General features: G+C 57.0%; 38 protein-coding genes and 2 pseudogenes. 21 read left to right on the top strand and 19 right to left on the bottom strand.

What is annotated here, in order from left to right:
• Positions 1-38: 38 nt before the first annotated feature.
• The gene (locus DN388_RS04015; protein ID WP_054914947.1) at positions 39-1,346 is read right to left on the bottom strand and encodes an FAD-binding oxidoreductase; all 1,308 of its coding nucleotides are present in this window, start codon (positions 1,344-1,346) and stop codon (positions 39-41) included.
• Positions 1,347-1,373: 27 nt separating this feature from the next.
• The gene (locus DN388_RS04010; RefSeq protein ID WP_043864160.1) at positions 1,374-2,738 is read right to left on the bottom strand and encodes a glutamine synthetase family protein; all 1,365 of its coding nucleotides are present in this window, start codon (positions 2,736-2,738) and stop codon (positions 1,374-1,376) included.
• 443 nt (positions 2,739-3,181) lie between these two features.
• Here DN388_RS04010 and hrpA point away from each other — a divergent pair, with 443 nt between their 5' ends.
• The 6 genes from hrpA to DN388_RS03980 all read left to right on the top strand — a co-directional run bounded on the left by hrpA (position 3,182) and on the right by DN388_RS03980 (position 11,995).
• Positions 3,182-7,093 (top strand): ATP-dependent RNA helicase HrpA, encoded by a 3,912-nt coding sequence (gene hrpA, locus DN388_RS04005; protein WP_054914945.1) that lies wholly within the window; start codon positions 3,182-3,184, stop codon positions 7,091-7,093.
• 194 nt (positions 7,094-7,287) lie between these two features.
• Positions 7,288-8,409 (top strand): beta-ketoacyl-ACP synthase III, encoded by a 1,122-nt coding sequence (locus DN388_RS04000; RefSeq protein ID WP_254996879.1) that lies wholly within the window; start codon positions 7,288-7,290, stop codon positions 8,407-8,409.
• An 11-nt stretch (positions 8,410-8,420) separates the two neighbouring features.
• Positions 8,421-9,029: an RNA polymerase sigma factor gene (locus tag DN388_RS03995; RefSeq protein WP_043864157.1), complete on the top strand. Its 609-nt coding sequence runs from the start codon at positions 8,421-8,423 to the stop codon at positions 9,027-9,029.
• The gene (locus tag DN388_RS03990) at positions 9,023-9,256 is read left to right on the top strand and encodes an anti-sigma factor (RefSeq protein WP_254996878.1); all 234 of its coding nucleotides are present in this window, start codon (positions 9,023-9,025) and stop codon (positions 9,254-9,256) included. Before DN388_RS03995 ends, DN388_RS03990 begins: the two co-directional genes overlap by 7 nt.
• 206 nt (positions 9,257-9,462) lie before the next feature.
• Positions 9,463-10,776, top strand: coding sequence for an OprO/OprP family phosphate-selective porin (locus DN388_RS03985; protein WP_043864155.1), 1,314 nt, complete (start codon positions 9,463-9,465; stop codon positions 10,774-10,776).
• Between the two features lie 94 nt (positions 10,777-10,870).
• Complete coding sequence (locus DN388_RS03980) at positions 10,871-11,995, top strand: GNAT family N-acetyltransferase (RefSeq protein WP_254996876.1); 1,125 nt, start codon at positions 10,871-10,873, stop codon at positions 11,993-11,995.
• Positions 11,996-12,072: 77 nt separating this feature from the next.
• Here DN388_RS03980 and DN388_RS03975 read toward each other — a convergent pair whose 3' ends face one another.
• The 4 genes from DN388_RS03975 to DN388_RS03960 form a co-directional block, all read right to left on the bottom strand.
• Complete coding sequence (locus DN388_RS03975; RefSeq protein WP_254998102.1) at positions 12,073-13,902, bottom strand: ABC transporter ATP-binding protein; 1,830 nt, start codon at positions 13,900-13,902, stop codon at positions 12,073-12,075.
• A 68-nt stretch (positions 13,903-13,970) separates the two neighbouring features.
• On the bottom strand, positions 13,971-14,528 hold the full coding sequence (locus DN388_RS03970) for a peptidylprolyl isomerase (protein ID WP_043864152.1): 558 nt from the start codon (positions 14,526-14,528) through the stop codon (positions 13,971-13,973).
• The gene (locus tag DN388_RS03965) at positions 14,522-15,337 is read right to left on the bottom strand and encodes an alpha/beta fold hydrolase (protein WP_043864151.1); all 816 of its coding nucleotides are present in this window, start codon (positions 15,335-15,337) and stop codon (positions 14,522-14,524) included. The genes DN388_RS03970 and DN388_RS03965 overlap by 7 nt, the downstream gene beginning before the upstream one ends.
• A 12-nt stretch (positions 15,338-15,349) precedes the next feature.
• Positions 15,350-16,273 carry a LysR family transcriptional regulator gene (locus DN388_RS03960; RefSeq protein ID WP_043864150.1) on the bottom strand — a complete coding sequence of 308 codons (924 nt, stop codon included), beginning with the start codon at positions 16,271-16,273 and terminating at the stop codon, positions 15,350-15,352.
• A 50-nt stretch (positions 16,274-16,323) separates the two neighbouring features.
• Between DN388_RS03960 and DN388_RS03955 the strand changes: the two genes are divergently transcribed.
• The 5 genes from DN388_RS03955 (at position 16,324) to DN388_RS03935 (ending at position 20,372) form a co-directional block, all read left to right on the top strand.
• Positions 16,324-16,638 carry a hypothetical protein gene (locus DN388_RS03955; RefSeq protein WP_043864149.1) on the top strand — a complete coding sequence of 105 codons (315 nt, stop codon included), beginning with the start codon at positions 16,324-16,326 and terminating at the stop codon, positions 16,636-16,638.
• A 107-nt stretch (positions 16,639-16,745) separates the two neighbouring features.
• Entirely contained in the window at positions 16,746-17,345 is a 600-nt protein-coding gene (locus DN388_RS03950) for an FMN-dependent NADH-azoreductase (RefSeq protein ID WP_054914940.1), read from the top strand.
• Between the two features lie 249 nt (positions 17,346-17,594).
• Positions 17,595-18,416 (top strand): hypothetical protein, encoded by an 822-nt coding sequence (locus tag DN388_RS03945; protein WP_254996866.1) that lies wholly within the window; start codon positions 17,595-17,597, stop codon positions 18,414-18,416.
• A gap of 45 nt (positions 18,417-18,461) precedes the next feature.
• A complete protein-coding gene (locus DN388_RS03940; protein WP_244988698.1) occupies positions 18,462-19,400 on the top strand; it encodes a hypothetical protein in 939 nt (312 codons plus the stop codon).
• A gap of 93 nt (positions 19,401-19,493) precedes the next feature.
• Complete coding sequence (locus tag DN388_RS03935; RefSeq protein WP_123753015.1) at positions 19,494-20,372, top strand: carboxylate/amino acid/amine transporter; 879 nt, start codon at positions 19,494-19,496, stop codon at positions 20,370-20,372.
• Here the strand turns inward: DN388_RS03935 and DN388_RS03930 are convergent.
• Positions 20,313-20,924 (bottom strand): annotated as a pseudogene (locus DN388_RS03930) (mechanosensitive ion channel family protein); the annotation flags it as partial. The gene DN388_RS03935 and the pseudogene DN388_RS03930 sit on opposite strands and share 60 nt — an antisense overlap.
• Positions 20,925-21,383: 459 nt before the next feature.
• Here DN388_RS03930 and DN388_RS03925 point away from each other — a divergent pair.
• The 5 genes from DN388_RS03925 (at position 21,384) to DN388_RS03905 (ending at position 27,641) form a co-directional block, all read left to right on the top strand.
• Positions 21,384-21,701: a hypothetical protein gene (locus tag DN388_RS03925; RefSeq protein WP_254996861.1), complete on the top strand. Its 318-nt coding sequence runs from the start codon at positions 21,384-21,386 to the stop codon at positions 21,699-21,701.
• Between the two features lie 52 nt (positions 21,702-21,753).
• Positions 21,754-22,833: an ABC-three component system protein gene (locus DN388_RS03920; RefSeq protein WP_254996860.1), complete on the top strand. Its 1,080-nt coding sequence runs from the start codon at positions 21,754-21,756 to the stop codon at positions 22,831-22,833.
• Positions 22,809-23,261, top strand: a complete 453-nt coding sequence (locus tag DN388_RS03915) for an ABC-three component system middle component 2 (protein ID WP_254996858.1) — start codon at positions 22,809-22,811, stop codon at positions 23,259-23,261. The genes DN388_RS03920 and DN388_RS03915 overlap by 25 nt, the downstream gene beginning before the upstream one ends.
• Positions 23,261-25,078, top strand: coding sequence for a hypothetical protein (locus DN388_RS03910; RefSeq protein WP_254996855.1), 1,818 nt, complete (start codon positions 23,261-23,263; stop codon positions 25,076-25,078). The genes DN388_RS03915 and DN388_RS03910 overlap by 1 nt, the downstream gene beginning before the upstream one ends.
• A 136-nt stretch (positions 25,079-25,214) precedes the next feature.
• Entirely contained in the window at positions 25,215-27,641 is a 2,427-nt protein-coding gene (locus DN388_RS03905) for a hypothetical protein (RefSeq protein WP_254996852.1), read from the top strand.
• 77 nt (positions 27,642-27,718) lie between these two features.
• Here the strand turns inward: DN388_RS03905 and DN388_RS03900 are convergent, their stop codons facing one another.
• Positions 27,719-28,456, bottom strand: coding sequence for a hypothetical protein (locus tag DN388_RS03900; RefSeq protein ID WP_254996848.1), 738 nt, complete (start codon positions 28,454-28,456; stop codon positions 27,719-27,721).
• A gap of 313 nt (positions 28,457-28,769) precedes the next feature.
• On the opposite strand from DN388_RS03900, the gene DN388_RS03895 reads away from it, so the two are divergent.
• Positions 28,770-30,110: a hypothetical protein gene (locus DN388_RS03895; protein ID WP_254996846.1), complete on the top strand. Its 1,341-nt coding sequence runs from the start codon at positions 28,770-28,772 to the stop codon at positions 30,108-30,110.
• A 189-nt stretch (positions 30,111-30,299) separates the two neighbouring features.
• On the opposite strand, the gene DN388_RS03890 is transcribed toward DN388_RS03895, so the two are convergent.
• The 4 genes from DN388_RS03890 to DN388_RS03875 form a co-directional block, all read right to left on the bottom strand.
• Complete coding sequence (locus DN388_RS03890) at positions 30,300-31,142, bottom strand: trypsin-like peptidase domain-containing protein (RefSeq protein ID WP_254996844.1); 843 nt, start codon at positions 31,140-31,142, stop codon at positions 30,300-30,302.
• A gap of 439 nt (positions 31,143-31,581) precedes the next feature.
• Positions 31,582-32,520, bottom strand: a complete 939-nt coding sequence (locus DN388_RS25395) for a hypothetical protein (RefSeq protein ID WP_254996842.1) — start codon at positions 32,518-32,520, stop codon at positions 31,582-31,584.
• Between the two features lie 467 nt (positions 32,521-32,987).
• Positions 32,988-34,352: an RNA-directed DNA polymerase gene (locus DN388_RS03880; RefSeq protein ID WP_254996840.1), complete on the bottom strand. Its 1,365-nt coding sequence runs from the start codon at positions 34,350-34,352 to the stop codon at positions 32,988-32,990.
• Positions 34,349-34,903, bottom strand: coding sequence for an SLATT domain-containing protein (locus DN388_RS03875; protein ID WP_254996838.1), 555 nt, complete (start codon positions 34,901-34,903; stop codon positions 34,349-34,351). The genes DN388_RS03880 and DN388_RS03875 overlap by 4 nt, the downstream gene beginning before the upstream one ends.
• Before the next feature lie 1,175 nt (positions 34,904-36,078).
• Between DN388_RS03875 and DN388_RS03870 the strand changes: the two genes are divergently transcribed.
• Complete coding sequence (locus tag DN388_RS03870) at positions 36,079-36,819, top strand: hypothetical protein (RefSeq protein WP_254996836.1); 741 nt, start codon at positions 36,079-36,081, stop codon at positions 36,817-36,819.
• A 174-nt stretch (positions 36,820-36,993) separates the two neighbouring features.
• On the opposite strand, the gene DN388_RS03865 is transcribed toward DN388_RS03870, so the two are convergent.
• Positions 36,994-37,284 (bottom strand): hypothetical protein, encoded by a 291-nt coding sequence (locus DN388_RS03865; RefSeq protein WP_254996834.1) that lies wholly within the window; start codon positions 37,282-37,284, stop codon positions 36,994-36,996.
• 1,319 nt (positions 37,285-38,603) lie between these two features.
• On the opposite strand from DN388_RS03865, the gene DN388_RS03860 reads away from it, so the two are divergent.
• Positions 38,604-39,914 (top strand): hypothetical protein, encoded by a 1,311-nt coding sequence (locus DN388_RS03860; protein ID WP_254996832.1) that lies wholly within the window; start codon positions 38,604-38,606, stop codon positions 39,912-39,914.
• On the opposite strand, the gene DN388_RS03855 is transcribed toward DN388_RS03860, so the two are convergent.
• Together DN388_RS03855 and DN388_RS03850 are read right to left on the bottom strand one after the other, a co-directional pair.
• Complete coding sequence (locus tag DN388_RS03855; RefSeq protein WP_254996831.1) at positions 39,898-40,077, bottom strand: hypothetical protein; 180 nt, start codon at positions 40,075-40,077, stop codon at positions 39,898-39,900. The two genes, DN388_RS03860 and DN388_RS03855, sit on opposite strands and share 17 nt — an antisense overlap.
• The gene (locus DN388_RS03850) at positions 40,059-40,601 is read right to left on the bottom strand and encodes a hypothetical protein (protein WP_254998177.1); all 543 of its coding nucleotides are present in this window, start codon (positions 40,599-40,601) and stop codon (positions 40,059-40,061) included. The genes DN388_RS03855 and DN388_RS03850 overlap by 19 nt, the downstream gene beginning before the upstream one ends.
• A gap of 521 nt (positions 40,602-41,122) precedes the next feature.
• Between DN388_RS03850 and DN388_RS03845 the strand changes: the two genes are divergently transcribed.
• Positions 41,123-41,653, top strand: coding sequence for a hypothetical protein (locus DN388_RS03845; RefSeq protein WP_254996829.1), 531 nt, complete (start codon positions 41,123-41,125; stop codon positions 41,651-41,653).
• 146 nt (positions 41,654-41,799) lie between these two features.
• Here the strand turns inward: DN388_RS03845 and DN388_RS03840 are convergent, their stop codons facing one another.
• From DN388_RS03840 to DN388_RS03825, 4 genes and pseudogenes are all read right to left on the bottom strand, one after another.
• The gene (locus DN388_RS03840; protein ID WP_254996827.1) at positions 41,800-41,994 is read right to left on the bottom strand and encodes a hypothetical protein; all 195 of its coding nucleotides are present in this window, start codon (positions 41,992-41,994) and stop codon (positions 41,800-41,802) included.
• Positions 41,995-42,232: 238 nt separating this feature from the next.
• Positions 42,233-44,350, bottom strand: coding sequence for a hypothetical protein (locus DN388_RS03835; protein WP_254996826.1), 2,118 nt, complete (start codon positions 44,348-44,350; stop codon positions 42,233-42,235).
• A 3-nt stretch (positions 44,351-44,353) separates the two neighbouring features.
• A complete protein-coding gene (locus tag DN388_RS03830) occupies positions 44,354-45,436 on the bottom strand; it encodes a hypothetical protein (RefSeq protein ID WP_254996824.1) in 1,083 nt (360 codons plus the stop codon).
• 540 nt (positions 45,437-45,976) lie between these two features.
• Positions 45,977-46,081: pseudogene (locus tag DN388_RS03825) on the bottom strand (hypothetical protein); the annotation flags it as partial.
• Positions 46,082-46,110: 29 nt separating this feature from the next.
• Between DN388_RS03825 and DN388_RS25390 the strand changes: the two are divergent.
• Positions 46,111-46,293 carry a hypothetical protein gene (locus DN388_RS25390; RefSeq protein WP_369682775.1) on the top strand — a complete coding sequence of 61 codons (183 nt, stop codon included), beginning with the start codon at positions 46,111-46,113 and terminating at the stop codon, positions 46,291-46,293.
• Positions 46,294-46,318 lie beyond the last annotated feature (25 nt).

The raw sequence follows: 46,318 nt of genomic DNA, 5'->3' as shown, positions 1-46,318 counted from the left end.
AGTGATCCCTGTGGGAGCGGGCTTGACCCGCGATGTTTTCAACGCAGTTTCTCAAGCATCTGGTAGTACCACATCCCCGCCGCCAGCAATGGGTTGCCCAGCACATCGCCCATCGGCACCTTGATGTGGCTGCAGCCGGCAAAGGTATCGAATCGGCTCAATGTGCCGGTGATCGCTTCGGCCATGATCTCGCCCATGATGTGGCTGGTGGCGATGCCATGCCCCGAATACCCCTGGCAGTACCACACGTTGTCCGACAGCTTGCCCAACTGCGGAATGCGGTTGACCACGATGCCCATCGCGCAGCTCCACTGGAATTCGATCGGCACGCCCTTGAGCGCCGGAAAGGTCGCTTCGATGCACGGGCGCAGCTCCCCCGCGATATCCCGCGAATCACGTCCCGAATAATTGGCCCCGCCACCGAACAGCAGGCGCCCGTCTGCGGTCATGCGGTAATAGTCGAGCACGAAGCGGCAGTCGTACACCGCCAGGTCCTGCGGGTTTAGCTTGCGGGCCAGCTCGCCCAGTGGCGTGGTGGTCACGATGCCGCCCATGGCCGGGAAGATCTTGCCCTTGAGCTGGGGCTTTTCCAGCTTGTGGTACACGTCGCCGGCCAGCATCACCTGGCGTGCGTTGACCCGGCCCTTGGCCGTGACAACCGCAGGTTTGTCGCCATGCACGATCTCCAGCACTTCGGAGTTCTCGAAGATCAGCGCGCCCAGTTGGTGCGCTGCCCGCGCCTCGCCCAGGCACAGGTTGAGCGGGTGCAGGTGCAGGTTGCGCAGGTTCTTCAGCGCGCCCAGGTACAACGGGCTGTCCAGATGCTGGCGCACCGCCTCGCGGTCGAGCATCTGCACCTGCTCGCCCATGCCGCGCCGCTGGGCTTCGTCGGCGAAGGCCTGCAGTTCGGTCATGTGCGCAGGCTTCATGGCCGCGTGCAGGTGGCCGTGCTTGAGGTCGCAGTCGATGGCGTAGCGTTCGACCCGTTGCTGGATGATGTCGTGGCCGCGAAAGCGCAGTTGCCAGATGAAATCGTCCACGTCATCGCCCAGGCGCTTGCGCATCTGTTTGCGCATGGCCTCGTCACCCGACAGGCTGCCGGTGACCTGGCCGCCGTTGCGCCCGCTGGCGCCCCAGCCGATACGGTTGGTTTCGACGATGGCCACCTTCAGGCCGCGCTCGGCCAGTTCCACCGCGCTGGCCACGCCAGTGAAGCCGCCACCGATGATCACCACGTCGACCTCGACCGTGCCCTGCAGGGTCGGGTACTGGGTGGTGTCGTTCAGGCTGGCGGTGTAGTAGGAGGCGCTGCGCTGGGCGGTGCCGTGGTTGAGGGCTGCATTCATGGGTGTGTTCCTTGAAGAATAGGGGGCTCAGGCCTGGGTCAGGTACCAGCGCCAGTCCTGCTCGCCGACCTCGGCCATGAACTGGCGGTACTCGGCGCGCTTGACCGCCAGGTACACCCCGAGGAAGGCCTCGCCGAACGCTTCGCGCGCCCAGCTGGAGCGCTCCAGCGCGGTCAGCGAGGTCAGCCAGTCGGTGGGCAGCAGCGTCTTGGCCTGGGCGTAGCCGTTGCCCTGCACCGGGGCGCCGGGGTCCAGTTGCTGGCGGATGCCATGGTGGATGCTGGCCAGAATGGCCGCGGCTGCCAGGTACGGGTTGGCATCGGCGCCGCAGATGCGGTGTTCGATATGTCGGGTGTTGGCCGGCCCGCCGGGCACGCGCAAGCTCACGGTACGGTTGTCCACACCCCAGGTCGGCGCCAGCGGTGCATAGCTGTTGGCCTGGAAGCGGCGATAGGAGTTGGCGTTGGGGCAGAACAGCAGCAGCGAGTCGAGCAGCATGGCCAGCATGCCGCCCACCGACTGGCGCAGCAGGGGCGTGCCGGCCTTGTCTTCGCTGGCGTACAGGTTGTGGCCGGCGGCGTCGGCCAGGCTCACGTGCATGTGCATGCCGGTGCCGGCCAGGTGCTCGAACGGCTTGGCCATGAAGCAGGCCTGCATGCCGTGCTTGTGTGCCACGCCCTTGACCAGGCGCTTGTAGCGCACCGCCTGGTCCATGGCCAGCAAGGCGTCGCCGTGCTCCAGGGTGATCTCCACCTGGCCGGGGGCGTATTCGGAAATCGCGGTACGCGCAGGAATGCCCTGGGCCTTGCAGGCGCTGTACAGGTCGGCCAGAAACGGTTCGATCTGCTCCAGCTCGCGCAGGCCGTATACCTGGGTAGCGCGGGGGCGACCGCCGTCGGTATCCAGTGCCGGTTGCGGGTGGCCCAGGTGATCGCGCTTCTGGTCGAGCAGGTAGAACTCCAGCTCGCAGGCCATTACCGGCTCATAGCCATCGGCCTTGAGCGCGTCGATCACCTTGGCCAGCAGTTGGCGTGGATCGGCGACGCTGGCCGGCAGGCCTTCGCTGGGGTGCATGCTCACCTGCAATGCCGCCGTGGGGATCTGCCGCCACGGCATGCGCACCAGGCTGCCGGCCAGCGGGTATGCGCGGCAGTCGATATCGCCCACGTCCCACACCAGCCCCGAGTTCTCCACATCGTCGCCATTGAGGGTCAGGCCGAGGATGGTGCTGGGCAGCGGCCGCCCGCTTTCATACACGGCCAGCAGTTCCTCGCGGTGCAGCAGCTTGCCGCGGGGCACGCCGTTGGCGTCGAGGATGAACAGCTCGATCATCTCGATATCGGGGTTGGCGGCCAGGAAATCCTCGGCCTCGGAAACAGGGGCAAACTGCATGGTGCACTCGCTTACGCCGTGGCGGCGTACAGGATCGCGCGCCAGTGGGCACGTCGATCGGTCGACAGGGTGGCCGCAACCGGGCCAGCGGTATCAGTGGGGTGCGAGGGCGGTATCTGGTGGGCGGGCATGGCGGCAATGCCACAAGGCCCAGAACGCGAGGATGCTATTGAACAGCGGATTTTCACCGGGGCGCGCCCGCACCTTCGGGAACGAAGGGCGCATCAGGGGGCGGGGCGTACACGCTGGCAAAGTCATGCACGGATACTCCCACGCGTGGGAAGGTTCATTAAATCGGCCTTTGTATACCTTCAGTTAATCAATGGCTAAACAATGGCCCTGCATGGCGAACCGTGCCGTGGCAGGGCAAATCTGCGACAATCCCCGACCAAACTACGCCGATCATGTGAAAGCAGGCTCACCTGCATTATTAAAAAGACGTCATGACTGACCAGAACGCCGCCATCGAGCAACTGCTGAAAAACCTTGACCACGCCATGATCGCCGAGCGCCATCGCCTGCGTCGGCAACTGCATGACCTGCGCAAGCGCCCCGACGAGGCCAAGCTGGCCCAGTGGGCCGCCCGGGTACAGGCCTCCTGCGATCAGGTCGCCGCGCGCAAGGCCAGCGTGCCGCGCATCCACTACGACGACAGCCTGCCGATCGCGGCCAAGCGTGACGAAATCAAGAAGGTGCTGGCCGCCCACCAGGTGCTGATCATCGCGGGCGAAACCGGCTCGGGCAAGACCACCCAGTTGCCCAAGATCTGCCTGGAACTGGGCCGCGGCCAGCATGGCCAGATCGCCCACACCCAGCCGCGCCGGATTGCCGCGCGCAGCGTGGCCACCCGCGTGGCCGAAGAGCTGGGTACGCCGCTGGGCGCGCTGGTCGGCTACCAGGTGCGCTTCGAAGACCAGAGCGATGCCAACACCCTGGTCAAGCTGATGACCGACGGCATCCTGCTGGCCGAAACCCAGCACGACCGCTTTCTGGAACGCTACGACACGATCATCGTCGACGAAGCCCACGAACGCAGCCTGAACATCGACTTCCTGCTCGGCTACCTCAAGACCCTGCTGCCGCGGCGCCCCGACCTCAAGGTCATCATCACCTCCGCGACCATCGACCTGGAGCGCTTTTCCAGGCACTTCAACGATGCGCCGATCATCGAGGTGTCCGGGCGTACCTACCCGGTCGAGACCTGGTACCGGCCGCTGACCAGCGAGCAGGACGAGGAGGGCAACCGCGTCGAGGACGATCTGACCGTCGACCAGGCGATCCTGGCCACCCTCGACGAGATTGCCGCCCATGAGCGCAGCATCGGCAAGGGCCCGGGCGACGTGCTGGTGTTCCTGCCCGGCGAGCGCGAAATTCGCGATGCCGCCGAGATGCTGCGCAAGGCACAGCTACGCCACACCGAAATCCTGCCGCTGTATGCACGGCTGTCGCCGGCCGAGCAGCAGAAGATCTTCCAGTCCCATCCGGGGCGGCGCGTGGTGCTGGCCACCAACGTTGCGGAAACCTCGCTGACCGTACCGGGCATCCGCTACGTGATCGACAGCGGCACGGCGCGCATCAGCCGCTACAGCTACCGTGCCAAGGTGCAGCGCCTGCCCATCGAGGCGGTGTCCCAGGCCAGTGCCAACCAGCGCAAGGGCCGTTGCGGGCGGGTCGAACCGGGCATCTGCGTGCGCCTGTACAGCGAGGACGACTTCAATGGTCGGCCCGCCTTTACCGACCCCGAGATCCTGCGCACCAACCTGGCTGCGGTGATCCTGCAGATGCTGCACCTGCGCCTGGGCGAGATCGACGCCTTCCCGTTCATCGAGCCGCCGGATGGCAAGGCCATCAGCGACGGCTTCAACCTGCTGCAGGAACTCTCGGCAGTCAATCGCGAGAACCAGCTGACCCCGCTGGGCCGCCAGCTGGCGCGCCTGCCGGTGGACCCGCGTCTGGGCCGCATGCTGCTCGAAGGCGCCAAGCAGGGCAGCCTGCAGGAGTTGCTGATCGTGGCCAGTGCACTGTCGGTGCAGGACCCCCGCGAGCGTCCGCCCGAGCGCCAGCAGGCTGCCGACCAGGCCCATGCGCAGTGGAAGGACAGCGACTCGGACTTCGCCGCGCTGGTCAACCTGTGGCGCGGCTTCGAAGAACAGCGCCAGGCCCTGACGGCCAGCCCGCTGCGCAACTGGTGCCGCAAGAATTTCCTGAATTACCTGCGTCTGCGCGAATGGCGCGATGCACACCGGCAACTGAGCCTGATCTGCCGCGACCTGCAGTTGAGCATCAACAAGGAGCCGGCCGACTACCCGCGCCTGCACAAGGCGATTCTGTCCGGGCTGCTCAGCCAGATCGGCCAGAAGACCGAGGACGGCGACTACCTGGGCGCGCGCCAGCGGCGCTTCTGGGTACACCCGTCCTCGGGCCTGGGCAAGAAACGCCCGCAATGGCTGATGACCGCCGAACTGGTCGAGACCACCAAGCTGTATGCGCGCATGGTGGCCAAGATCGAGCCGGACTGGATCGAGCCGCTGGCCGGGCACCTGATCAAGAAGAACCACTTCGAACCGCACTGGGAGAAGAAGCGCGGCCAGGTGGTGGCCTTCGAGCAGGTCACGCTGTACGGCATGATCGTGGTCGGCCGGCGCCCGGTGCACTACGGGCCGATCGACCCGCAGGCCTCGCGCGAGCTGTTTATCCGTCAGGCCCTGGTGGGCGGTGAGATCCAGTCGCGGGCCAAGTGCCTGGCGGCCAACACGCGCCTGCTCGAGCAGCTCGACGAGCTGGAGGCCAAGGCCCGCCGGCGCGACATCCTGGCTGATGAAGAGACCCTGTACGCCTACTACGAGGCGCGCCTGCCGGCCGAGATCCACCAGACCGCGACCTTCGACAGCTGGTACCGCGTCACCAGCCAGAAAGACCCGCAGTTGCTGATCATGCGCGAAGAGGACGTGCTGGCCCGTGAGGCCAGTGAAGTCACCGCCACGCAGTACCCCGATACCCTGCGCATCGGCGACCTGAGCCTGGCGCTGAGCTATCACTTCGAACCCAACCACCCCCGCGACGGCGTTACCGTGCGGGTGCCGGCGCCGCTGCTGCCCAGCCTGCCGGGCGAGCGCCTGGAATGGCTGGTGCCGGGGTTGCTGGAAGCCAAGTGCATTGCGTTGGTACGCAACCTGCCCAAGGCCTTGCGCAAGAACTTCGTGCCGGTGCCCGACTTCGTCAAGGCCGCCTTGCAGCGCATGACCTTCGCCGACGGCTCGCTGCCCCAGGCGCTGGGCCGCGAACTGCTGCGCATGACCGGTGCGCGGGTCAGCGACGAGGCCTGGGCCGAGGCGGCTGCGCAGGTGGAAGGCCACTTGCGCATGAACATCGAAGTGGTCGATGCCCAGGGCAAGTTCCTGGGTGAAGGCCGCGACCTGACCGAGCTGACGGCGCGCTTCGTTGCTGCCAGCCAGGCCGCGCTGGCCGTGCCGCAATCGGCCAAGGCCCAGCAGCCGGTGCAAGCCAAGGTGTTTGCCGAGGTGGCCCAGACCGCCCAGCAGAAGATCGCCGGGCTGTCGATGACGGTGTACCCGGCGCTGGTGGAAGAGGGCGGTACGGTCAAGGAAGGGCGCTTCTCGACCCAGGCCGAAGCCGAGTTCCAGCACCGCCGAGCCTTGCAGCGGCTGCTGCTGCAGCAACTGGCCGAGCCGGCGAAGTTCCTGCGCGGCAAGCTGCCGGGGCTGACCGAACTGGGCCTGCTGTACCGCGAGCTGGGGCGTGTCGATGCGCTGGTCGAGGACATCCTGCTGGCCAGCCTGGACACCTGCATCCTCGACGGCGAGAGCAGCCTGCCGCGCGACGGTGCCGGGCTTGCTTCGCTGGCCGAACGCAAGCGCGGCCACTGGGCCGATCACGCCGAGCGCCTGGCCCGCCTGACCCTCGAGATACTCAAGCTCTGGCACGGTCTGCAGAAGCGCTTCAAGGGCAAGATCGACCTGGCCCAGGCCGTGGCGCTCAACGACATCAAGCAGCAACTGGCCAACCTGGTGTACCCGGGTTTTGTGCGGGAAACCCCGGGCATCTGGCTCAAGGAACTGCCGCGCTACCTCAAGGCGGTGGAGCTGCGTCTGGAAAAACTCGGTTCGCAGGTGCAGAAAGACCGCGTGTGGAGCGGCGAGCTGAGCGGTCTGTGGGCACAGTACAAGGCGCGTGCCGACAAGCATGCCCAGGAGGGCAAGCGCGACGAGCAACTGGTGCTGTACCGCTGGTGGATCGAGGAATACCGCGTGTCGCTATTTGCCCAACAGTTGGGTACCAAGGTACCGATTTCCGACAAGCGCCTGGCCAAGCAATGGAGTCTGGTGGAAGCCTAATCCCCGGAACTTGTGGCACACTTGGCGAACTTCGCTACCGTGTCAGGTACCTGCCACGGTAGCTACAGAATGCAGCACAGCGTACTGCCCCGCTTGCCGGGTGCATTGCCTGTATTAATTGGTACTTTCGTGCCATTTGACCGACAGAACAGGCCGTTGCCCGGCAGGCAGCGGCCCCGAACAGAGGAACGACCGTGCATAACGTCGTCATCAGCGGCACCGGCCTGTACACCCCGGCCAACAGCATTTCCAACGAAGAGCTGGTCGAGTCTTTCAACACCTATGTGCAGCAGTTCAACGCCGACAATGCCGCTGCCATCGAACGGGGCGAAGTGCAGGCACTGGCCGAGTCGAGCGCTGCGTTCATCGAGAAGGCCTCGGGCATCAAGAGCCGCTTCGTGATGGACAAGGCCGGCATCCTCGATCCGCAGCGCATGAAGCCGCGCCTGCCGGAGCGCAGCAACGACGAGCCGTCGATCCTCTGCCAGATGGGCGTGGCCGCCGCCGAGCAGGCCCTGGCGCGTGCCGGGCGCACCGCAGCCGATGTCGACGCGGTCATCGTCGCCTGCTCCAACCTGCAGCGCCCTTACCCGGCCATCGCCATCGAAGTGCAGCAGGCGTTGGGCATCGCCGGTTTCGGTTTCGACATGAACGTGGCGTGTTCGTCGGCGACCTTCGGCATTCAGGTCGCCTGCAACAGCGTGCAACTGGGGCAGGCCCGTTCGGTGCTGGTGATCAGCCCCGAGATCTGCACCGGCCACCTGAACTTCCGTGACCGTGACAGCCACTTCATCTTCGGCGACGCCGCCACGGCGGTGCTGGTCGAACGTGCCGACCTCGCTACCTCGGCGCACCAGTTCGATATCGTCAGCACCAAGCTGCTGACCCAGTTCTCCAACAACATCCGCAACAACTTCGGCTTCCTCAACCGCGCGGCGGAAGAGGGTATCGATGCGCCGGACAAGCTGTTCGTGCAGGAAGGCCGCAAGGTGTTCCGCGAGGTGTGCCCGATGGTGGCCGAGCTGATCGGCCAGCACCTGAGCGAAAACAACCTCAACGTCAGTGACGTCAAGCGCTTCTGGCTGCACCAGGCCAACCTGAGCATGAACCACCTGATCGTCAAGAAGCTGCTGGGCCGCGACGCGCTGGTCGAGGAGGCCCCGGTGATTCTCGATACCTACGCCAACACCAGTTCGGCCGGCTCGGTGATCGCGCTGCACAAGCATCAGGACGACCTGCCCAAGGGTGCCCTCGGGGTGCTCAGTTCGTTCGGTGCCGGCTACTCGATCGGCAGCGTGATCCTGCGCAAACGTTGATCGCCACGCCAGTGACGGCTGACGAACAGCGCTTGCTCGACCGCCTGCTGGCGGGAGAGCAGCGCGCGTTCGCCGAACTGGTTCAGACCTGCCAGGGCGCCATGCGCGCGGTGGCCTATGCCATCGTCGGCGAACGTGGCGCCGACGAGGTGGTGCAGGATGCCTGGCTGGCGGCGGTACGCGGTCTGGCGGGCTTCCAGCGCCGCTCCAGCCTCAAGACCTGGTTGCTGACCATCACCGCCAATACGGCCAAGACCCGTTACCGGCAAAACCGCCGCGAGGTGCTGCTCGACGACCTGCCGGCCCCCCATGGCAGCATCGACGACGCGCGTTTTGCCAGCGACGGTCACTGGCTGCTGGCGCCTTCGGCTTGGCACGAAGACAGCCCCGAGGCCCTGCTCAGCCAGGAGCAGTTGCGCGAATGCCTGGAGCACACCCTGCTCAGCCTGTCGCAACTGCAGAGCAGTGTGCTGTTGTTGCGTGAGCGCCAGGGCCTCGAACTGGTGGAGATCTGTAATCTGCTCGACCTGTCGCTCTCCAATGTGCGTGTGCTGCTGCACCGTGCACGCCTCAAGGTCTTCGCGACCCTGGAACATTTCGAGGACACCGGCCAATGCTGACCTGCAAGCAACTGGTCGCCTGCTCCAGTGATTACCTGGACGGGCAACTGACCCTGGGCGAGCGCATGATGACGCGCCAGCACCTGCTGTTCTGTCGCAATTGTCGTCGCTTCATCAAGCAGTTGCGCCTGGCCCAGGCAACCCTCAAGGCGCTGCCGCCGGCGCCTGTGGAGGGGGCCGATGCCCTTGCGGCGCGGCTGGCCGCCGAGCGCCGGGCAACGCGCTGAAACCCCGCAACCAGCCCTGCAACGGGGCTGATTGTCTTATTCACATTCGAAGTAAAAAGTTCCCCTGTCACTAAATATTTATCTAACAGCCACTGATCTGAAATAACCCCCCGCCAAGATTCGTCCCCAGCACAAGTGGCCTGAGCCGCGTGTTTTTTCAACGTAATCAAGACCATAAACGTTATGAACGTAGGGGAGTTCCTTCGATGATCCGTAAGCACTTCGCAGGTTTCGCAGCCAGCGCCTTGGCAATGGCCGTTACCGCCCAGGCTTTCGCGGGCACCGTGACTACTGACGGCGCCGATATCGTAGTCAAGACCAAGGGTGGTCTGGAGGTCGCTACCGCTGACAAGGAATTCAGCTTCAAGCTGGGTGGCCGGGTCCAGGCCGACTACAGCCGCTTCGACGGTTTCTACACCAAGAACGGCGATACCGCCGATGCGGGCTACTTCCGCCGTGCCTACCTGGAACTGGGCGGTGTGATGTACACCGACTGGGCCTACCAGATCGCCTACGACTTCTCGCATAACTCCGGTGGCGACAACCGTTCCGAAGACGGTTACTTCGACGAAGCGTCGCTGGCCTACAACGGCTTCAAGCCGGTGTCGATCAAGGTCGGTCGCTTCGACCCCGAGTTCGGCCTGGAAAAAGCCACCAGCTCCAAGTGGGTGACTGCCCAGGAGCGAACCGCTGCCTACGACCTGGTGGACTGGACCAACTCGCACAACGGCGGCTTCGGTATCCAGGCATCGGGTAACGCCGGTGACTCGCTGTACGGTTCGGCCGGCCTGTTCGCCAAGGACGCCACCAACCAGGACAAGGACGGCGACAGCTCCAAGCAGTTCAACCTGCGCGGTGTGTTCGCACCGATGCACGAGGCCGGCAACGTACTGCACGTTGGCCTGAACTACGCCCAGCGCGACCTTTCCGACACCGCGTTCGACGGCCGTATCCGCAGCCGCCTGGGCATGCGTGGGGTGAGCACCGACGGTGGCCAGGACGCCGGCAACAACGGCAACCGCCTGGTGCTGGGCGGCAACGCCACCACCCCGGCCGGTGCCTACGACACCGACAAGGCCTGGGGCCTGGAAGCCGCCTACGCGCTGGGCCCGTTCTCGGTGCAGGGCGAGTACATCAAGCGTGATGTTCAGGCAGACGACTCGGCCTTCTCCGACATCAAGGCCAAGGGTTACTACGGCCAGGTGGCCTACACCATCACCGGTGAAGCGCGTGGCTACAAACTCGGCAAGTTCGACAGCATCAAGCCTTCCAACAAGCAGATTGGTGCGTGGGAAGTGTTCTACCGCTACGACCACCTGAGCGTCGACGACAACAACGGCGCATTTGCCGACATCGGTGACGTGGAAGCCAAGGTGCACAACCTGGGTGTGAACTGGTACGCCAACGAGTCGATCAAGCTCAGCGGCGTGTACGTCAAGGCCAAGACCGACAACGCGCAGAACGCTGCCGGCGACGACAGCGGCGACGGTTTCGTGATGCGCGCGCAGTACGTGTTCTAAGCGTTACCCCTGCAACACACTCCTTCATCCGTTAGATCTTCGCCCCGCACCTGCGGGGCTTTTTTTTGCTCGCACGAGGGGGCAGACTGCGCGCATGCCCATCTCAATTCTGCCGCACCTTGCCGATATCGACGCCGCCACCTGGGATGCCCTGGTGCCGGATGCCCAGCCGTTCCTGCGCCATGCCTTCCTGCGCAGCCTGGAAGACAGCGCCAGCGTCACCCCGCGCACCGGTTGGGCGCCGGCCCACCAGGTCCTGACCGACACTCAGGGCCAGGTACGGGCGGCCATGCCGGCCTACGTGAAGACCCATTCGTTCGGCGAGTACGTGTTCGATCACGGCTGGGCCGACGCCTGCGACCGCGCCGGTATCGACTACTACCCCAAGCTGCTGTGCGCGGTGCCGTTTTCACCGGTCAGCGGCGCGCGCCTGCTGGGTGACGCGCAGGCGGCGGGTGAGCTGATCGACGGCGTCAGCGATGCTTTGCTCGAACAGGGGCTGTCGGGCCTGCACGTGAACTTCACCGACCCGGCCAGCGACGAAGTATTGCGTGGGCGTGCGGGCTGGATGGAGCGCCTGGGGTGTCAGTTTCACTGGCGCAACCAGGGTTATCGGGACTTCCAGGATTTTCTCGACAGCCTCAGTTCGCGCAAGCGCAAGCAGATGCGCAAGGAACGCGAGCAGGTGGCGGGGCAGGGTATCGAGTTTCAGTGGTACCACGGCCATGAGCTGAGTGAGGCGCAGTGGGATTTCGTGTACGCATGCTATGCCAACACCTACGCCGTGCGCCGCCGTGCCCCGTACCTTTCCCGGGCGTTTTTCAGCCTGCTGGCCGAACGCATGCCCGCGTCGATCCGCGTGGTGATGGCGCATCAGGGCGGGCGGGCGGTGGCGATGGCGTTCAGCCTGGTGGGTGGTGACAGCCTGTATGGGCGCTATTGGGGCTGCCTGGCGGAGTTCGACCGGTTGCATTTCGAGACGTGCTTCTATCAGGGCATGGACGTTGCCATTGCCGAAGGGTTGCAGCGTTTCGATGCCGGGGCGCAGGGCGAGCACAAGCTGATTCGCGGGTTCGAACCGGTGATCACGCGGTCCTGGCATTACCTGCTGCATCCGGGGTTGAAAGCGGCCGTGCAGGACTTTCTGGCGCAGGAGCGGGTGGGGGTGCTGGGGTATGCCGAGGAGGCGCGTACGGCGCTGCCCTTCAGGCAAGTCTGAGGGCCGAGCCCGCACCCGCAGGCGCAGTGAAATCCCTGTGGGAGCGGGCTTGACCCGCGATACCGTCGCCGCGGTGTTCAATCAACCCCGACAAACCCACCCGTCTGGTGATGCCACAACCGTGCGTACAGCCCCTGGTGCGCCAGCAGTTCGGCATGGGTGCCCATCTCGGCAATCCGCCCCTGCTCCAGCACCACCAGCCGGTCCATCCGCGCGATGGTCGACAGGCGGTGCGCAATGGCGATCACCGTCTTGCCCTGCATCAGGGTCTCCAGGCTCTCCTGGATGGCTGCCTCCACTTCCGAATCCAGCGCCGAAGTGGCTTCGTCCATGATCAGGATCGGCGCATTCTTGAGCAGCACCCGCGCAATCGCGATGCGCTGGCGCTGGCCGCCGGACAGTTTCACGCCACGCTCGCCCACATGCGCATCGAAGCCGGTGCGCCCCTGGGCATCGGACAGCTGAGGGATGAACTCATCGGCCCGCGCCCGGCGCACCGCCTCCCACAACTCCTCTTCTGTCGCATCCGGCCGGCCATACAGCAGGTTGTCGCGAATCGAGCGGTGCAGCAGCGAGGTGTCCTGGGTGATCATGCCGATCTGTGCGCGCAGGCTGGCCTGGCTCACCTGGGCAATGTCCTGGCCGTCGATCAGGATACGGCCACTTTCCAGGTCGTACAGGCGCAGCAGCAGGTTGACCAGGGTGGACTTGCCGGCGCCCGAGGGGCCGATCAGGCCAATCTTCTCGCCGGGGCGAATGTCCAGGGTCAGGTTGCTGATGATCCGGCTGCCCTGACCGTAATGAAAGTCGACGTTGTCGAAGCGCACCGCGCCGCGATCGACCTTCAGCGCCGGAGCATCTGGCGGATCGGTGACGGTGACCGGCTGGGCGATGGTCTTGAGGCCATCCTGCACCATGCCGATGTTCTCGAAGATGCCGTTGACCACCCACATGATCCAGCCCGACATGTTGACGATGCGGATCACCAGGCCGGTGGCCAGGGCGATGGCGCCCACGGTGATCAGCGACTGGCTCCACAGCCACAGCGCCAGGCCGGTGGTGGTGACGATCAGCAGCCCGTTGAGGCTGGTGATGACCACATCCATGCTGGTGATCACCCGCGAGGCCAGCTGGGTCTTTTCGGTCTGCTCGCGAATCGCTTCGCGGGCGTACTGGCGCTCGAAGTCGGTGTGGGCGAACAACTTGAGGGTGGCGATGTTGGTGTAGCCATCGACAATGCGGCCCATCAGTTTGGAGCGCGCATCCGATGACACCACCGAGCGTTCCTTGACCCTGGGCACGAAATAGCACAGTGCGCCGATGTAGGCGAAGATCCAGACGGTCAGGGGCAGCATCAGGCGCCAGTCGGCCTCGGCGAACAGTACCAGCGAGCTGATCGCGTAGATCAGCACGTGCCACAGGGCGTCCACCGCCTGCACGGCCGAATCGCGCAGCGAGTTGCCGGTCTGCATGATGCGCTGGGCGATACGCCCGGCAAAATCGCTCTGGAAGAAATTGAGGCTCTGCTTGAGCACATGGGTGTGGTTCTGCCAGCGGATCATGCTGGTCATGCCCGGGCTGATGGTCTGGTGCACCAGCAGGTCGTGCAGGCCGAAGAACAGCGGGCGCAGCAGCAGCGTGACCACCACCATCCAGATCAGCTCGCTGGCGTGATCGCTGAAGAAATCGGGGTTTGGCGCGCCCTGGGCCAGGTCGATGATGCGGCTCAGGTAACTGAACAGCGCCACTTCGATGAGCGAAGCCACCAGCCCCACCACCAGCAGTGCGGCAAAGCTGGGCCACACCTGGCGCAGGTAGTAGAAATAGAACGGCAGGACCTTGCCCGGCGGCGATGCGGTCGGTGCTTCGCGAAAGATGTCGATCAGCTTTTCGAAATAGTGATACAACCTCAAAACTCTAACTCCTGTCTGACTCGACCGGGCCGGTCGTGGTTCACGTCCCTGTGAACACGGGCTCAGTCAATGCGTTTGGCGGACTTGATCAGCACGGGATCGACCGGTACATCGGCCATGCCGTTCTTGCGCGTGGTCGGCGAGTTGACGATCTGGTCGACCACGTCCATACCCTTGACCACCTTGGCGAACACGGCGTAGCCGGCATCGCGGCCCGGATCGAGGAAGGCGTTGTCGGCCACGTTGATGAAGAACTGGCTGGTGGCCGAGTTCGGGTTGGATGTGCGGGCCATCGACAGGGTGCCGCGGGTGTTGTGCAGGCCGTTGCTGGCCTCGTTGCGGATCGGGTCCTTGGTCGACTTCTGTTGCATCTGCGCGGTGAAGCCGCCGCCCTGGACCATGAAGCCCGGGATCACGCGGTGGAAGATGGTGTTGGTGTAGAAGCCGCTGTCGACATACTCGAGGAAGTTCTTGGTCGAGATGGGCGCCTTGACCGGGTCCAGTTCCACTTCGATCTGGCCGAAGCTGGTGTCGAGCAGTACGTGCGGGGCTTTTTCGGCAGCCATCAGGCTGGTGGCGAAGACGACCGAGCAGGCGCCAAGCAGAAGTTTTTTCAGCATGAACTCAATGATCCTTGAGAAGTGGTTGAAGCCGTTGCCAGAAACTGCAGCAGGGTCTGGTTGAACAGCCGGGGTTGATCCAGCGGTGTAGCGTGCCGTGAATCTTCGATGACCGCCAGTCGTGCTTGAGGAATAAGCGCGACGTAGCGCTGCTTGAGCTGTATCGGGGTGTAATCGTGGTCGGCGCTGATGACCAGCGTAGGACAGCGGATCTGGCCCAGGCGTTCCTGTACCCCCCAGCCGACGATGGCATCGAAGCTGGCCAGGTACGCACGCTTGTCGTTGCGCGCCCAGCGCTCGGCCATCTTGCGTCGCAACTCGGCCTGCTCCGGCTTGGGAAACAGGCGTGCGGCCAGGCCTTTGCCGATGGTCTCCAGGCTCAGCAGGCGGGCCAGGCTCCAGCGCTTGAACCATTGCCAGTAATCGTCGCGGCTGCGCAGCTTGACCTCGGGTGCGCTGTTGACGATGCACAGGCTGCGCAACCGGTGGGGATGGTCGACGGCAAACTGGAAGCCGATCATGCCGCCCATCGACAGGCCAGCCAGGTGCACCGGGCCGGTGTTCAGGTGCTCCAGCAGGGCCAGCAGGTCGGCGCTGAAGCCGGCGATGCTGTAGCGCTCGCGAGGCTTGTCGGAGCGCCCGTGGCCGCGCACATCGAGCAGGATCACGCGGTACTGACGGGCCAGCTCCGGTACCTGGTATTCCCAGTCCTGGCAGCTCGAGCCCAGGCCGTGCAGCAGTACCAGGGGCTCGCCCTGGCCATATTCCTCGTAATGCAGGGTGCAACCTTCATGTTCGAAATAGGCCATGGGCGTTACCTGTCAGGCTTGGGCGGGGGCGGCGAAGGGCACGTCCAGCGGCGCAGTGTCGAAGTTGCGCAGCAACTCGATGAGGATCTGCGTGGCCGGGCCCAGGGGTTTGTCCTTGTTCGAGTAAAGGTAGAACAGCGGGTGACGGCTGCCACCCTGGTCCAGCGGCAGTGGCTTGAGCACGCCTTCGCGCAGTTCGCGCTCGATCAGGTGGCGTGGCAGCCAGGCAAAGCCCAGGCCGCTGCTGACGAAGGTGGCGGCGGTGGCCAGGCTGCCGACCGTCCAGCGCTGTTCGGCGCCCAGCCAGCCCACATCCCGCGGTTGTGCCCGGCCAGAGTCGCGGATCACCACCTGCAACTGGCTCTCCAGGTCCTGGAAACTGAGCTCGCGGCCCAGGCGGTGCAGGCTGTGCTCGGGGTGTGCAACGGCCACGAACTCCACCGCGCTCAATTCGGTGCCCAGGTAGCCGGGGATGCTGAAGCCGCTGATGGCAAGGTCCGCCACCCCTTCATGCAGCACTTCCTCGACCCCTGACAGCACCTCCTCGCGCAGGCGCACCCGGCAGCCGCGACTTTGCGGCATGAACGCACTCAGGGCACGTACCAGTCGGGCATTGGGGTAGGCGGCATCGACCACCAGGCGCACCTCGGCTTCCCAACCCTGCTCCATGTGATGGGCGAGGTCTTCGAGTTGGCTGGCCTGCTTGACCAACTGGCGCGAGCGGCGCAGCAGCACGCTGCCGGCATCGGTGAGCACCGCCTTGCGCCCGTCGATGCGCAGCAACGGCACGCCGAGCTGGTCCTGCATGCGGGCCACGGTATAGCTCACCGACGATTGGGAGCGATGCAGGGCTTCGGCGGCCTGGGCAAAGCCGCCGTGGTCGACCACCGCCTGCAGAGTCCGCCACTGATCCAGGGTAACGCGCGGCGCTTTCATCTTCGGCTCCTGTTGTCCTAAGCTGGCGCACTTTCATGGAGAGCGCCGTTATGAAGAAAATCTGTGTTGCACTGCTGGCCCTGCTGCCGCTGACGGCCCTGGCCTACCCCATCGACGTGACCAAGAACACCGACGGGGTGAAGCTTGACTACACCACCTACGACACCGACCGTGACATCGGCTCGATCAGCCTGAACAACTACGGCGATGTGGCAGCGACGTGCAAGGTCACCTTCCGCAACGGCCCGGAGGCCCCGAGGGTACGGCGCATACAGGTACCGGCGAAAAAGAGCGTCGACGTGACGGCCAAATTCAACCGCGAAATCCTCAAGCTGCGCATCGCGCTGGACTGCAAACCGCAATAAAACAGGTTAACTGATAGATTTAACCCAGTTTTTACGCTTTTTTATCGATAGGTCAATCTCTAATCTTGCCTCCATCGACTTAGCGAACTTGCCGATGGAGGCAACCCATGTCCCGCGTACTGATCATCGAAAGCAGCGCCCGCCTGCAGGACTCCGTGTCTCGTCAGCTGACCCGTGATTTCATCAGCCAGTGGCAGGCGGCCAACCCGGCCGACCAGATCAGCGTGCGCGACCTGGCATTGAACCCGGTACCCCACCTGGACAGCCATTTGCTGGGTGGCTGGATGAAGCCCGAAGCCCAGCGCAGCGCCGAAGAAGTGCAGGCACTGGCACGTTCCAACGAACTGACCGACGAAGTGCTGGCCGCCGATGTACTGGTGCTGGCGGCGCCGATGTACAACTTCACCATCCCCAGTACGCTGAAGGCCTGGCTCGACCATGTGCTGCGTGCCGGCGTCACCTTCAAATACACCCCGACCGGCCCGCAGGGCTTGCTGACCGGCAAGCGCGCCTATGTGCTGACGGCCCGCGGCGGTATCCACGCCGGGGCCGGTAGCGACCATCAGGAGCCCTACCTGCGCCAGGTGATGGCCTTCATCGGCATTCACGAGGTGACGTTCATTCACGCCGAGGGCCTGAACATGGGCGGCGACTTCCACGAAAAAGGCCTGAACCAGGCCAAGGCGCTGCTGGCTGCGGTAGCTTGAGCCGTACCGATTTTCCCCCCGCCTGACACCTTTGCTCCTTTGGGTGTACCTGCCCGGTCAGACACTGGTTTGACCGGGCTTTTTTGTGGATAGTTATAAAACTTGTCATTGCCAGGTTGATTGTTTATAGAGAACTGACAGTTTTGTCAGGTGCGCGCTTGAATGCCTAGCTGTTTATATACAGGTGACGGACAGACTTTCCGCAGTGAAAGTTTGTAACTTGCCTCGCGGATATAAGGATGCGTACCTATGCCTGCTAAAATTGAGTCCAAGCTATATGCCTGGGATGCCCCGACGATCGACTGTTCGATTCCACATCCCGATTACCCCCAAGACCCGTCAAGAAGGTATTTCCTGATAAGGGGGATCTACAACTGCGGCAGCAATACGGATTTTTTGTCAGTCAGGACGCTCATATCAGCCGGTATGTACGCCGGTGACAGGGTCAGGGTAAGAATTGTCGAACCTTCCGGTATCATCTTCGATTTGCCCGTGCAAGTCATCAAAAACCCGCCGCAAGCGCTGTACTCTTCTTGTCCAAAAGCGCTGATGTACAGCAGTTCCGGTCAAACGGCACAGGTAAATTTCGCGCTGAGCAGGAATGGCGGAGCATGGGTGGTTTCGCAGAGTCGTTACTATACGGTGCAAGTCCAAAGTTTCGATCCATTGGACCGGCCAACACTTGAGCGCGGTTCTCGCGTGGTCAAGGTTACCTATCCCAAATGGCACCCCTCACACAAGGTTCGTCTAAGAGGTTTCACCACGACAGGGCATGAGGACCTGGGGTGGAAACCCATGACGAGTGGTACTGCCGAGTTTCCAATTCCACTGAGCTGGTTTCAGCAGAACAGAGGCAAGCAAGTGTGGTTCAATTATGCGCTTGAAGCGGTTACGGGCTCGGACTGGCAATTTTCCAGGCTGCTTTATATCCCGAGCCTGGAGGTGCCCCCGGCATCTGAGGAGGCGCCTGAGGTCCCTGCGAAAGTGCCGGTGAAAAAACCTGCGAAGGCGTCAGAGGCACCTGCGAAAGTGCCTGGCAAACCTGCGAAACGCCCGCCAAGCAAGGCGTGACCCGCAAGCAAGGGTTCAAAGCCGGCGCGAGCGCAGGGAGGCACCATGTTGAACACGTTCACACTGTTGCTGTTGATCAGCCTGATGACAGCCTGCGCCAGCCGGGCGCCGGTGCAGCCTGCCAGTGACGAGTTTGCGCAGGCAAGCTCGGTGCCGCCAACGGTCCAGGCCGCTGCGTTGCAGTCCCGTGCAGGTACGGCGGCTGTTTCCGGAGCCACGGTTGCACGCCACCTGCAGGAACGTTACCGCGACACCCGGCAGAACTGTGACGCCTCCAGCGCGCCGGCCTTTCTGTGCAGCGGCATCCTCATGCGCGCTACGCAGAACAGCCCGGCGTTTCATTCGTGGAACCCGAACCCTACCGCCTCGGGCGTGTCGTTCTCCTACCTGCGCGCCGACTCTGCGTTCAGTCGGTTGGCCTATGGGTACACTAACGGCTTCATCTTCGTGCCTATCTTGTACGCCAACAATCAATACAAGCCCCGTGTGTTGTGCTCGTTTCCTGTGGACGCCGATTCCAACAGGCGAGAATCGCAGGGGTGCGGGCAGAATGTCGGTTACCCCACGGTGAGTCGCGAGTGCAGGGCTCAGGGCATCGGTACAGCCGAACAATGGCTGGCGCATTACAACGCCAACCGGATCAATGCACGCCAGTGCGGCTTCAATGTTCGCGATGAACTCAACAAAGAAGGCGCCATCGCGTTCTATCAGAGCCTGCGTGCCAGAAACCTGCCCGGCGCCAACCTTGGTGGCATCCAGAACGAAGTGCGCATGGCCCTGTGGCCGCAGAACATCGGTCGGCAATTGCCGATGGAAGCCTTCTTCTATATTGGCGGGAGCGCGAGCGGAAGGGCGGGGGCGCAGGCGGATCAGCGGGACTTCTTCAGCCAGACGGGCATCCTGGTGCCGATCATCGCGGTGACCTTGCCCTCTGGCGCCACCCCCGCACGCTTCCAGTTCATCACGGCCGATCAGACCCGTTGAGCCTGCTGGCACCTTGAGTGCAGGCCTTTCAAAAGCGGTTGCCGGCCCGTTGGTCAACCGCTAAGGTCGCCGCCTGCATATCAGGGGGCATACATGGGCTACTTATTGATCGTCGCGCTGATCCAGGCGTTTTCCTTCAGCCTGATCGGCGAATACCTGGCCGGGCATGTCGACAGCTACTTCGCGGTGCTGGCGCGGGTACTGCTGGCCGGCCTGGTGTTTTTGCCGTTGACCCGCTGGCGCAAGGTCGAGCCGCGCTTCATGCGGGCCATGCTGCTGATCGGCGCGTTGCAGTTCGGCATCACCTATGTGTGCCTGTATTTGAGCTTTCGTGTGCTGAGCGTGCCCGAAGTGCTGCTGTTCACCATTCTTACACCCTTGCACGTGACCCTGATCGAGGATGCCCTGAACCGGCGCTTCAACCCGTGGGCACTGGTGGCCGCACTGGTGGCGGTGGGGGGCGCAGCGGTGATTCGCTTCGACCGCATCAGCCCGGACTTCTTCATGGGCTTTGTGCTGCTGCAACTGGCCAACTTCACCTATGCCGCCGGTCAGGTGCTGTACAAGCACCTGGTTGCCCGTTACCCCAGTGACCTGCCGCACTACCGACGCTTCGGCTACTTCTACCTGGGCGCCCTGCTGGTGGTGCTGCCGGCCTTCCTGCTGTTCGGCAACGCGCAGCATCTGCCCAGCACCGACGTGCAGTGGCTGGTGCTGCTGTTTCTGGGATTTTGCCCGACGGCGCTGGGGCTGTACTGGTGGAACAAGGGCGCCTGCCTGGTTTCAGGCGGCACCCTGGCGGTGATGAACAACCTGCATGTGCCGGTCGGGCTGTTGCTCAACCTGCTGATCTGGAACCAGCACGAGCCGCTGGGCCGGCTGTTCATCGGTGGTGCGGTGATACTGGCCTCGCTATGGCTCAGCCGACTCGGTGCTCAACGCCCGTTGCTCGCGAACGGCACCGGCCGGTAGCAGCCCGGCGCGCAGGTCGCTGCCGCTGGGTTGCTGGTACAGGCCCAGACCGAACTCGGGCATCACGGCCAGCAGGTAGTCGAAGATATCGCCCTGGATACGTTCATAATCGGCCCAGGCGGTAGTGCGGGTGAAGCAGTAGATTTCCAGGGGCACGCCCTGGGCGGTGGTCTGCATCTGACGCACCATGCAGGTCATGTTCGGCTGGATGTCCGGGTGGCTTTTCAGGTACGCCAGGGCATAGGCGCGGAAGGTGCCGATGTTGGTCATGCGCCGGCGGTTGGCCGACAGTGCTGCCACAGGGCCCTGGGCTTCGTTCCAGGCCTGCAGTTCGCTGCGCTTGCGGGTCATGTAGTCGGTGAGCAGGCGCACCTTGCCCAGGCGTTGCTCTTCTTCATCGGTCAGAAAGCGCACGCCGCCAGCATCGATGAACAGGCTGCGCTTGATGCGCCGACCGCCGGCCTGCTGCATGCCACGCCAGTTCTTGAACGATTCGGACATCAAGCGCCAGGTGGGGATCGAGACAATGGTCTTGTCGAAATGGTGTACGCGTGAGCTAAAACTCTAAATGGACATCCCAAGTCTATTCAAATCAGTAGCTTAAAATTTTCTGTCCATTGTCCATTTTTTCCTAGAACGATGGACAGCCCGCCACCCCACAATGCCCGCAGCCCCTTGAGCCTTCCTCCTGTGAGAGCCTCAAACGACCCTCCCACGCAGCTACAACCTGTCTATCGGGTTCCCCATCACGGCGCATTAACGATAGTATTGTGCCATTACACAAGGACACTCGGATGCCCAGCCACCCTGGCCTAGAGGGAGGAGGGCGGTAGGAGCTCGGCATGGATCAGCCACGCCACAGGAACGCAGACAGACGACCACCCCATCCCGAGGCTACTACTTGGGAGTATTCGTCGTGCCTGCGATTTGTCGAGCGTCTGCATAAATCCCCGAAAGCCCAACAACGAAGAATCCATACGAACAACATTTCAACAACCAAGGTACTCATGCATGAGTGAGCAGGAACAGGAAGTAGGACAGGAAAACGGACAAGAACAGAAGCAGGAGTACGTTTTTCATCCCGCTGATCTGGTCGAGTATGCGATGGACAAGCCCATTGGCGCAGCTCGCGCGGCGCTGGCAATTGGACTGGAAGGCGCTGATGTTTACCCTGATATCATCATTGATGAATTAGCGGGAAACATGGAATTGAATCAGCGTTTCCTGAAGAAACTCACGAGTGCTTTGCGGAAGGATCCGAGCAAAATTATTGCTGATATGCCATATCGTATCAAGGGGCGTCAGCTGGAACGCGATATCAACTTATGATCTTTTTATATTGTAGCTCCGCAAACTCGGCACCCCTTCGGAGGTGTAGCTGATGTCAATTGGCGAGAAACCCATCAATATTCCGCCTGCCCCTGCGTTCGAGCTCACAGCGTTGGATGTGGAGAAGGGGGCGCCCGTTCAGCCACTAGAGCGTCTGCAGATTATGTCGGCGTCTGAATGGGAGGTTTTTACCTCCGAATTTGTATCTTATCTAGATAAGGATTACGACTCGGTAACGCTGTGTGGCGGCGGGGGTGACATGGGGCGTGATGTCATCGCCAAGTTCGCAACAGGGTGGGACAATTTTCAATGTAAGCACTACAAAGAGAAGCTGAGCATTGCCGACGTCGCAGCCGAACTGGGAAAGCTCGTTTACTACACCTGGAAAAAAGAGTACACCCTGCCGCGCAACTACCGCTTTGTAACGCCGAAAGGGTGCAGCGCGCCTTGCATGGGTATATTCACCAAAAAGTCCAGAATTCAGGGTGAGCTAATCAAGCGCTGGGACAAAGCGTGCAAGAATAAAATCTCCAGCAAGGAGTCAATACCTCTAGAAGGGGATTTGCTAGATTATCTAAAGAGTATCGACTTTTCGTTTGTTGATGAGATGTCTTCGCTGGACTTGATAAAGATGCACGCGCGGACGCCATACCACACGTCCCGATTCGGTAGTTATCACCTAAAGCGTCCAGTAGTTCCAGAGGTTGCACCGGCGACAGTCGCTGATAACGAGAAAGTTTATATCGAGGCTCTCTTGGACGCATTTTCCGAAGCGGATGGGGCTGAGTATACATTTAAAAGCGTTATGGAAGGTGAGTATGAACGCCTTATGGATCGGGCTAGGATACACTTCTTCAGTGCAGAATACTTAGAGGCATTTTCCCGAGATGGGTTTCCTGCTGGCTGCTACGACAAACTCAAAGCATCATGCCATGATGGCATAGACAGTGTTTATTACCAGAAGCACGATGATGGATTGCAGCGGTTTCTCAAAGTGACCGAGCACTCCACGAAGGTACAATACGATTCTCATCCGCTGCGTCATTTCCTGCAAGTCGCCGACCGCCAGGGGTTATGTCATCAATTAGTGAACGACCGTAAACTCACATGGGTGAAGAAGAAAAAACCATGAAGCCGAAAGATTTATATAATAGCCCTGTTGAAGTTGGTGCGCGTATCGTTCTATTGCTTGCTGGACTTACCAGAGCGCTTGATCTGGATGAGCTGATCTTCTTTGACTACGCATCGATTTATAGTGGTGACTTTCAAGGAGAGTCGAGTCTGCATCCAATGATGATTAATCGTCTAGCTGAACTGGTTCGAAGACGGGAGATCTTCCCTGGCGCGATCAAACTTTTTACCGCAAAAGGGTTGATGACTTCCCAGGTTGATGAGCATGGCGTTCGATATTCCATCACCACGGCAGGCAGTGAATTTGCCTCCAACTTAACTACTGAGTATCACTCAGGTTTCAGGCGGCATGTGTCATGGGTTGAAGAGAATATTGATTATCTCACGATTCAACGTCGCACCATTTATAAAGTTGAAAGGGCGATCTGATGTTTATTGAAAGTATTGTCGTGAGTGGCCCTGACCTGAGAGATGCTGCTGTTTTTTTTGAAAAGGGCGCGAACGTTGTTCAGGGTGGCTCCAATACCGGTAAGTCATACATTGTGCAGTGCTTGAAATTCGCCCTTGGTTCAAATACACCGCCGAAGTCCATCAAGGAGTCGCAGGGCTACACCACGCTCAAGGTGAAGTTTGTGCATGATGATGGGCGCTCCTTTACCATCGAGAGGCACCTTTCAGAAAGCTCCAAACCTACACTTTATGATGAAGAGGGGAAGGTTTTGATCTTAGGGATTAAGCACAATCCTAAGAAAATGAACTCGATTTCCAACCAGTTTTTGCACAGATTGGGGTTGAATGGAAAGCTTTTGTTGAAAGGGACAGAGTCGCTAAATAATGCCTCATTCTCTCTTCGTTATTTTGAGAATGTCTTGTTGATGGATGAGACGCGGATCGTGGCTGAGTACTCTCCTTTAGGTACGGGCCAGAAGGATGAGCGTTTTATGGAAAAATCCATCCTGAAGCTACTGTTAACGGGTAAAGACGATACCGGGGTTAAACAGGCTAAAAAGGAGTTGGAATCAAAGGGGGCATTGAGACATAAGGCTACTGCTGTAGAGGGAATTATCAAGCAGTTTTATCCAGGAAATGATGCCGCTGAAAGCCTTGAACTTCAGAAGCTCAGCTCGTTTGTCGACCAGGTCGCGCTTCGGATGAAGCTGGCTGAGCAGGAACTGGAAGGCGCGTTCCATTCGAGTGAAGACCTGTTCACCCAGAAGGCCAACCATATCACCGAACTGGAGTTGGTCGAAGGCAAAATTGCTGAAGACAAGGCTCTGCTTAGCCGATTTAACATGCTTGGCCAGAAGTACGAATCAGATCGCCAGCGCCTTCAGGGCATTGAGCAGGCGGCAGTTCTACTTGACTGTGCGGACGCGGTGCTTTGTCCAACCTGTGGGAATCATTTCGACTCCGAGTCATGTACGACGGACGTAGATGACATCAAGAAAGGTGTCTCCTTCGAGTTGGATCGAATTTCGAAGAATATCCACGAGCTCGCGGAAGCCCAGGGATCTCTGACGGCAGCGATTGAGCGGAACACCTCAAGCGCTGAGAGCACCAAGACGTCCATCGCGGCAGTGGAGAAGGTTATCACCTCGGAGCTCCAGGGGTTGGTTCAGGCAGTGAGTGACCTGAAGGAGCTTGCTGCGTGCCTTAAGCACGATCACTCGGTGCTGGATAGACTCGTGAAGGATAAGGCCAAGCTGAGGGAGGAGTTAAACCGACTGGGTGTTCTGCTGCTTGAGGAGCAAAACACTTATACTCCTGAAAGCTTTGAGGACTCTGCCAAGCCCCTGGTGAAAGAGATTCAGGATATCTTACAGCGCTGGAGTTTCCCGAATCACTCCCCAGTGGAATTCGATTTCGATGCGCGTGACATCACCATTGGTGGAAGTAAGAGAGGCAATTTCGGCAAAGGGTATCGAGCGATTGCTTCCTCTGCATTTGCTCTGGGGCTGATGAATCTGCTGAAGCTTTCTGGACGCCACCCTGGTTTTGTAGTGCTTGATTCCCCGCTGACCACATATAAGGAAGGGGATCCGGAACCTGAGGAAGATGATGGGGAAGTAGCTGCGGATGTAATTTATGCGTTCTATCAGGATATCGCTGATAACTTCAAGGACTCTCAAGTAATTATATTTGAGAACAAGGAGCCTGATATGGCGCTCATTCCTCATATGAATTATCAGCATTTCACGAAAAGCAAAAAGATTGGGAGATATGGCTTCTTCCCACTGAGAGGCTGATTTAATTGTGTAGTGTTGTCGATCACTCGTTACATAGCGCGGTGATCGATTCTCTATCGTCTGGTTTTCGGTTGCGGGTAATATCGAGGTCTAATAGCCGCAGGGGGTGATCTCATCCCGGCCTTCAGAATCGAGAGTGTCTTTGCAACAAAGCTCACAGCTCGTGGTTAAATTGCGGTTTTGGCTAGCAGGCAGCAAACGCGAGGGGCTGATGGGCAAGGATCACGAGGTGGGGGGGGCTGAGGTTGACACGGACGCCAAAGGCAATGAGGCAGCTGTAATGGCTCCGCCTGCGAATGCGAATGAGCAGGCTCAAGCCATCGCCGAGCACTGGCGCGGAGCCTGGAGCGATCTCAGTCGCACGGATGCCGTTGTTGCGCATGGCCCAAGCTTTGTCCTGTGGCGGTATGAAAAAGACGGCTTCGAGAGTCCCGGTACCTTTTTTCCTTCCGAGGCGATTGACCAGACTATCCCGCACGCCGGGATGCGCGAAGCGATGCGGCAAGCTCTGGCTGAGACCGACCACGAGCGCCACCTAGTGGCCGTCATCGTTTTGAAAGGGGACGCTGGTGCTGCGATGTCGGTGATTCCAAAGACGGCTGTCTGCAAAGAACAGGCTTGGTTTGAAATGACCAAAATCCGGAAGTCATCCGTTTCGGAAAAGGTCTGGATCCCGCTGCGTGCTGATTACATGCTGACGTCTGAGGGGGAGTATGGCTATGAGGGCTATCTTGAAGAATACTTCGGCGTTGCATCGGTCATGTTTGACCTCCAACATCGCGATGAAATAAGCAAACTGGGCTGGGGCGACATTGGTGGGAACACCTTTGCCGGCGGTGAGGAAACACATCGGGCATGGCCCAATGAGAATGGACACGACACGTCGCAAGATTCGAGTCCAACCCACACCGAGCAGGGGAAATCGGTCGCAAGCTTCCGTGTGCCATTTACAGACCTGAACTTGTCCCTACGCACTCGCCAAACCAAATCTGCCGCTCCTCCCGAACCAGTGGCTCCAGCAGAGCCTACTTTTGTCACAACCTACTATTGGGCAGGTGACTGGGCCAGTCATCATTCTGATGCGGTAGGCACTGGACTGGTTATCGAGCAGAACTTCGATGGTGCGGCGCCGAATGAGTGGCACCTGCATCAGGATCTCGTGATCTCACTGGGCCTGCAGCGCGAAGGCGACATTTGGTTGCGGCCAGTCGAGGGCTTCCTGGAGGTCGTAAGGCTCAAGCGTGACGAGCAGGGTAAGCCTGTGCTTCTGGAGGCGCGCACTGAGCACCTCCGTGATTATTTGAAAGCTCGGGGCATGTACCTCCTGCTTACCAGTTACCGAAACCGCTCACAGACCGTGTCTGATGCGTCCCATATTGACTGGGCTTCAGGATTCATCCAGGAGGAAAAGGATGGGAGGGAGTGGGAAGGGATCAATTCTGAAATTCATGAGGGCGGGAAGCCGTATGGCTCCTCAACGGGAGTCTTCCATGTCTCGCGCACAGACGTTGATGCTGATGACGACGTGCCGAAGCTCGGTTTACCCGACGACGATTCTGTCGTGTCCAAATCCTGGTCGATCCAGCATGAGGGGAGAAAACTCCACTCTCTGAGTGGTTCGCTTTCGATGACTGAGGTTGTTGAGCCTGGGCGTGTGAGCGAACGAGTTAAGGGCGAAGCGTCGCTGACCAAGGTGGACTTCGCGATTAATGCCTCTGGCGAGCGTATCAGCGGAGATGAGCTTGAATCCACAGGTGGTTGGCTGTGGTTTCGCCCGAATGTCACAACCTTGCTCGGTAGTTACCGAGGCTCTTATCTTCGATGGTATACCCGGGACACTGGCGCTATTGGGGTTTCAATCGGAGACAGCGTCCATTTCGGCTTGAATTCTCTCGGGTTGCTCAACGTATATGCCAAGGACATTGGCCGGCTTCCACCTTGGCAGCAGCGTGTATGGGCCGGTGCGAACGTGGTTCCCGAGGGCGGGGTGTCAGAGGAGCTGTTGGCGTCTCAGGCTAAAGCTTCCCCTGCTGATACGAAAGCGCCTGAGGCAAGGCTGCGTCCGGCATACGACGAGCTCAACGCTACATTTGAGAAGGTCAGCGGCAAGCCACTGTTCTCTCCGCACCATGCGACTGACGACATTTTCAAGCGTGTTCACCGGTTCCGGGCTTTGGAGAACACTGGGGTACTTGAGCTTGCTAAGGATTTAGCGAGGCTGACAGTGGAGTCGCTTGATGGAGCTGCGTTGACTGCCATGGGGGCACAACCTGGGAAAACGAAATCGGGGTCTGTGAAGCATGTGGAAGCCGGTCTGATGAAGCGGGAAGCGACATTAGAGGAAGCAAGGGCGCTGACCAAGGTGCTGGTGGGGATCAACCAGTTGAGGCAGGCCGACGCGCATTTACCGTCTTCAGGATTTGCTGACGCGTTTGATCTGGTCGGTGTTGATCAGCAGGCCGATCCAGTGGTGCAAGGGCGCCAGATGCTTGAATTGCTGGTCGACTCTCTGCTTGGGATGACGAAGGTCTTTGCCAGCCAGCCGTCAAAGCCAAGCAACTAACGTCTGAGAGGCTGGCCGGGAGGGCGCTGAAGCAAGAAACTTAGCTGGTGCGACCACTCCACAGGCGCGTCAGATTGCTACAGAGCGGGTTCGTTGGATGCATGCCCTGGCAGGGTAATCGACCTGATGTAAAGCTCGGTGAAGCCTCTAACAATCTTCCGGATTTCGCTCAGTGGCATGGGCTTGAGCACAGGCGGCTCACGCACATCTGAGTGGCGCGCCGATAGGCCAGTGTGGAAGTTGTTACAGGTTTGTTTCAGTAGTTTGAGGGCTTTGCCTGAAACGCTTTTGAGAATTTCCGCGTCCATAGACTGGATAAACTCCATGATTTTGTACAAACCCTCGTACGACTCGGCATTTGGTTGGCCCCAGTAATCAAGCAGGGTCGCCAGTCTGGGAAGGTTCTCAGGAAGAATCCTGGAAAAGTCTACCGCTGCACGCTCGGTCGGGCCAAAGCCTCCAAGAATGTTGGTTTTAAACACCAGCCTCAGCGGGATGGCTACATCCCTGTTGTTTTCATGGTCGTAGTCGACATGGTGCGTCATTTCGATCAAGCCTGGTTGCCCCGAGCTTACGGCTATGCCATTCATGCGGATTATCGCTTGCATGGCCAAGTCGAACTGCCGGTTTGAATCAGCCTCATGTTGTTGATCGGGTATGGATGCCTCCCATTCTGAGCGGTCGGTTGCAAACGCGATCGACCACCACGGACTGACCGATGGAAGGCATTCCAATGACGAGCGTGGCCCTTTGACGAGAAACGCCCAAGTGCATTTGCTCATGTCACGTCCGATAGCTTGAGATTCAGTGGTCATCGTTGAGTACTGCTCCTGAGGCTTATGCCGGCTGCGTTTTCAAGGTGTGGCGGGATTGCCATGAGTTAGGTGAATCAGCGGGTAGTGCTGGAAACCGTGATGGCGATTTTCTTGTCGCAGAAAATTCGGCGGACGCATTGCAAATCTGAAGCCGTCTCGATAGTCTCTGAGCTGCGCAAGGTAGGCGTATCTCACCCGTCAGTGAAAGCTCGAAAGGGCACTACCTGTAACAGCACGATCTCCTAGGCCATGATTTTTTGCGGCCCCAGTAAGACGTAGGCGGGTGGCGTTGATCATGGGGTTGGAGAAAATTATGAGCACACTATCCTCGCTCCCTGAGCGTGTCAGCGTCAGCAAGACCCTACCCAAGACAATCAAGGGCATCAAGAAACGAGCCAAGAAAATCTGTCTGCCCGGCCAAAAGCATGCCGAGGCGCTTGATATCGTTGCACGCCAACTCGGCTATCGCGATTACTTTCAAGCACAGCAGATGTTGGCATCAGGGGAAGTACTCCCGAAAACGGCATTGCACCAAAACCAACACTTAGTTTTCCTTTCCGCTTACTGGCGGGACACGAACACCAAACCTCGTTCGGCGGGTTGTGAAACGTTGGAGATCATTCTGCCTCGTCCGCTGAACACCATCGTGTCGAAGCACCAGGCAACCTTCGCCCGCAACCTGGACGGGTTTCGGCAAGAAGCGTCGGATCACCTTGAGATGATCTCCAACGCTACCAGCCAGGCTCGTGCGTGGGAGCTCCTGGTGCGAGCTGCGCTGACGTTGCAGTTCATGGAGGCAAGTGGACTCCGTCCGGCAACCTCCCAAAAGCAAAGGCAATCGCTTGACTTGCTCACGGGCTTGCCATCAAAAGATCACGCATCTCTGTGGGTCGACCCCGCGTCGGACGTGTGGGTAGCGTTGGATGAACCCTATGGGCACGTGAATGAGTCGTCGATGGTCGAGAGGCGAGCCGCTTGGATCACAGAAAAGTCTCTGCACCTGACCAAGCCTGCATGGGCGGGGTTGTATTACCCGGACAATGCGGTACCACATCTGATTTCCCCGGCAGCGGACTTGCTAAGCAGGATCACCGTGACCCTGGAAGGGCTTTCGCCAATCGCGGTGATGCCGTCTGGTGAACAAGAGTGGCCTGGTGTTTCCGATTCCTACAACGCTCGGTTCGTCAGCCCTGCGAGGAAGGCGAGTGGTGTAGCTCGCCGGGCTCGGCCTGGCACCACTTATGGCTTTAGCAAAGGTGCTGTCGAGTATCACCGGGAAGCCGGGTATCCACTGCTCTGGCGTCCGGAGAAGCCATTAAGCCAGGCAGATCACAAGCGGGTTGGGGCAGAGCTTCAGTGCCTGATGATCTCGCCTATGCCCTTCAAGGCATATCACAAGATCCGCACATGGTGCTCGACGCTGGAAAATTGGATGTATTCGGAGTACCGGGAGAGTGATCGTGGAGTGGGCTTCTACGAGACCTACTACGGTGGGCAGCCTTCCGTGTATCCGACGGTGTCGGATCAACTCTCCGCCCTGAAGCGTGTTCGCGGTATCGTTATCGATGGTTATGCAGAGTGCAAACCGCGCAGAGACATGTTGAAGGATCTGGAAATCGCGATGGCGATCATCGAAGTCCAAGTCACTAAGTAGCCCATCAATCTGTGAAACCAGCCGTCTACCACCGATCAGAGCCATGGAGGTAGACGACCTTTGCGGGATGCGAATACCAGTGTAACGCAGGTTGGTGCCGAGAGTCCTTTGTCAAGTAATATAAAACTAGTACTTCGGCCCTTGTTGAGGCGCAGTGGCCGAACATTCCATTAGTCGCCTCAAACTCCACTATTCGCTCAGGGAAAGGTGAAGGTCGATGACCATCTGCATCACTATATCGATGCTCGTTGCCAAAAAGCATTTCCCTTCTGGAATGTGCTCGATCAAAACTCCCGCGAGAAGGAACCCATCAATCACCAATATGCGCTCTTCGTTCCGATATCCTACTGTCTGCCAAACTGGAGAACCGCTCACGCCGCGTGGCTCAGGAAACATCGTCCCCCTTAGGCCGTCAAGGCCTACTATATTTTTACGTTCAAACTGCACTAGAAGATTTTTAGATTTCTTAAACTTCAATCTTCGATATACATCATTTGAGATGCTTTTTCCAATCCAGGTGTAGCAAGACGTGTTAAGCAGCTTGTTTTTGTCATCAGGCTTTTGTTTGGTTAATGGATATCCTGACAAGATTAAACGGCAATCATCGATCTTAGAGGTGTCTTGTGCGATCAGGGATGACGGGATAGCTCTTTTTCCTATTTCATCTTCGGGTTGCCCTTGGCCGATTGGAAGCTTTACGACTGTTAAGTCGATATGATCATTCTTTCTATTGGCGATATCTTGTGAAGATGTTCTCGACGCGCCTTGGATGTACTGACGATTTTTGGTATTGGTGAAATAGAATAATGGTTGCTCATACTCATGATGATCCATGACATGTGCAGCGCTGACAAAGTAGTATCGGTCATGAAAATCAATAACGAATCCTGTTCCTATTAACTCTGGACGACCACAGGTCATATCTTTGTATATTGGGAGGGAAAAGCGTGAAAGGAAGTTCATGGTTATATGCATTGCATTGTTGGAGTCCGCCATTTGGCGATCATTTAGCGGGTTTGTGCGTTTAGCCATGTTTCGCTCCTTGAAATTTTTGTGGTGATAGATGTTTTGCGGAGAGTTTGTTGCAAAAAAAACTTATGGTTGTGCAGGTGTGGGATTTATAAATTAAGGTGTTTGGTATCTGGATCACAAGTGCCGGTGGCTAGAAGCTCTGGTGTGAACTAAAATATTAAATGGATATAGAAAAGCTGTACGGTTAAGTAAGTTGGGGTTTTTGTCCATTATCCATTTTTTCCGAACACGATGGACAGCTCTCTCATCCTTCCAGCCCCGCAACCCCTGGTTCCACATCGTCAATCCCCCAAGCCTTCATGAGAAGGCGAGGCTTGGGGTTTTCATCGAGTGGCTTGTTGAGCGCTTCCCAACGCTTTGGTAGCCGCTCTGGCTTGCGTACCCAGAAGGGAAGCCGCAAGAAGCAGCTGACGCGTTCTCAAGCTACTTTGAAGGGAGCTTAAGCTTTTGTGCGATTACGTGTTCCCTCGCCGTGTACAAGGATTGGTGACCAATTGCGATTGGCTCCAACGTGGGCAAACTCAGCTTGGATCTGCTCGATCGTGAAAAACGGCTTTGCCATGTACAGGACGGCGTAGAAATGTTTCCAATCATTGCTCCCCGCGTACACACGCATGTCCTCATAAAAGCCACCGATTGCAATCTTTGCCTTCTCTTGCGTAATTGCATATTTAAACTCTATCGCTGTTTTGACAGAAGGGATGGCAATGTCGGCCTTGTAAGTGCCGGAGATTTGTGCGATTGGTACTTCGCGCTTGGTGTCCGGGAAAATATGGGTCAATAGTCTATAAATGCAGTTGCGTACATCCGCCTCACAGTTGGGCGTAGAGTTGCTATCGTGGACAATTTTAGACGTGTTCTTCAAGATGACTTCGAGCATGGCGCGCTGCTTTTGTTCATCGGTTTCAATAGTGTTTGGGTTGACGAGGGCGGAGATGGTTTTATGGAATTTCCAAAAGTAACCTAGCGTCTTGCTGTGAAAATCACCATCCCGATTGGGAGAGCAGGCTGTTGGTTTGTCAGCGTATATTGTGTAACCCGATTTGAAGTTTTTCAGCAGCCGACTGTAGCCCAGAGACTCAATCAGTACGCAAATTGAGAGGTGAATGCGATCGATCTTGGACGCGAAATACAAGACTTCCTCGTCGTAGTCTTCGTTTACATCATTTTTATGGTCGTAATGATGGCTGAGATCCTGCAGCTTATAGACAGAATTCCAAGCATCTAAAAGCTGATCGTCAATGTCTTTAAGAAGTGAAATCTGAGGAGCGTGGTTTACGTTCATGCCCTGCATTTGATCTTCCCATGGCTGATGGCATCGCTCCGTAGCTGCCCCGTCGCTTCCGGAGAAAATAGCGATGCAGGTTGGCGTCTTCACTGACACCCGGCATTGTGCCGACTTCGTTTGGCCGGCATCAAGGTTGAAACCTGGAAAAGGGAAGGGCTTTGGTAAGCTTGACACCTGATGGCGGGCGTTGCGCTAGCGACGGCAAATGGGCTTGCCTAAGCCCTGCGTTTCACCACCCGAACGGATAGCACCTATGGCAAAGGTAGGCTGCCGAGACCATGGAGCGTCGAGTGATCCTTTTCACTGCGTCAAGTCTACATAAGCAAGCAGCGGAGCGCCTTAGCATACTGTTGCACTCTCGAAAACAGAGTATAGTGCTGCGAGCTCTTGTGCAAAGTGCCTGAACTACCCTGTTCAGCGAAGTGCGATTTCAGCATGTTTATTAGTTAAGTTTCCTTTCTGTTGTGAAAGTGTAGGTACAGGGGATTCAGGAGTCCGATGGTAGGCCGATGAGCGCCATCGGCATTACACAGAGATGTCTGAGCGGATAGGCCACATCACGAAGCTTGAGCGATGTCTTCCTCAAGCTCGCGGACAGCCTTGGTGACTTTTATCGCAAAGAGCCGCTCAGCGCGGGCATCAGCTAAATCCCACGCATCGTCGCCGATCCAAATCGCCAGCAGCGCCCTCTTCTGGTCGAGGTCGAGATTATCCAGATTGGGGATGTAGGAATGACTCTCAGGTTTGCCACGCTTGAGCTCATAGAAGGTCTTGATGAGCGACTTCGTTTGGATCTTCCCTTCCAGGGAGAAGCGCTGGGTGAGCTTGCGGATGGTGTGATTGACCGATCGCAGTTGTTTCGTCGAGGTGATCTGGGAGAAGTAAGAAGCCCAGCCTCGTCGTTTGCCCTCAAAAAAGCAGCCAGTGATCCGCAGGTTGACCTTCCATTCACAGTAGGCCCTGGCGCGCTGCCGGTCTTTGTTAGTTTGAGGGCCCGTGACCTTGTGCCGGTAGGCGGTGAAGATCTTCGCGAGTGAAGATTCGAACCGGTGGATGCTCTCACGGCGAATGATGATTTGGTCGCCATCGACCTGGTATCCCAGAAAGCTGAAAGGCTCAGTCAGATCCGCCACTTTCGACTTGGACTCAGGGCCGAAGTCATGGGGGGAGAGTTGGAGATCTTTCAGGGCTGTGATGAGCTTATCGGCCACAGGTTTGGCCTTGCCCTTTGGCGCCAAAATCAGGATGTCGTCGACATAGCGTTTGTACCAGATGTTTCGACGGGCCTTGAACGTTGCGTCGATGTCCTGCAGGGCAATCTCAGCCAGCAGGTTGGATATCGCCAAGCCCTGAGGTACACCGAGAGTTGAGTCGGGTGTGTCCTTGCGGCCCTTGGATTCGGGCACGGTGGGTGTGGTGATCGCAGATTCGATCAGATGCCTGAATTGTGGCTTGCGCACCTTCTTCCAGATCGTCGACCTGATCAGGGAGTGCGGGATCGATGGGTAGAAATTCTTCAGATCGATCTTCGCATATTCTGCGTATTTGCCTGACTCCAGTCCGGCTTTCAGGTCATCGATGACTTCCTGGGGCAGCGATAGCTTTGCTGCGGGGAACACTTCCGCGAGGCTATCGCACAAAGCTCGCAACACAATCCTGTCTCTGGCCGTTGGAATCGAGATCTGTCGAGGGTTGGAAGTGGCGCCCTTGAGGATCAACTTCTCTTTGTACGCAGTGAAACGGTACGTGCCCTCATGAGCCTTCTGAATGATGAGGTCGAGCTCCTCGTTCAGGTTTTCGTCCAGCTTGGCGGGCCGTGTACGATCAAGGCCAATGGCACCTGACGTCTTGATCTTGTCGGTATAGATCCGGAGCAGCGGCTTGCGGGCAAAGTGTTTGTTGAAGCTACGCGCAGCGTTCATTTAATTGCCCAGGCGTAAAGCCCCACTATCAGTGGCAGGGCGTAGAGCGCCGTGGTGACGACCAGCCGGATACCGAGCCAGCAGATGGCATACGTTTTTTCATACTTTGTTGGATGGCGACTGCTGAGGTTGCTGGCGAACACCCGAGCGATACGGTCATCGATCTCCCGGTGATTTTCGCATTCGGCGAGAAGGTCGCTGTACTTGCTGATTTGGGTCGGCGTCGGTGGAATCTTAGCTGCCTCTTCAGCATCCAGTACGTTATAGAGGTTCTGCAGCTGCAGGTAATTGTTACGCATCGCCATGGCCCGACCACGGAAGTCGCGGTTGGTCACAGCGAGGGAGACCCCGAGCAGTGCAACAGAAAGCACGGCGGCCATGACGTCAGTGTCAGGGCCAATGATGTGAGAGTAGCGAATGGTCAGTACGCCGAGAATTGTACTTAGGATGGCATACCAGACAAGTAGCAACTGCGAATGGAAGTCTAGCCACTCCAGGCGCTTATGAGCTTGGATTCGCGACTTGTAGGTAAACCAGACCTTGTCCTTCACCCGCACCTCTCCTTAGAAATAGTGGAAGAAGGCAGGAGGATTTGAGTACATTTGAACATCCCCAAGGGGATCAGTGAGCGTGCGCTCAACGGTCGAAACCGTTCATTATCAGAACCACCCTCGCGTAAGCGAGAGGAGGAACCTGCCTCTTCCGGGTGTGATTCTACAGTGCCATTATTGACACTGCAAAGGAGGGCGTTTCCGGGGGCCGTATATGTCCAGGAAACGCGTGCAGGGGAGTGTCAGTCGTTCCAAAGATCAGCCACCGTCGACTTGGCGAGCTGGAGTTGGGCCGCTGTCTGGCGTTGCGTAAGTCCCGCTTCCTTGCAGGACTGGACAGCCTCTCTACGCCTCAGCCGATCTTGCGCCCGCGCTTCGACTGAGCCTGCTGACACCTGGAGTGTGAGCTCTGCGAGGCCCCCTTGGTCTTCGAACCAGGCAAGCTCCGACGCGGTGTCGTGGAGAACCTCTGCTGCCGGTCGACCACTGTTCGCGATGGTTGCTAGCACCATCAGCGTGTTCAACTCGATACCCGCCGCTTGAGCGATTTCCTCAAGTTTGCCCAGGGTCACTCGGTCTTCGATTGCTCGATTTTATAGAGAAACTTTCGGTCAGCAGCCGAAGCAAGATCATTCTGGGCGAGACCTTTGATTGATCGTATGGCCCGCAGAGCGGCGGCCAAGCCATCACGCCGTGACATAGGTCTCCCCAAAAAGCAAAGATCAAGCCATGTTGCGATGCTCGGATCGACGGTTTATAGCCCCCATTCTGGGCGGCTTGGGATTTGGCTGCTCAGCGTTTTGCTAAACCGGCGCTCATCTGTGACGAAGGGGCCGGAGCGTGGACGCCTCCCAATTTATTGCCAAACCGATGATAGCCCAGTGATGAGGCTCGTCATCTTCGGTCACGTGCTGCGGGTCATGGATGAATAGGCCTCGCCCTCCGTGTAAACCAACAGGGCTTGATCCCTGCCTATTTGATAGAGAATTCATGACTGCCTGCCCATTTCCTTCCCAAGCAACTGTGCCTGAATGCCTGGTTGCAGGCGAACCCCTTCCTCCTGATTCCCAGTTTCGGAGGGCAGGGCCGACCTACTGTGGCCGGGTCTGCGGCAGTGGTGAATGGTGGTCTACAGTTAGCTGGTTCTTCAACAGACCAGGCCACGAGACCTCGACATGAATCGCACTGCACGGCGTCGCTACGAAAAAGAGTTTCCAAAGATCTTGCGCAAGGATGGGGACAACTGTGGTGTGTGCCGTGCACTGCTGACCCACAACGCCCAGACGTTTGGTGGCCTACTGCCGAATGGTGAAGTTGTGCTGACGTCGACCTGTTGTGTCCGCAAGCTCGAAACGATCATGGGGTCTGGCGTTTACATCAGCCAAAACACAGACGCCATCGTCAGCGTGCTGGAACAAGCGCCTGGCGGGCAGATGCCTGCTTCAGATGTTTTCGCCGCTGTCGATCGCATGCGCTCAGGTGTTGATGCCATCGATGTCATGACGAAAGAAGTGATGCGCAAAGGTGGCATGGTCACCCAGCCTACGGGGATCTCGCTCACTGACACGCCTTGGAAATCTGACGACGCCGCCTGGTTCGAGCGAAACAAAGATCGTACTCATCGTATGCGGCCCATGCATCCTGGGGAGCGTGAGCAGCTACCGCCCAACCTCAAGCAGTTCCAGATTCCCGAAGGGCATCGCTTCGAGATCCTGGTGCGTCAGATCGTTAAAGGTCAGCGGATTCGCTCGCTGTTCTGCAGGAACACCGAGATTGACATCCCTGACAGCGACGAGGTTATCCATGCAATATTCGACATGGTGAGTGCCGGGGGAGGTGATGGTGTTATTCGCCCCGAGCGGATCGAGGCGATTGCCGAGGGGTACCGCCGTTCTGCGGCTGCGCCTAAGCACTGAATGATGCAACGCTGCTCGCTCCGACCTCAGACCTGATCCAAGGCAGCTGTCTTCCAGGCGGTATCTCCCACCGTCTGGTTTCCATGAGTGGAGCGTCAGTCGGCATAGGTTTGCGGAAGGGCGAGAGGTTGATCAGGAGGAGGCCAGATGCTTTTCATTAGCCTGCCTGTGGCCTCAGAGTGCCGCCGTGTACGTGTTGATATGGGTGCTGTTGCAGTTGGTCTGGAGGCCCCAGCAGCACGCGTAGCTGCGGGCTTTCTCACGGCCACCACTGTAGAAGACGATCACGGGCTCGCCTTCATGGGCGCCACGCTGAGTCAGCCGCGCTCTGGCTATGAAGGGTACACCTCCGAGAGTGACGTACTGGCGCCCTGGCGCAAGCATGATCCGGTTGAACGCCCGGGTGAACGAGAGGTTGTTCAGTGCTGCTCCGGCATGAGGGCCAAGGTTCGGTTTGACGACCATGGGCGATGTCCTTTGGGGTTGGGCGGATGCCAAGTTTAGGACATTTCGATGCATTTCAGCAGGGAGAAATGGCTCGGTGCGAGCGCTTGGATATGGCGATATTGCTCAGCGACTGAAGCGCAAAAAACGGAGTAAACCGGTCTGAATTTGTGATGGGTGCCACATGGCTGAGTGAAATCTGAACAAAGTGCCGCCCCCCCCCTTGAAAATCTTTAAACGCGACGGAGTTCTTATATTTGAGGGCAAAGAAAAATCAGCGACGGTACTGACGCCGTTTTATTGAAGTCTGGCACTGGTTTTGACAGGTGTTGCCACTTGCTTTGAATAGCCTTTCGCTGTTTCGCTTCTGGCGTTTGCCACGGTGCTGAAGCTCACATGGAACCAGCCCCGGCAGGGGCAAGGGAAATCGCTCCTTAAGGCCTTTAGGCCGAATTGCTTCTCCCTTTGGAGTCAAAAAAACAAAGGTAACGTTGTTACTTTGAGTGCGGTGTAGTCCGTCCAGGGCATTCCCGTTTCGGACAACACGGAGCCACGGTGGCCGCAGAGCTAATCCCTGGCTTGCCTGACATCTACTCCTGTTCGACCTCCGGATGCTGCAGCGCCTCCTCAAGTGCTTCGAGTGCGTCCGCTAAGCGAGCATCCTCTCGTGCGTCGCCCGTGCCTGGACGGAACGTTTGGCAGTGACGGAGGGGGGCGTCTCGATCATTGCTCTTTAGGTCAAACTGTACGAGCATTCTGGGGGGATCCTTGTTGGGCGGGCCATGGGGGCAGCAGGCTTACCCTGCCCATTGGGAGGGTGGTGCAGAGATTCGGTTTGGCTGAAAGTTGGGCTCGAATGGAGTCCGTGGTAACTGTGTTTTGTTTAAGGCTGAACTCGAAAACGAGGTCTGGGAATTGGCCGCCCGATCATACCGTGAGCGATTGCTGGAAATCCTCGCTGTAGGGCTTGCGGTCTATGCGCGGCCTCCAGGCCATGATGATCTGACCCCGGGTGCACATGTCCGGCGTTGTACGCGAGGCTTTTGAGGCCCAGCGAGCCTGTCTCGGAGCGGAGTGGGGCAACAGCGATGCAGCGGCTGACTTTCTGTGACTACGTAACCACAAGTGCGAGTACCTCCACTACGTCGTGCTGCGGCGTCTCGTGATGGATGAGCTGGCCAGTGAGCAGATGAGAAACTCGCTGTTTTCGATTGATGTGGGCGCGTAAGCATATTTGGGTTTTGTATAGCCAAGGTCTCAGTATTGCCAAACATCTCCTGGGTGAAGATGGATCATACTAAGCGGCAATATAGTGCTGCGTTGAATAGGACAGTTCTGCTTTGAAGATCACCGTTGAAGGCCTCACATTTAGCCCCTATGATACAAAGCTTATTAGAGGTTGCTCTGAGTGCAAAAAAGAATACAGTATACGTGACTACTTTGAGATGTCTGAGTATCATTTTTATACGCCGGTTAACTATAAAAATGGCTGTGAGCGAAAATGCTTAGAGTGTTGGCTCGGCGTTTCTGAGCAGATGGAGCCACCTCCAGAAAAGAAGAGGTCTGTAGAGATAGAGGTTTCTATCCCTGACAAGCATGAGCATTGGTATGATCGTGCGATATACTGTGAGATCGATCAGGCCGACCTGTCTGCTGCGTACAGCGAGTATCTGCATCAAGGCTGCCACCTGGCAATCCTTCCCCTGTCTCGTTTGATCACCGATCGATCAATATTCTTGCCCCGTGGGGTGATGATATACCCGGTTGGAAGACTGGATTTGAAGCGCCTTAAAATTGAAAAACATCAACTGGACAGAGTGGCGTCATCTCAAATTTATGCTTCGGGTGTGCGGCTTGGTCACCTAGATAACTACCCCCTTCTTGTGATCCCTTTGAAGTTTTCATGGGAGCAGTTCAGGTTGGGCGATCATGATGCTCACATGGATATGATCGTCAAGATATCCGAGATTGTTGATGGCCTGTGTTATGACTTTATCAACTACCTCGGTTGTAGACTTGAACACCTAGCGTCTGAGACAAAGCCTGCATTGCCAGGCCAGTTGACATCCAAGTCAATGATGTCTGCTGCAGTGCTTGTAAAGTCCGACGCGATGGACTCTGTATTACTGGCTGGGGCCGCGTTTAGCCAGATCAACACAAAAGGATTGGGACTGGATTTGCGTCAGCCTGAATGGGATCAGTTTCCGAAGGATGGCGAGGTCGGGAAGATTGTAACGCATGCGTTGTCATTGTATGCCCAAATGCTTCAAACTCAGTCCGCCACCTCAAGGTTTGTACAGGCGCTAAGCCTTATAGAATTTTTGGTCTATCCAGATGATTATGAGAAATTCACGAAAGTAAAAACGGTTGTGTCGAGGTACATGGCTGACGGTCTTGAAGCGCGCAAGCGTGTCTTGGATAGGTTCGAAATTCTGACCAGCAAAACGGACAAGGTCACCCGGGAGCAATTAGGGCTTAGAACAAGGATAGTGCATATTGGTGCGCGGCTTGAACAACTGGTCAAAAGTCGGAGTGAGCGCCAAGAATTGTTTGCTGAGCTTGACGGCTACATCAGGACAATGATCGATCACATGATCAAGCACTCCCACCTATCGAGCGCTGAATATGAGGTAGTTAAAAGCAATATGTAGTGCTGGTAGACCCTGAGTGGCAGCCCCGCTGCCATGTATTTGGTTGCACCTCGGGGCTATGCAGAGGAGGGGCTACGTGCGGACTCTGGTGATGACGATAGACCGGTAACTCTGAGGGGAAATACACTTGGGTCGGTTGATCGATCAACAGGAGGCGCGGCATAGGTCGATTGCTTTGGCACCGTACCAATGCATGCCGAGTTGCGTCGAGAGAGGGGAGGCCAGGTCGCCGCCGTCTGTTCGAGACATGAACACTGAGCGCTCAAAGCAGTCGAAAATGATGGTCAGCTTTTTCAGGTCGAATCGGGCATCTGTGATTCGCCTAGGAAGGAGTTCAACGCAATTAGTTGAACTCAATCCTCGCCATCGACTGCCTGTCGATACTGCTCTACATGCTCCATATGTAGTGGCAAAGCCCACAATGGTAGCGACTGCCCGGTCTGCTATGCAGATGGCACCATTGATGCGGGTATACAAGTTGACCTTACAGAGTTTGAATTGATCATCTGCCAATTGTGCGACGGTAGTGGTTATCATGAAGGTGATGACTGCCTGGTGTACCGAGACGAGCGCAAGCTCGAACGCCGCTTCTCTGATCTGACTGATTTCAAAGCGTATCACCCAGTCGATTGTCCACTGTGCAAAGGTAGTGGAATTTGGAGCGGGGATGAATGCCGTGAATGCCATGGGGAAAGAAAGCTTCCCAAAGGGCAGGCTGACCAGATTGATCTCAGTTCCTACGATGAGGTTGACTGTCCGCTATGCGATGGCAAGGGCTCATTCCATTGGAAGGGCTGCCCAGTTTGCGGGGGAGAGGGAGGTTGATGGCGAGTACGCAGATGAAACTGATTTATCCAACTACGATCAGTGAAAGTGCCGTCTGTGTCGTGGAAAGTCAAATTATTACGGTGAGGACTGACCTGTCTGTGGCAGTGAAGGTCAGATGACGAAGGAGCAGTCGGAAGCAACTGATTTCGCGAGTTTTGCCCTAGTTGATTGTCGCAAATGTAAAGGGCAGGGTCACGTACACGAAGAAGATTGCCGTAGCTGCGGGGGGAGAAGGGCAAATTCAGCGTCGCTTTGCTGAGAGATCAGATGACTACTGGATCTGAGCCAGCTAGGGCGGTTGCTACTAACTCCAATAGATTGTGACCTATCAATCCCTCCGCCCTGACTGGTTGTTTTTTACTAATCCCAAGGTAGGCATCATGTCGTTCGATCTGTTCAAATCTCTTATTGATAGCTTCATTGCTCTGCTGAATGAAAGAAAGCGGCATAGGGCGGTATCATACGAGCATTATGTTCTGCCAACTTTTAATGCGGCTAAGCTCGTATTTAATGACTATCAGGACTTCTATAACGTATTGGAGCGTGATCTAGAGGGTGGAGTTCCACTTAAAGATGTTCTCAGATTTGTTATGGTTCGACGAGATTTGCTCTATTCAGAGCGGGTGTTGCTGAGGAAGTCTATCCGGCTTGTCCCTTCAGAGGCAGCTAACCCTTTTGATGATGCGATCATAAAGCTGGTTTCGGGAAGTCATACTGTGGCTCACGAATTTCATCATTTTTCGAATGATTTGAGTGTTCATGTAAATCGTTCTGATCCTCCGTTGAGTGAAAATTATATTAGGGGGCAATTGGTTTTTACTGCACAGCAGCAGTCGAAAATTATGGAAGGGCGGTTTGAAAGGGTGGTCGAAGCTTATGTGGAGATTAGGAACACTGTTGCTGAGCGCTAGAGTTGCGTGTCGCCCAAAGCGCTCCCGACGGCTTAGGTCACTTGGTCGAACAGGGTATAAAGTTTGTGGTGTTCGATTCGGCTCTATTCATCTTCGTCAGTAATGCCTATCACCGAATTTCGCCTGTGTTTCCAGCCCATGCGATGTCAATCGTCAAGGTTGGCGGCAATGTGCAGGATGAGCCTGAGTGGATTTGGACTGTCGATCAGGTTGTACAGGATATCCCGTTTACTGCGCGGCAATTTCTTCACGATGTTCTTGCCGGCCCGGCGAACGGCACCATCGGTGCCATGAATGCGTTCGGCTAGCAGCAGAATCAAGACAGCGTCACTAAGTGTCATGGCGTCTGGGTTTGGTATGAGGTGGTCAATGAGAGTCCCGGATCATAGCGGAAACGCCGCTTGGTGTCGGCAGACTCGACACTCACCTGTTCGCTGAGCCGGCACCAGAAGACTAAAATGCGGCCTGCAATCGATACTTGCTTATGCTCAAGGTCAGCTAGAGCGCACCTTGCTTGAAAATCGTGAGCGCCATGCGCAAGCATCGCATGGCGTTCACGTGGCTTTCAACTGAGCTGGATTAGACCGCTGCTAACTTCATGACCTCGGGGCTTTCACTAATCAGCTTTTGCAGTTTTATATTTACATTTCCACCTAGCTTGGATGAAGGTGGAAGTTTTCCACAAATCACAGCAATTATATATTCTGAAAGCATATTGCTTTGGTCTAAGTCGCCCAATTCCTTAAGCAAAATCTCAATTGTCTTTTCTTTCTCGACTACTCCAAACTCTATCGCAGCAGCATTGCGGATCAGGGCGGAGCGAATAAGACCTTCCGAATAACTTACGAAATTTGCCGAGTCCAATACTTGAGTGTAAGGGAAGCCAGGTGCTAATCGGGCTTTGTCATTTTGGTTTGTGCGCAACTGTTGTAGTGCAGATGCAACAGCCAGAATCACACCACAGATTGCTGTGTCGGTGGGGGCCAGAACCGACTCTGCCCCAAGTAGAACCGTCTCGCTGGTATGGTCAATATGGAACACAGCGTCAATTCCTTTCACGCCGTCAACGAGGTTGGAAAGCTTGGAGACTCGGCGATAAAAATTCCCAGAGCTCTTTAGGGCGGGCTTTAGGGAGCCTTGAATCGAGCTTAGTTCTAGACACCAAGGACACTCCTTAGGCCCGACATCTGGTAGGACGAGGTACTCAATGTGGTCAAATCGTCTACGGACTTTAGGATCTTGGTAACCCAGGCTGTTCCGGAGAAGCTTACTGGTTCGCCATGATGATGCAGGTCTAAAAACCCCGGCAAGGAATGTTATGTCCTTAATCGCATCACTTAATTCTGGATTTTGTCTGATGAAGTTGTTGAATCGAGTAAAAGAATTACCGCTAATGGTTACGGTATCATAGATCAAGACTTTGTCAGCCTTTTTTATGGCTGTCAGCGTATCTGCGTCAATCATGTTGGCTGGTTTAGGGGTGTGGCGGTAAACAGCTCCCCTTGCTGTAGTTGCCAGCTTAATAGCGGGTTCATCTACAATTGAAAGCACTACTGAGTCTGGAGTTAGGTTTTCGGTAAAATCTTTCTGAAGAGCCTCTTGGAAGAGCTCAGTTTTAGCAATCTGATTGTAGTCTAAGAAGTAAGCGTAATGCTTATTGCCTTTGGACGTGTCCCCTTTGTGGAAGGTTACGATATCATTCAGATGTGCGTGATACTTTTCAAAGAAGCTGTAGCCCATCCGCGCGATGGCCGGGGTCAGGCTGATTCCGGAATCTTTTGGGTCTTTTACATAGTAGGCGCTTGGGTGGATCTCGATTGCCTTGCTGCCGCTTTCGCAAAATTTACAGTCATCAAAGTTATAGTTGATAACGTTGTAATTTGCGATGCATAGGCTGTAATTGTTTTCCGAGAAAGAATAAACTGAAACGGTCGACAATGTTTTTTTAGGATATACTTCGTTGAATATTTCTTGAAATTTTTCGACGAGGCTGCCGCTGCTCACTACACTGACCAAAAGAAGCGGGTTCTGAGCTGTTTTCAGAGCCGGTGTTGGCGCACAAACGACGCTTTTGCAGTCAACCATCTTCTTGGCTGGGTGAGCAGGAAGCGCATCGAATGCAGTTTCTTTACTTAGTATTTGAAGCGCTCGCAGCGGGATGGCTGCAATTGACCAAGAATCAATAAAAACATAGTCGGCGAGATCAATATGCTTAAGGAGCCAAAAGGTGACTCTGTCTAGGTCGTCTCGGTTCCGAATGGAGTCTCCGAGGCGGAAGAACGCATTGGTATGATTATGCGATGGGGTCGCAAAATGATACTGATCTCCGCCGTGGATGAAGCTGTCGCTTGAATGTTTTTCCAAAAGTCGTGATAGGTCAATTGAGCTCGTTTCGTCAATGTTGAAGTCTTTGTCAAGAAGTGTGACTTTGTCCGAGTGGATTTGATAGACCTGGTATGCCTGTTCCTTTTTGCAGTAAAAGAGTATCGCGATAAGGTCGACATTCAATCGTGCGAGCAGCTTGTCTCTAATGGGGGCATTGTCATCATCCCCCATGGCGTCCAGAAAATCCTTGTTTGTGGCAAGGAGATAGCAACTGTCGTAAGGGGTGTCTGAAGGGGTAGCAGATGATGCAAGAAGCGGCTCAACGTCTGCCGGCGCTGCCATTCCAATGCAGTTAATGATTACTGGATTCATAGTTTAGGCCGGGATGATGAGCGATAGCGATGTTGAAAGGTCATCTACTGAAATATTCATGTCAAATACTTGAGTTTCGTTCAAGAATTTGTCTTCGGTGAAATCATAGTTGACGCAGAGTGTGCCGGAGGTGGTCATGATAACCATTCCTTTCAGCTTTTTTGCGCATTCCATAGCGGAAAACAATCCCAGTCCACGACTAATAGGAGGTCTTTGAATTTTAGATGTGCTGTTCTTGTTGAAGGCTAATCTTACAACTTCAGCCTTATCCAAGTCAGGTAGATTACCTTTGAGTGTCTCGTAGATGCCGGTGCCCGAATCGACTATGTCGATAATGAGGTATTTTTTTGAACCATCTTCTTTGAACCGGAATTCGAGATATTTTCTCAGCGCTTCTGGAATCTCAGTGTTTTGGATTTGATGGAGATTGGTATAAATCACCTTCGAAACCTTGATGTATCTCAGCGATACGTGAGTGCTTCTCGCGTGATGAATGGTGTTTTCCCAGACCTCTTTCAGGAGTACGTATAGGCTCATAGAGCTAGTGATGTGTTCGAGCGAGCCTCTCCCAGCTGCGGTGTCGCCGAATATGCACTCTTGGATCCGTGGGGCAAGAGCGCTTTTGAAGTCAATTTCTGAAGGCTCACTGTTTCCCAAGTTCAGGATGGGTGGGTGAATAAAATATGGATCTAGCGCATAAAGTGAATATGCTTGTCCGCCCTCAAATGCACCATAATCCATATTGACTGTGTTGCTTACCATTTCAGTCAATAGATCAGTTACATCTACTTCCGATTTATCATAAATCCTTACATCTTGAATGCAGATGTTGATCATGCTCGGCGAGCTGAGATAGTTATCGTCTCGAAGCCCGTGTTGTTCAAGATCGGTTTTACGGAGGTGAAGCTTGATCTTACCTAGTTTTTTTCTGCGGGCGAGAGCAATGATGCATGAGATAAAAAATCCTTCAGCCCCAAGCGTAAAGCTAGCTTCCTTCGTAAAGGAAAAATCCATCGTTTCTTCAAAATTAATGTGCTTGGTCAGGTGGCCAATCGAACACCCTGACGTGATGCTGATTTCGCTCATAAACAATCCCTTTATCGCCAGCGTAGATAATTAGAATTCTATCATAATTGTGTCTTCGCACTACCTGATAGGCTAAATTTTCCAGCTTCTATGCTTGTTGGTTGAGTCTGCAACAGCATGCCTTTGACCGCTTGAGAATGATCGACGTCTGAACGCAGCCCAGCAAGCCGACAGGCCTGTTGTAGTGGTCAACTAATCTCGCAAACAGCCTTCTACCTTTCCTCGACAGGAGAGGGCGCTTCCCACGACCATCACATCTCAGCGATCGCTCACTGCATCACGTCCTTTTCGAAACGACTCAGCCGAAGCCTTTCTACGTGTGGCACCTTTAAGCCTCCGAAGAAGCTCGTTCAGTTGCTCAGAAGATAAGATCATGGTCTTGATCTGGGTGGGGATTTGAGTCGGGATGCCGTACTCGTCCAGCGCGGTGAGTAGCGGATCAAGGAACAGGTTTTCCAATTGCTCAGCGAAGAAGCTGAAGTCACCAGACTCATAGCCCCTTTTCTTGAACACATCTGCCTGTATCTTGTCGATGGCCATGCGCTCGTAGTCGACCCACAGGGTGGTGCGGGTGAAGCAGTAGATCTCCAACGGCACGCCCTGGGCGGTGGTCTGCATTTGGCAGACCATGCAGGCCATGTTCGGCTGTCACCCGCTGCGGTGGGTTGAGTGAGATGCGTCATATCGCTGAACTGGCACGGCAGCATGGGGCACAGCTTGTACCGCATGGTTCCAGTACCGGTATCCTGCTTGCTGCAACGGTGCAATTCATGTCGTCGCTCGAAGAGGCAGAGTTGATCGAGTACTCTCAAAGCTATAGCCCTCTTTTCCGGGGATTGGTAAAAAAATTTTATTAAGTTTGAGGATGGTCGAGTTCAAGTT

The organism is Pseudomonas sp. S12(2018), assembly GCF_024355235.1.
Classification (GTDB): Bacteria; Pseudomonadota; Gammaproteobacteria; order Pseudomonadales; family Pseudomonadaceae; genus Aquipseudomonas; species Aquipseudomonas palmensis.
This window is presented reverse-complemented; position numbering and strand designations above follow the sequence as displayed.

Coding starts and splice junctions, on each gene's coding strand:
- DN388_RS03850 (WP_254998177.1), bottom strand. CDS start 40,601: ATGGCATTCACGGCATTCATCCCCGCTCCAAATTCCACTACCTTTGCA.
- DN388_RS04015 (WP_054914947.1), bottom strand. CDS start 1,346: ATGAATGCAGCCCTCAACCACGGCACCGCCCAGCGCAGCGCCTCCTAC.
- DN388_RS04010 (WP_043864160.1), bottom strand. CDS start 2,738: ATGCAGTTTGCCCCTGTTTCCGAGGCCGAGGATTTCCTGGCCGCCAAC.
- DN388_RS03920 (WP_254996860.1), top strand. CDS start 21,754: ATGTCAATTGGCGAGAAACCCATCAATATTCCGCCTGCCCCTGCGTTC.
- DN388_RS03935 (WP_123753015.1), top strand. CDS start 19,494: ATGGGCTACTTATTGATCGTCGCGCTGATCCAGGCGTTTTCCTTCAGC.
- DN388_RS03980 (WP_254996876.1), top strand. CDS start 10,871: ATGCCCATCTCAATTCTGCCGCACCTTGCCGATATCGACGCCGCCACC.
- DN388_RS03830 (WP_254996824.1), bottom strand. CDS start 45,436: ATGAGCGAAATCAGCATCACGTCAGGGTGTTCGATTGGCCACCTGACC.
- DN388_RS03925 (WP_254996861.1), top strand. CDS start 21,384: ATGAGTGAGCAGGAACAGGAAGTAGGACAGGAAAACGGACAAGAACAG.
- DN388_RS03965 (WP_043864151.1), bottom strand. CDS start 15,337: ATGGCCTATTTCGAACATGAAGGTTGCACCCTGCATTACGAGGAATAT.
- DN388_RS25390 (WP_369682775.1), top strand. CDS start 46,111: ATGCGTCATATCGCTGAACTGGCACGGCAGCATGGGGCACAGCTTGTA.
- DN388_RS03845 (WP_254996829.1), top strand. CDS start 41,123: ATGTCGTTCGATCTGTTCAAATCTCTTATTGATAGCTTCATTGCTCTG.
- hrpA (WP_054914945.1), top strand. CDS start 3,182: ATGACTGACCAGAACGCCGCCATCGAGCAACTGCTGAAAAACCTTGAC.
- DN388_RS03955 (WP_043864149.1), top strand. CDS start 16,324: ATGAAGAAAATCTGTGTTGCACTGCTGGCCCTGCTGCCGCTGACGGCC.
- DN388_RS03855 (WP_254996831.1), bottom strand. CDS start 40,077: ATGCCGCGCCTCCTGTTGATCGATCAACCGACCCAAGTGTATTTCCCC.
- DN388_RS03945 (WP_254996866.1), top strand. CDS start 17,595: ATGCCTGCTAAAATTGAGTCCAAGCTATATGCCTGGGATGCCCCGACG.
- DN388_RS03840 (WP_254996827.1), bottom strand. CDS start 41,994: ATGACACTTAGTGACGCTGTCTTGATTCTGCTGCTAGCCGAACGCATT.
- DN388_RS03950 (WP_054914940.1), top strand. CDS start 16,746: ATGTCCCGCGTACTGATCATCGAAAGCAGCGCCCGCCTGCAGGACTCC.
- DN388_RS03835 (WP_254996826.1), bottom strand. CDS start 44,350: ATGAATCCAGTAATCATTAACTGCATTGGAATGGCAGCGCCGGCAGAC.
- DN388_RS03990 (WP_254996878.1), top strand. CDS start 9,023: ATGCTGACCTGCAAGCAACTGGTCGCCTGCTCCAGTGATTACCTGGAC.
- DN388_RS03865 (WP_254996834.1), bottom strand. CDS start 37,284: ATGGTCGTCAAACCGAACCTTGGCCCTCATGCCGGAGCAGCACTGAAC.
- DN388_RS03895 (WP_254996846.1), top strand. CDS start 28,770: ATGAGCACACTATCCTCGCTCCCTGAGCGTGTCAGCGTCAGCAAGACC.
- DN388_RS03915 (WP_254996858.1), top strand. CDS start 22,809: ATGGGTGAAGAAGAAAAAACCATGAAGCCGAAAGATTTATATAATAGC.
- DN388_RS03870 (WP_254996836.1), top strand. CDS start 36,079: ATGAATCGCACTGCACGGCGTCGCTACGAAAAAGAGTTTCCAAAGATC.
- DN388_RS03960 (WP_043864150.1), bottom strand. CDS start 16,273: ATGAAAGCGCCGCGCGTTACCCTGGATCAGTGGCGGACTCTGCAGGCG.
- DN388_RS03910 (WP_254996855.1), top strand. CDS start 23,261: ATGTTTATTGAAAGTATTGTCGTGAGTGGCCCTGACCTGAGAGATGCT.
- DN388_RS03880 (WP_254996840.1), bottom strand. CDS start 34,352: ATGAACGCTGCGCGTAGCTTCAACAAACACTTTGCCCGCAAGCCGCTG.
- DN388_RS03985 (WP_043864155.1), top strand. CDS start 9,463: ATGATCCGTAAGCACTTCGCAGGTTTCGCAGCCAGCGCCTTGGCAATG.
- DN388_RS03900 (WP_254996848.1), bottom strand. CDS start 28,456: ATGACCACTGAATCTCAAGCTATCGGACGTGACATGAGCAAATGCACT.
- DN388_RS03970 (WP_043864152.1), bottom strand. CDS start 14,528: ATGCTGAAAAAACTTCTGCTTGGCGCCTGCTCGGTCGTCTTCGCCACC.
- DN388_RS03940 (WP_244988698.1), top strand. CDS start 18,462: ATGTTGAACACGTTCACACTGTTGCTGTTGATCAGCCTGATGACAGCC.
- DN388_RS03890 (WP_254996844.1), bottom strand. CDS start 31,142: ATGGCTAAACGCACAAACCCGCTAAATGATCGCCAAATGGCGGACTCC.